Source organism: Sulfolobales archaeon (assembly GCA_038881635.1).
Lineage (GTDB): Archaea > Thermoproteota > Thermoprotei_A > Sulfolobales > AG1 > WYEN01.
Genome location: JAVZPJ010000002.1, coordinates 57672 through 114150, shown reverse-complemented (window position 1 = coordinate 114150; position 56479 = coordinate 57672). Strand labels below are relative to the sequence as shown.

Annotated in this window: 65 protein-coding genes, 3 tRNA genes and 1 other RNA gene (2 of these 69 only partly in view); 33 read left to right on the top strand and 36 right to left on the bottom strand. The window is 39.0% G+C overall.

Annotated elements, in window-relative coordinates:
* Positions 1 to 834 carry the 5' portion of an L-threonylcarbamoyladenylate synthase gene (locus QXS89_02290; GenBank protein MEM3831009.1) on the bottom strand. 252 nt of this gene lie to the left of the window's left edge, so only the first 834 of its 1086 coding nucleotides appear in the window; its start codon is at positions 832 to 834; its stop codon lies off the left edge, out of view.
* A 59-nt stretch (positions 835 to 893) separates the two neighbouring features.
* Here QXS89_02290 and QXS89_02285 point away from each other — a divergent pair, with 59 nt between their 5' ends.
* Both QXS89_02285 and QXS89_02280 read left to right on the top strand, forming a co-directional pair.
* Positions 894 to 2270, top strand: coding sequence for a DUF1743 domain-containing protein (locus tag QXS89_02285; protein MEM3831008.1), 1377 nt, complete (start codon positions 894 to 896; stop codon positions 2268 to 2270).
* Between the two features lie 90 nt (positions 2271 to 2360).
* Positions 2361 to 2609 carry an Lrp/AsnC ligand binding domain-containing protein gene (locus tag QXS89_02280; GenBank protein MEM3831007.1) on the top strand — a complete coding sequence of 83 codons (249 nt, stop codon included), beginning with the start codon at positions 2361 to 2363 and terminating at the stop codon, positions 2607 to 2609.
* Positions 2610 to 2937: 328 nt separating this feature from the next.
* On the opposite strand, the gene QXS89_02275 is transcribed toward QXS89_02280, so the two are convergent.
* Both QXS89_02275 and cedA1 read right to left on the bottom strand, forming a co-directional pair.
* A complete protein-coding gene (locus QXS89_02275) occupies positions 2938 to 4332 on the bottom strand; it encodes a hypothetical protein (GenBank protein MEM3831006.1) in 1395 nt (464 codons plus the stop codon).
* Between the two features lie 12 nt (positions 4333 to 4344).
* A complete protein-coding gene (gene cedA1, locus QXS89_02270; GenBank protein MEM3831005.1) occupies positions 4345 to 4635 on the bottom strand; it encodes a DNA import protein CedA1 in 291 nt (96 codons plus the stop codon).
* Between the two features lie 49 nt (positions 4636 to 4684).
* Between cedA1 and QXS89_02265 the strand changes: the two genes are divergently transcribed.
* Positions 4685 to 5401 carry a DapH/DapD/GlmU-related protein gene (locus tag QXS89_02265; GenBank protein ID MEM3831004.1) on the top strand — a complete coding sequence of 239 codons (717 nt, stop codon included), beginning with the start codon at positions 4685 to 4687 and terminating at the stop codon, positions 5399 to 5401.
* Positions 5402 to 5635: 234 nt separating this feature from the next.
* Complete coding sequence (gene pyrH / locus QXS89_02260) at positions 5636 to 6313, top strand: UMP kinase (GenBank protein MEM3831003.1); 678 nt, start codon at positions 5636 to 5638, stop codon at positions 6311 to 6313.
* A gap of 4 nt (positions 6314 to 6317) precedes the next feature.
* On the opposite strand, the gene QXS89_02255 is transcribed toward pyrH, so the two are convergent.
* A complete protein-coding gene (locus QXS89_02255) occupies positions 6318 to 7115 on the bottom strand; it encodes an HD domain-containing protein (protein ID MEM3831002.1) in 798 nt (265 codons plus the stop codon).
* A gap of 92 nt (positions 7116 to 7207) precedes the next feature.
* On the opposite strand from QXS89_02255, the gene QXS89_02250 reads away from it, so the two are divergent.
* Positions 7208 to 8083 carry a TatD family hydrolase gene (locus QXS89_02250; GenBank protein MEM3831001.1) on the top strand — a complete coding sequence of 292 codons (876 nt, stop codon included), beginning with the start codon at positions 7208 to 7210 and terminating at the stop codon, positions 8081 to 8083.
* A gap of 11 nt (positions 8084 to 8094) precedes the next feature.
* On the opposite strand, the gene QXS89_02245 is transcribed toward QXS89_02250, so the two are convergent.
* A tRNA-Thr gene (locus QXS89_02245) sits at positions 8095 to 8197 on the bottom strand.
* A gap of 110 nt (positions 8198 to 8307) precedes the next feature.
* Between QXS89_02245 and QXS89_02240 the strand changes: the two genes are divergently transcribed.
* Positions 8308 to 8835 (top strand): hypothetical protein, encoded by a 528-nt coding sequence (locus QXS89_02240; GenBank protein MEM3831000.1) that lies wholly within the window; start codon positions 8308 to 8310, stop codon positions 8833 to 8835.
* On the opposite strand, the gene QXS89_02235 is transcribed toward QXS89_02240, so the two are convergent.
* Genes QXS89_02235 through QXS89_02220 form a run of 4 tightly spaced genes read right to left on the bottom strand, consistent with a single transcriptional unit; the run spans position 8816 to position 11549 of the window.
* On the bottom strand, positions 8816 to 9346 hold the full coding sequence (locus QXS89_02235) for a 2-oxoacid:acceptor oxidoreductase family protein (protein ID MEM3830999.1): 531 nt from the start codon (positions 9344 to 9346) through the stop codon (positions 8816 to 8818). The two genes, QXS89_02240 and QXS89_02235, sit on opposite strands and share 20 nt — an antisense overlap.
* Before the next feature lie 24 nt (positions 9347 to 9370).
* On the bottom strand, positions 9371 to 10210 hold the full coding sequence (locus QXS89_02230; GenBank protein ID MEM3830998.1) for a thiamine pyrophosphate-dependent enzyme: 840 nt from the start codon (positions 10208 to 10210) through the stop codon (positions 9371 to 9373).
* The gene (locus QXS89_02225; GenBank protein ID MEM3830997.1) at positions 10195 to 11328 is read right to left on the bottom strand and encodes a 2-oxoacid:acceptor oxidoreductase subunit alpha; all 1134 of its coding nucleotides are present in this window, start codon (positions 11326 to 11328) and stop codon (positions 10195 to 10197) included. The genes QXS89_02230 and QXS89_02225 overlap by 16 nt, the downstream gene beginning before the upstream one ends.
* Entirely contained in the window at positions 11325 to 11549 is a 225-nt protein-coding gene (locus QXS89_02220) for a 4Fe-4S binding protein (GenBank protein ID MEM3830996.1), read from the bottom strand. Before QXS89_02220 ends, QXS89_02225 begins: the two co-directional genes overlap by 4 nt.
* A 217-nt stretch (positions 11550 to 11766) precedes the next feature.
* Between QXS89_02220 and QXS89_02215 the strand changes: the two genes are divergently transcribed.
* On the top strand, positions 11767 to 13728 hold the full coding sequence (locus tag QXS89_02215; protein ID MEM3830995.1) for a molybdopterin biosynthesis protein: 1962 nt from the start codon (positions 11767 to 11769) through the stop codon (positions 13726 to 13728).
* 10 nt (positions 13729 to 13738) lie between these two features.
* Positions 13739 to 14908, top strand: a complete 1170-nt coding sequence (locus QXS89_02210; GenBank protein MEM3830994.1) for a hypothetical protein — start codon at positions 13739 to 13741, stop codon at positions 14906 to 14908.
* On the opposite strand, the gene QXS89_02205 is transcribed toward QXS89_02210, so the two are convergent.
* Positions 14895 to 15242, bottom strand: a complete 348-nt coding sequence (locus tag QXS89_02205) for a hypothetical protein (protein MEM3830993.1) — start codon at positions 15240 to 15242, stop codon at positions 14895 to 14897. The two genes, QXS89_02210 and QXS89_02205, sit on opposite strands and share 14 nt — an antisense overlap.
* A gap of 131 nt (positions 15243 to 15373) precedes the next feature.
* Here QXS89_02205 and QXS89_02200 point away from each other — a divergent pair, with 131 nt between their 5' ends.
* The 3 genes from QXS89_02200 to QXS89_02190 all read left to right on the top strand — a co-directional run bounded on the left by QXS89_02200 (position 15374) and on the right by QXS89_02190 (position 18193).
* The gene (locus QXS89_02200; protein ID MEM3830992.1) at positions 15374 to 15976 is read left to right on the top strand and encodes a sulfite oxidase-like oxidoreductase; all 603 of its coding nucleotides are present in this window, start codon (positions 15374 to 15376) and stop codon (positions 15974 to 15976) included.
* 172 nt (positions 15977 to 16148) lie between these two features.
* Entirely contained in the window at positions 16149 to 17117 is a 969-nt protein-coding gene (locus tag QXS89_02195; protein MEM3830991.1) for an ABC transporter ATP-binding protein, read from the top strand.
* Complete coding sequence (locus QXS89_02190) at positions 17117 to 18193, top strand: ABC transporter ATP-binding protein (protein ID MEM3830990.1); 1077 nt, start codon at positions 17117 to 17119, stop codon at positions 18191 to 18193. Before QXS89_02195 ends, QXS89_02190 begins: the two co-directional genes overlap by 1 nt.
* 50 nt (positions 18194 to 18243) lie before the next feature.
* Here QXS89_02190 and mtnA read toward each other — a convergent pair whose 3' ends face one another.
* Positions 18244 to 19362 carry an S-methyl-5-thioribose-1-phosphate isomerase gene (gene mtnA, locus QXS89_02185; GenBank protein ID MEM3830989.1) on the bottom strand — a complete coding sequence of 373 codons (1119 nt, stop codon included), beginning with the start codon at positions 19360 to 19362 and terminating at the stop codon, positions 18244 to 18246.
* A gap of 170 nt (positions 19363 to 19532) precedes the next feature.
* The gene (locus QXS89_02180; GenBank protein MEM3830988.1) at positions 19533 to 20801 is read right to left on the bottom strand and encodes an MBL fold metallo-hydrolase; all 1269 of its coding nucleotides are present in this window, start codon (positions 20799 to 20801) and stop codon (positions 19533 to 19535) included.
* Positions 20802 to 20872: 71 nt separating this feature from the next.
* Between QXS89_02180 and QXS89_02175 the strand changes: the two genes are divergently transcribed.
* On the top strand, positions 20873 to 21232 hold the full coding sequence (locus QXS89_02175) for a nascent polypeptide-associated complex protein (protein ID MEM3830987.1): 360 nt from the start codon (positions 20873 to 20875) through the stop codon (positions 21230 to 21232).
* A gap of 68 nt (positions 21233 to 21300) precedes the next feature.
* On the opposite strand, the gene QXS89_02170 is transcribed toward QXS89_02175, so the two are convergent.
* The 3 genes from QXS89_02170 to QXS89_02160 are packed head-to-tail and all read right to left on the bottom strand — an operon-like array spanning position 21301 to position 22344.
* The gene (locus QXS89_02170; protein MEM3830986.1) at positions 21301 to 21438 is read right to left on the bottom strand and encodes a hypothetical protein; all 138 of its coding nucleotides are present in this window, start codon (positions 21436 to 21438) and stop codon (positions 21301 to 21303) included.
* Positions 21439 to 21452: 14 nt separating this feature from the next.
* Positions 21453 to 22052, bottom strand: coding sequence for a hypothetical protein (locus QXS89_02165; GenBank protein ID MEM3830985.1), 600 nt, complete (start codon positions 22050 to 22052; stop codon positions 21453 to 21455).
* Between the two features lie 25 nt (positions 22053 to 22077).
* Positions 22078 to 22344, bottom strand: a complete 267-nt coding sequence (locus QXS89_02160) for a 50S ribosomal protein L37ae (GenBank protein MEM3830984.1) — start codon at positions 22342 to 22344, stop codon at positions 22078 to 22080.
* 237 nt (positions 22345 to 22581) lie between these two features.
* On the opposite strand from QXS89_02160, the gene QXS89_02155 reads away from it, so the two are divergent.
* Complete coding sequence (locus tag QXS89_02155; protein MEM3830983.1) at positions 22582 to 22920, top strand: twin-arginine translocase TatA/TatE family subunit; 339 nt, start codon at positions 22582 to 22584, stop codon at positions 22918 to 22920.
* On the opposite strand, the gene QXS89_02150 is transcribed toward QXS89_02155, so the two are convergent.
* Positions 22921 to 23355 (bottom strand): hypothetical protein, encoded by a 435-nt coding sequence (locus QXS89_02150; protein MEM3830982.1) that lies wholly within the window; start codon positions 23353 to 23355, stop codon positions 22921 to 22923. It lies immediately after the preceding gene.
* Positions 23356 to 23700: 345 nt separating this feature from the next.
* Between QXS89_02150 and QXS89_02145 the strand changes: the two genes are divergently transcribed.
* Entirely contained in the window at positions 23701 to 23865 is a 165-nt protein-coding gene (locus QXS89_02145; protein MEM3830981.1) for a 50S ribosomal protein L40e, read from the top strand.
* 197 nt (positions 23866 to 24062) lie between these two features.
* On the opposite strand, the gene QXS89_02140 is transcribed toward QXS89_02145, so the two are convergent.
* Complete coding sequence (locus QXS89_02140; protein MEM3830980.1) at positions 24063 to 24758, bottom strand: FKBP-type peptidyl-prolyl cis-trans isomerase; 696 nt, start codon at positions 24756 to 24758, stop codon at positions 24063 to 24065.
* Between the two features lie 110 nt (positions 24759 to 24868).
* Between QXS89_02140 and QXS89_02135 the strand changes: the two genes are divergently transcribed.
* A complete protein-coding gene (locus QXS89_02135; protein MEM3830979.1) occupies positions 24869 to 25576 on the top strand; it encodes a DUF357 domain-containing protein in 708 nt (235 codons plus the stop codon).
* A gap of 317 nt (positions 25577 to 25893) precedes the next feature.
* The gene (locus QXS89_02130) at positions 25894 to 26856 is read left to right on the top strand and encodes a transcription initiation factor IIB (protein ID MEM3830978.1); all 963 of its coding nucleotides are present in this window, start codon (positions 25894 to 25896) and stop codon (positions 26854 to 26856) included.
* Positions 26857 to 26884: 28 nt separating this feature from the next.
* Here QXS89_02130 and QXS89_02125 read toward each other — a convergent pair whose 3' ends face one another.
* A complete protein-coding gene (locus tag QXS89_02125; protein ID MEM3830977.1) occupies positions 26885 to 27109 on the bottom strand; it encodes a hypothetical protein in 225 nt (74 codons plus the stop codon).
* Between QXS89_02125 and QXS89_02120 the strand changes: the two genes are divergently transcribed.
* The 4 genes from QXS89_02120 to QXS89_02105 all read left to right on the top strand — a co-directional run bounded on the left by QXS89_02120 (position 27099) and on the right by QXS89_02105 (position 30079).
* Positions 27099 to 27290, top strand: a complete 192-nt coding sequence (locus QXS89_02120; GenBank protein MEM3830976.1) for a hypothetical protein — start codon at positions 27099 to 27101, stop codon at positions 27288 to 27290. The genes QXS89_02125 and QXS89_02120 overlap by 11 nt on opposite strands.
* Before the next feature lie 131 nt (positions 27291 to 27421).
* On the top strand, positions 27422 to 28171 hold the full coding sequence (locus QXS89_02115; GenBank protein MEM3830975.1) for a hypothetical protein: 750 nt from the start codon (positions 27422 to 27424) through the stop codon (positions 28169 to 28171).
* A 75-nt stretch (positions 28172 to 28246) separates the two neighbouring features.
* Positions 28247 to 29074, top strand: a complete 828-nt coding sequence (locus QXS89_02110) for an NAD+ synthase (GenBank protein ID MEM3830974.1) — start codon at positions 28247 to 28249, stop codon at positions 29072 to 29074.
* A 63-nt stretch (positions 29075 to 29137) separates the two neighbouring features.
* Positions 29138 to 30079, top strand: coding sequence for a branched-chain amino acid transaminase (locus QXS89_02105; GenBank protein ID MEM3830973.1), 942 nt, complete (start codon positions 29138 to 29140; stop codon positions 30077 to 30079).
* Between the two features lie 51 nt (positions 30080 to 30130).
* On the opposite strand, the gene dph2 is transcribed toward QXS89_02105, so the two are convergent.
* A complete protein-coding gene (gene dph2 / locus QXS89_02100) occupies positions 30131 to 31147 on the bottom strand; it encodes a diphthamide biosynthesis enzyme Dph2 (GenBank protein ID MEM3830972.1) in 1017 nt (338 codons plus the stop codon).
* A 115-nt stretch (positions 31148 to 31262) separates the two neighbouring features.
* On the opposite strand from dph2, the gene QXS89_02095 reads away from it, so the two are divergent.
* The 6 genes from QXS89_02095 to QXS89_02070 are packed head-to-tail and all read left to right on the top strand — an operon-like array spanning position 31263 to position 38687.
* Complete coding sequence (locus QXS89_02095) at positions 31263 to 31751, top strand: hypothetical protein (protein ID MEM3830971.1); 489 nt, start codon at positions 31263 to 31265, stop codon at positions 31749 to 31751.
* 4 nt (positions 31752 to 31755) lie between these two features.
* A complete protein-coding gene (locus QXS89_02090; GenBank protein ID MEM3830970.1) occupies positions 31756 to 33198 on the top strand; it encodes a type II/IV secretion system ATPase subunit in 1443 nt (480 codons plus the stop codon).
* 14 nt (positions 33199 to 33212) lie between these two features.
* The gene (locus QXS89_02085; GenBank protein MEM3830969.1) at positions 33213 to 34667 is read left to right on the top strand and encodes a hypothetical protein; all 1455 of its coding nucleotides are present in this window, start codon (positions 33213 to 33215) and stop codon (positions 34665 to 34667) included.
* On the top strand, positions 34664 to 36982 hold the full coding sequence (locus tag QXS89_02080) for a hypothetical protein (GenBank protein MEM3830968.1): 2319 nt from the start codon (positions 34664 to 34666) through the stop codon (positions 36980 to 36982). The genes QXS89_02085 and QXS89_02080 overlap by 4 nt, the downstream gene beginning before the upstream one ends.
* Positions 36983 to 37546, top strand: coding sequence for a hypothetical protein (locus QXS89_02075; GenBank protein ID MEM3830967.1), 564 nt, complete (start codon positions 36983 to 36985; stop codon positions 37544 to 37546). It begins immediately after the preceding gene.
* A 13-nt stretch (positions 37547 to 37559) separates the two neighbouring features.
* Positions 37560 to 38687, top strand: a complete 1128-nt coding sequence (locus QXS89_02070; GenBank protein ID MEM3830966.1) for a DUF87 domain-containing protein — start codon at positions 37560 to 37562, stop codon at positions 38685 to 38687.
* 63 nt (positions 38688 to 38750) lie between these two features.
* Here QXS89_02070 and QXS89_02065 read toward each other — a convergent pair whose 3' ends face one another.
* From QXS89_02065 to rnpB, 3 genes are all read right to left on the bottom strand, one after another.
* Complete coding sequence (locus QXS89_02065) at positions 38751 to 39224, bottom strand: GNAT family N-acetyltransferase (protein ID MEM3830965.1); 474 nt, start codon at positions 39222 to 39224, stop codon at positions 38751 to 38753.
* Positions 39225 to 39242: 18 nt separating this feature from the next.
* Complete coding sequence (locus QXS89_02060; protein ID MEM3830964.1) at positions 39243 to 40577, bottom strand: NADP-dependent malic enzyme; 1335 nt, start codon at positions 40575 to 40577, stop codon at positions 39243 to 39245.
* Between the two features lie 78 nt (positions 40578 to 40655).
* Positions 40656 to 40949, bottom strand: an RNA gene (gene rnpB, locus QXS89_02055) — RNase P RNA component.
* A 48-nt stretch (positions 40950 to 40997) separates the two neighbouring features.
* Here rnpB and QXS89_02050 point away from each other — a divergent pair.
* Positions 40998 to 41303 carry a tRNA pseudouridine synthase A gene (locus QXS89_02050; GenBank protein MEM3830963.1) on the top strand — a complete coding sequence of 102 codons (306 nt, stop codon included), beginning with the start codon at positions 40998 to 41000 and terminating at the stop codon, positions 41301 to 41303.
* On the top strand, positions 41282 to 42046 hold the full coding sequence (locus QXS89_02045; protein ID MEM3830962.1) for an RNA-guided pseudouridylation complex pseudouridine synthase subunit Cbf5: 765 nt from the start codon (positions 41282 to 41284) through the stop codon (positions 42044 to 42046). The genes QXS89_02050 and QXS89_02045 overlap by 22 nt, the downstream gene beginning before the upstream one ends.
* Positions 42047 to 42077: 31 nt before the next feature.
* On the opposite strand, the gene QXS89_02040 is transcribed toward QXS89_02045, so the two are convergent.
* The 5 genes from QXS89_02040 to QXS89_02020 form a co-directional block, all read right to left on the bottom strand.
* Positions 42078 to 42188 (bottom strand) — tRNA-His (locus QXS89_02040).
* A 68-nt stretch (positions 42189 to 42256) separates the two neighbouring features.
* Positions 42257 to 43021: a hypothetical protein gene (locus QXS89_02035; GenBank protein ID MEM3830961.1), complete on the bottom strand. Its 765-nt coding sequence runs from the start codon at positions 43019 to 43021 to the stop codon at positions 42257 to 42259.
* Between the two features lie 87 nt (positions 43022 to 43108).
* Positions 43109 to 44425 (bottom strand): glycerate kinase, encoded by a 1317-nt coding sequence (locus QXS89_02030; protein MEM3830960.1) that lies wholly within the window; start codon positions 44423 to 44425, stop codon positions 43109 to 43111.
* A gap of 100 nt (positions 44426 to 44525) precedes the next feature.
* Positions 44526 to 45149 carry a CRISPR-associated protein Cas4 gene (gene cas4 / locus QXS89_02025; protein MEM3830959.1) on the bottom strand — a complete coding sequence of 208 codons (624 nt, stop codon included), beginning with the start codon at positions 45147 to 45149 and terminating at the stop codon, positions 44526 to 44528.
* 49 nt (positions 45150 to 45198) lie between these two features.
* Positions 45199 to 45444 carry a hypothetical protein gene (locus tag QXS89_02020; GenBank protein ID MEM3830958.1) on the bottom strand — a complete coding sequence of 82 codons (246 nt, stop codon included), beginning with the start codon at positions 45442 to 45444 and terminating at the stop codon, positions 45199 to 45201.
* Between the two features lie 152 nt (positions 45445 to 45596).
* Between QXS89_02020 and upp the strand changes: the two genes are divergently transcribed.
* Positions 45597 to 46271, top strand: coding sequence for a uracil phosphoribosyltransferase (gene upp / locus QXS89_02015; GenBank protein MEM3830957.1), 675 nt, complete (start codon positions 45597 to 45599; stop codon positions 46269 to 46271).
* A 537-nt stretch (positions 46272 to 46808) separates the two neighbouring features.
* Complete coding sequence (locus tag QXS89_02010) at positions 46809 to 47966, top strand: RsmB/NOP family class I SAM-dependent RNA methyltransferase (protein MEM3830956.1); 1158 nt, start codon at positions 46809 to 46811, stop codon at positions 47964 to 47966.
* Between the two features lie 23 nt (positions 47967 to 47989).
* Here QXS89_02010 and QXS89_02005 read toward each other — a convergent pair whose 3' ends face one another.
* Positions 47990 to 48316: a hypothetical protein gene (locus QXS89_02005; protein MEM3830955.1), complete on the bottom strand. Its 327-nt coding sequence runs from the start codon at positions 48314 to 48316 to the stop codon at positions 47990 to 47992.
* 89 nt (positions 48317 to 48405) lie between these two features.
* Here QXS89_02005 and QXS89_02000 point away from each other — a divergent pair.
* Both QXS89_02000 and QXS89_01995 read left to right on the top strand, forming a co-directional pair.
* Positions 48406 to 48490 (top strand) — tRNA-Leu (locus QXS89_02000).
* Positions 48491 to 48667: 177 nt separating this feature from the next.
* The gene (locus tag QXS89_01995; GenBank protein MEM3830954.1) at positions 48668 to 49324 is read left to right on the top strand and encodes a 30S ribosomal protein S6e; all 657 of its coding nucleotides are present in this window, start codon (positions 48668 to 48670) and stop codon (positions 49322 to 49324) included.
* Between the two features lie 334 nt (positions 49325 to 49658).
* Here the strand turns inward: QXS89_01995 and twy1 are convergent, their stop codons facing one another.
* From twy1 to QXS89_01955, 8 genes are all read right to left on the bottom strand, one after another.
* Positions 49659 to 50669, bottom strand: a complete 1011-nt coding sequence (gene twy1 / locus QXS89_01990) for a 4-demethylwyosine synthase TYW1 (protein ID MEM3830953.1) — start codon at positions 50667 to 50669, stop codon at positions 49659 to 49661.
* 174 nt (positions 50670 to 50843) lie between these two features.
* On the bottom strand, positions 50844 to 51722 hold the full coding sequence (locus tag QXS89_01985; protein ID MEM3830952.1) for a hypothetical protein: 879 nt from the start codon (positions 51720 to 51722) through the stop codon (positions 50844 to 50846).
* Positions 51723 to 51729: 7 nt separating this feature from the next.
* Complete coding sequence (gene prs / locus QXS89_01980) at positions 51730 to 52644, bottom strand: ribose-phosphate diphosphokinase (protein ID MEM3830951.1); 915 nt, start codon at positions 52642 to 52644, stop codon at positions 51730 to 51732.
* 6 nt (positions 52645 to 52650) lie between these two features.
* The gene (locus QXS89_01975; protein ID MEM3830950.1) at positions 52651 to 53349 is read right to left on the bottom strand and encodes a nucleotidyltransferase family protein; all 699 of its coding nucleotides are present in this window, start codon (positions 53347 to 53349) and stop codon (positions 52651 to 52653) included.
* Between the two features lie 87 nt (positions 53350 to 53436).
* Entirely contained in the window at positions 53437 to 53985 is a 549-nt protein-coding gene (locus QXS89_01970) for a DUF359 domain-containing protein (protein MEM3830949.1), read from the bottom strand.
* Positions 53982 to 54755: a DUF72 domain-containing protein gene (locus QXS89_01965; protein ID MEM3830948.1), complete on the bottom strand. Its 774-nt coding sequence runs from the start codon at positions 54753 to 54755 to the stop codon at positions 53982 to 53984. The genes QXS89_01970 and QXS89_01965 overlap by 4 nt, the downstream gene beginning before the upstream one ends.
* The gene (locus QXS89_01960) at positions 54752 to 55417 is read right to left on the bottom strand and encodes an MBL fold metallo-hydrolase (GenBank protein ID MEM3830947.1); all 666 of its coding nucleotides are present in this window, start codon (positions 55415 to 55417) and stop codon (positions 54752 to 54754) included. The genes QXS89_01965 and QXS89_01960 overlap by 4 nt, the downstream gene beginning before the upstream one ends.
* 1 nt (position 55418) lies before the next feature.
* A complete protein-coding gene (locus QXS89_01955; GenBank protein ID MEM3830946.1) occupies positions 55419 to 55820 on the bottom strand; it encodes a hypothetical protein in 402 nt (133 codons plus the stop codon).
* Positions 55821 to 55918: 98 nt separating this feature from the next.
* Here QXS89_01955 and QXS89_01950 point away from each other — a divergent pair, with 98 nt between their 5' ends.
* A protein-coding gene (locus tag QXS89_01950; protein MEM3830945.1) for an Mrp/NBP35 family ATP-binding protein crosses the window boundary here: on the top strand, positions 55919 to 56479 show its 5' portion. It continues 354 nt past the right edge of the window; 561 of the gene's 915 nt are visible here — the first part of the coding sequence; its start codon is at positions 55919 to 55921; its stop codon lies beyond the right edge, outside the window.

Here is a 56479-nt window from a genome sequence, read left to right as displayed (position 1 = left end):
TCTTTTATATCTCTCATGATATCTTCTAACCAGCTTGATAAGCTCGCTTGCTATAAGATCTATGTTCTGCTCATTGTATTCTCTAGCTTCTACAACCACTAGAGGTGTTTTAGGAGCATAATGTCTGTATCTTGTTCCGGGTGCTAGTGTTCTCTCAGCTTCACCTAATCCTCTGGCGAAATCCGGTATGTAAACTCTCTCTCCTAGAATCTCTTCGATCACCTCCACAGGGTATGCTCCAGGTCTTAGCAGTGTTGGAGGGCTTGTTAAAATATTTATGATAGTTGATTCAAGCCCGAATAAAGTCTCTCCAGAATCTATTATCATATCAATAGAATCATACAGATCTTCTATAACATGCTCAGCCTTCGTAGGACTAGGTCTTCCAGATATGTTAGCACTAGGAGCTGCGATAGGTCTTTCTGATAATTCTATTAGCTTGAGAGCCACAGGATGAGCAGGTGATCTGACAGCTACTGTGTCGAGACCTCCAGTAGTCTCCAGAGGAATCTCACGTCTCCTAGGAAGGATCAGTGTGAGAGGACCCGGCCACAATCTCTTGATAAGCTTATAAGCTTTTTCAGGAATCTCACGAGCAACCAGATTAAGCTGATCAAAATCTTTAACATGTATTATAAGTGGGTTGTCTACAGGCCTTCTCTTAACCTCGAAAACTCTTCTTGCAGCATCTCTATTAAGAGCATCACATCCCAGCCCGTAAACTGTTTCTGTTGGGAATGCGACAAGTCCTCCTCTTATGATCACGTCTGCAGCCTCTCTCATCTTCTCCAAATCTATGTTCAAAGGATCTACTCTTACTATTTTTGCAGGCATTCTTCATATAAATTTCACACTTGAGTTCTTATTTCTGATTTTTACAAATTCTATACTAGATGGTAAGCGTACACATAGGCTTTGACGATTCAGATGAATTCGTATGGGGCTGCACCACAAATCTTGTTAGAGAGTTTGTAAAAGAGATATCTCTTTCAAGTATAGCTAGAAAGATTAGATTCATAGACTACCCTCTTTTAACAAGACTGAATCCAGCTATACCTTACAAGACAAGAGGTAATGGAGCTACGTCTATTCATATAGAAGTGGAAACAGCCTATGATTATATAGTTAAGGAGCTAGAAGATATTATAATTCAGAAGATAGGTGAAGGAAAGAAGAATAGTGGTAGGGATCCTGGAGCTCTGATATTAGTTGGAGATCTCAGCATAGATATTGCTAGGTATATCTATAGGAAAACACTATCAGACTACGTCACGAGAGATATAGCCGATAGAATTATAATGAAAATAGGTGGGATAACCCCAGCTAGAGGAAGAGGTGTGATCGGAGCTCTAGCATCTATAGCTCATCACTTTATAGAAGGAGATTGCACCTATGAGCTATTAGGCTACACCTTGGATTCTGAATGGGAAGGTGTAGAGCGTGAGAAGGTATATGAGATGGATCGAAAGACCTGGCCTTATACCTTTAATAATATAGATAGAGAGTCTGATAAGATACTTATCACACCTTCAGTAGGCAGACCTGTCTCTATAGGGATTAGAGGTGAGAATCCTAGGATTCTTCTCAAAGCATTCGAGATATTACAACCTAGAGGAGTTGATGAGATCATGATCTTTAGAAGTAATCAAGGAACAGATCATCATATGATCTATAGAGATCTCAGAGATGTAAGACCATATCAAACAGGTTTATTCGAAGGAGTCCTAGCTGAAGATCCTGAGATTTCTGTTGGAGGCGATGTATTTCTAAGGCTTATAAAATCTTCAGAAGAATCAGAGGATAAAGCTATTCTCGTAGCTGTGTACAAAGAACTAGGAGAGGGAAACATGATCGTGAGAAATCTCAGGAGAGGAGATAAAATCCTTGTAGGAGGCTCTGTCAAACCAATGCCTTCTATAGACAGGTCTCATGATATCATAGTAAACGTAGAACTACTCAAAGTCGTAGAAATGACTAGCATATACATAGAGAGAAACCCTAGATGTCCCAGGTGTGGTCATACTATGAAGAGTATGGGTAGAGATAAAGGCTATAAATGCCCTAGATGTGGGTATATAGATAAGAAGATTAGAAAGAGCTTTCTAGAGGTGGGTAGAGACAAGAGTATTATAGGAAAGATCTATAGACCTCCTCCTAGGTATATGAAACATTTGTCTAAACCTCCTCAGAGGTATGGACTGGAGAAAATATGTTCTCGAAGAACTCTATCTAGGATCAATATAGATCAGTTTTATAGAAGAATTGCTTGAGACACATTCATCCACAATATTTTAATCTAGATCCTTAATTTCTGCATGGCTTAAAAGCTATCAAAATCTATATATAGTGTGTGAGTACATATGGCCAAAGCCTTTGTACTTATAAACACAGAAGTAGGAAGTGAGACAGAGATAATTAATAGTTTGAAGAACTATGACGAGATTAAGGAATTATACCTTGTCTACGGAGTGTACGATATAGTAGCTCGAATCGAGGCTGATTCTATAGAGAAACTAAAAGAAGTGGTAGCAGATAAAATAAGAAAGATCCCGAAGGTTAAATCAACGCTTACAATGATCGTGATCGAATCAAGCGAGAAACCTAGTTAGAATTAAGATCACACCCTATAACTAGATGAAAATTGTTTTTAGCGGATCTCCTCTAATGCAATTTCTCATCTCAGAAGTACCTCGGAAGCTTTCCAGCAGCTGCTCGAGGCTTCATCATGCTACGGATCTCGAAACTCTGAGGACTTCATAAGCCGTGCGATTTTTAAAGCTTAAAGACTTACGAAACACGTAAAAATCCAATGAATATCAAAAAAGAATAGCCCCGATATTCTCGATGGATAAGCAGTTAGCAAACTGCTGATAATTAGATCGTGATCAGCTTATCATCCTCTCGAAAAGATGTGATCCTAGTCTTCTCTTTTCATGCTTAAATCTTTCTAAGAGATATGATCCTTGATAAAGCATTTGCAGCCATTATAATTAGCGTGAGATATATTGCTGGCATTAAAGTTGTTATAATAAGTGTCACAACAGCATCTGATAAGAATGATTCTAGGAGATTAGGATTAGCAGTATTAGATTGGTAGGGAGTTATACTAGGCGTAGGAATAGGTGGTTCTGTGTATGTGTATCTTATGGTCACAATATTCAATCCTTCATCTAATGAGATCTTATACGAATAGCCTGAGACTCCATACCAATCCCAAGCATATATCTCATCCGGTGAGATATTGACTCCGTTTTTCTCTACATAGATTATCTGAGTAGTTCGGGGGAATGTTATGTAGAGAGTATCTGGAGAACTGGTAGTTATATTCAGAGCTATGAAGCCTTCTCCATTGCCAGCTTGCTTAGAGTAGCTATAGCTCACTAAATAGTATATATTATGGATCAGTATGTACGGTGCTTCCGATATCAGAATGTTAGGAGTCTTAATACTTATAGTACATGTGGTATAAAGGCAGTTTTCATCTAGACTGAACTTGGAATCTGATGAAAGACGCCATCCATAGAGCTCGATCTCAGCACTCAAGTTTTTCCCTATCGGAAGTCCTCCTCCAATACTTCTAAGATCTATGATACCATTTCTATCAGCCTGATATGCAGCGATCAAGGTATTTAGATCTTCTGAAGAATATAGCTTAACATACGCATATGAAAGACTTTCGCCGGAGTAATCTCTAACCACTATCCTCGGGTATGCTACAGGCGTTAGACTACCTTCTGAAGTGCTTCCAGAACTTAAACTTGTATAGATGAGGTTTATAAATGAAGGCATTGCTGGAAGAGCTATGATGAATACTACTACGAAAGATATCAATAGAGATCCAGCTCTCTTGAATATACCTAGAGGAATGCTGTAGAATAATATTCCTAAGGCGATTAGTATAGCACCTTTCTGAGATATGATCGAATATAGTATTCTCAGAATTAGAAGACTTGTAAGTGATGTGGTCAGCAAGGAGGAGGCTGCAGATACAATAGGATCTATAAGAGATCTAAGGATCGGGTTTATCGAGAAGATCAAAAGCTTGAGTGCTGCGAGTTTCTCTGTTATGTTAAAAAGCTGTATAGAAAACCAGGTCTCCAGATCTCCAGGACTAGCTCCTATTATTGATTGAATAAAGTATATGAGAGAAAGTATGATCCAGAACCCTGTTATCATTATAAAACTTGCTACAGCATCCTTCATCATAGAAGCTCCAAATCTCTTCAAACCCGGAAAAGGTAGTGGAGAGCCTAGAAGAAGTGATCCTATTATATAGTTTAGAAATGCTAGATAATAGGAAAGTTCTAGAAGCGATCCTATACTGTTATACAATGAAAACACCAGCTAGGGCGATGACGTGGTGGTGAGAATACCACTAGGCGGAGGCGGGATCGGAACACCTATAGAGTTTACAATATACACTATAAGCGAGAATACTGTTCCCCCCATAGCCAGCCAGAATGCCGCCCATACGGCGTCTTCTATTAGAGAGTGTCCTGTCTTCTTCAATCTGGTAAGAGGTATGGGAGCTCCTCTCAAAGCCCATCCTATCATCCATGTCAGTATGAAGATAGCCCAAGCCACTATCATAGCCTGTACTGCAAGCGTTCTTATGAATACGACTAGGTCGCTCATACTACACCCCATATAAGCTTGTAGGTCTTATAAAAGAGTGGTGGCTTATATGATCTCTTCAAGAGCTGTGATTAAAAACGCTCATGTATCTCCCAGGTCTAATGTGTATGGTGGTAGTATTATCTCTGAGAATGTGATCATCTTAGACTTCTCAGAAATAGGTTTCCCTTCGAGAGATACCTTGAATAAGTATATAACCCAGTATAGTAGATCGATAGAATTTGAAGATCTGATTGAATATGGAGATGGTGTTTTCATAGATGAGGGTAGCATCATAAGATCTCATGCTATCATATATGAGAGAACCAGGCTGGGGAAGAGAGTTAGAACAGGTCATAATGTGTTGATAAGAGAAAACTGCGTAGTAGGAGACGAGACGACCATAGGTAGTGGAGTTATTATAGATGGAGATGTTATAATAGGCAGGAACGTAAGCATACAATCAGGAGTATATATACCGCCAAAGGTTTTCATAGGCGACAACGTCTTCATAGGTCCTAGAGCTGTTTTCACAAATGATAGATACCCCCCAAGCCGAAAGCTTGTGGAAACCTATGTAGAGGATGGAGTTGTAATTGGTGCTAATGCTACTATAGTAGCAGGTGTGAGAATCGGAGAAAAAGCTGTTGTTGCTGCAGGATCTGTTGTGACAAGAGATGTTCCCAGAAACACTGTTGTAGCAGGCGTTCCTGCAAGACCTCTGATGAGCAGAGAGGAGTACGAGTATCGAAAGAAAATATATGAAGAATCTAGCCAGCATATATAAAGACCTTAAATTATTCTGGCAACTATTTCAATCTAATGATCGTTCGTGCCAGCTTCCATCACTTCTCTGCTATGATCACTGCATGATCTTCTCTCTGTACAGATGTTCTGTAGTTTCCTCATCTCATATTATGTACATGCTTCTAGCCATTCCTCTACAAATCTTTATCAGAACCGAATCTCTGATAAGTTATTGATTTAATCTGGAATTTTATAAGGGTTTTAGGGAGCTGAAGTGAGAAGAATAGTGCTAAAGATCAGTGGAAAGCTCCTAAACCCTTCTAATCCTGATCTTATAAAAAGATATATAGATGCGATCAAAAAGATCTATGAAGAAGGTTATAGAATAGCAGTAGTAACAGGCGGAGGAGAGATTGCGAGAGAATATATAAGAACTTGTAGAGAGATTTCGAATAATGAAGGCATATGCGACCTCATAGGTATTGAAATGTCTCGCGTAAACGCACTCCTGCTAGCAGGAGGGTTGGGTGATATAGCTTATAGGAAGATACCTAGAGACTTCGATGAATTTCTAGAGGCATGGTCTACAAATAAGGTTGTGATCTTAGGAGGTATACAGCCCGGGCAGTCTACTAGTGCTGTTGCTGCTGTTATTGCAGAGATAGTACGCTCGGATCTACTGGTATATCTAACAGTTGTTCACGGGGTGTATGATCGAGAGCCTTCTCAACCGGGAGCTACCCTACTTAAAGAGGTTTCAATAGATGAGTTAGAAAACATATTAAGAGGTCAGAGTTTTATTGCTGGAGGGTATGAGCTTATAGATCACGTAGCTATAAAGATTATTAGGAGGAGCAGGATTAATACTGTTGTAGTCAACGGCTACGAGCCAGAGAATCTTTTTAGAATTCTCTCTGGAGAGAGTGTGGGAACTCTGATAGTTCATAGATGAAGCTTTATAAAGTCTTCATAGTGGGATAGTATTGCGAGAGCTTGCCTTCAATCTGTATCCATACTTCTATATGATCCTCTAGAAGGCTTGTCATTATCTTAGGCATTAGAACTTCTTCTATCTGGAACAATCCTGCGTAATCGTTCATCGTTACAACTATTCTAACAGGTCTAGAACTGCCTCTCTCAATATCAACACTTTTCACCGAGAGAGCTGACATAGAATGCATATCGATCTTACCCATCTTATAAGGTATTCTAGCTCTTCCCATAGACATATCTGTTCCATCAGCTATTTTAACGATTCCGGCTTCAACGCTCAGACATTTCACAGAGTATTCTGTTGAGTATATGGCATGAAGTATCTCTTGTCTTATGCTTATAGCTTTTCTCCCTCTTATCATGAGTTCTCCCAGGATCCTGTCGACTATTCCTCTTGATATGATCGCGCCAAGCATCTCATGGTTACTTCTATGAATCGAATTTCCTATATCATGAAGATATGCTCCTAGGAAGACTATTAGACGAGCTTCATCAACTGTAGAGGTTGTTCTATCTCTTAATGATGTGGGTTGGATACCGCTAGATATGAGAAGATCAAATATCTCGAGAGCAGCACCAGATACTATTCTAGCATGAACAGGGCCGTGATCATTATACCTTAGCCTTGACACAGCGAAGATATTACTCATTCTAAGTAATTCCTGAACTTCCTCATCTCTTTCTAGAATCTCGCTGGCTCTTGATATAAGCTCATAGCTTTTAACCTTACTCTCGTACAAATCCAGATCTACTCTCGCCATATTATACCACCTCTAGAGAGTAACTTAAGAGATCTTATATAGTGTTTTTCTATCTTATATTTTTAAGCATATGAATTCATTATGGCGAGGTGATGAAATTAGAAGAGCTTCCAAGAGATCTAGCATATGCTGATGCGCATCTCCATAGCAACCCTCTCAAGGGATATGGGGCTGAGGTTATAGGACGTAGATTTAAAGAATCTGGAGGCTGGTTCATGGCTTTGATAGGGCTTCCTCCTACGTCTCTAGGTTTTAAACCTGATCTAGAAGGTTTCACAAGATCTATAGAGATTCTTCTCAATGAATGTAACAAGCTTAGAGGCACGGGTCTAAAGGTGGCGTGCTTAGGAGGCTTCCACCCTGCTATGGTGGATAAGATGATTGATAATCATAGAATGAGTCCTGAGAAAGTTTATGAGATTTCATTAGAGATCATAAGATATGTCGAGAAGCTTATCAGAGAAGGTTTTTTAGATGGCGTGGCTGAGGTGGGTAGACCTCACTACAAGACATCTCCAGAGTATGTAGTTCTCTCAGAGATGATCCTGGATTCAGCTCTTGAAATGATAAAAGAAAACAATGCAATAGCACATCTCCATCTCGAGGAGGGAGGATGGATCACAGCTCAGGATATAAGTAAAAGAATCAGGAGATTCTCTCTAGATCCCTGGAGAGTAGTTCTACACCATTCGAGACCTAAGAATCTGAGACCTGCAGTAGAGATGGGACTTGTAGCGTCTGTACCGGCATTAATTCAAATAATAGAGAATATCAGAACCGTAGAGAAGAGGTATGTATTTGAAAGTGATTTCCTGGATGATCCGGAGAGACCTGGAAAACCTATGTTCCCATGGGATGTGATCTCTACCAGTAAAATCTCTCTAGAGAAAGGATTTCTCACAGCTGAGGATCTATACGTAATCCATATCGATAATATAGAGAAGATCTATGGAGTGAAGCCGCCCTAGAAAATGATAAGAGCCGCCGGCGGGATTTGAACCCGCGACTTCCGGCTTTCTCGGCGACCTCGGCACCAGGCTAACCGTACAAGGCCGGCGCTCTACCAGCTGAGCTACGGCGGCTTTCTATACCATTAAAAATCTTGTTAGAAGCCTTTAAAACTCTACTCCGTAGATCTAGGAGGAAACACTTTTATTTGGATACTGTCAAGCTAGGTCTCAGGAATCAGGTCATGGCTTCAACGGATGCTTCTCCATTATACCCTAGATCCTTTGATATTCTAGAGGTTGTTCCTAGCTTTAAAACTTCAACCGGATCTAGGGATCTTGATAGTATATCTAGGGATCTTAAAAAGTTGTTTGTATTCAAGGAGGTTAACACAATGATCGGTATAGAAGATCCTGAACTAGATCTTGTTCTAAGAGATCTTTTCCAAGACTGGGTTCATATGATCGGATATCCTCCTTATAGAGAAGATTTCATAGAGAGACTACTTAGAAAGAATATACGCATATTTGAAGATCACGAGAAGTTAATCTCTTTAGAAAATCTAGTAGAAGTCTTAGGGCAGTACTTTAGAGAGTCTACTTCCGATAGAAATATGCTAGAGGATCTATATAGTTATGTTAAGGAAGAACTTGAGATATTAGGTATATCAGATATCATAGGAGATCTAGATCATATAGACCGAGAGAATATACTTAGATATGTAGCTTACGGTATTTATATAATAGTGGTTTCTAATCTAGATCTATTATAGATCTCCTGAATGCTCTTATATTAATCTCTCTCCACTCTTTAGGAGTTTCATCAGCTATGATCTTCTCAACATGCTCAGGATCTATGATTTTAAGTATTTTAACAATGTGACCTAGGGCAATCATGTTAGCAACTCTAGATGTGTTAAAAAGCCTCTCAGCAATCTCTGTATAAGGTTTTGCCTGAACTCTAAATCTATCCAATCTATTTAGAACTCCTGGATCAATTATATTACTATAGTCTACAAGAATAACTCCTCCATCTCTTACTAAATTTAGATATGCTTCCAGCTGTTGCTGATGCATAAATAAAGCTATATCAGCTGCACGAACTTTTATAAAATCGGCTTCTTCATACGAATCAGATATAATAAGATCGGCTCTTGAATCTCCTCCTCTAACTTCAGCAGCATAAGATTCACTTCCTAGCACATAGTAGCTTGTGTATCTTGAGATAGCCTTACCAAGAATACGTCCTAGAACTAATACTCCCTGACCTCCTCTCCCCGCGATCAGTACCTCGATTCTCGTAGTAGATCACCTCATACAGTCTCTCCGAAGAAGCCTTAGATGATCTATATAACCCTTCTCCTCTCTATCTACAAAAACTCCTAAGACAAAACCTTTTTCCCAGTCATACTCACTCTCATCAATAGAAGGATTCTTTTTCACAATCATCTTATCTCTAAGCCTTCTATAAAGTTCAACCGCGTCTCTCAAGCCTATATGTCTTCCGAATACTTCAGGACATGTGGATATAACCTCTATAAGTATGAAACCTCTTCTCTCAAGACCTTTATAGAAGATCTGCTCGAGTAGCTGTGGATGTGTAACAGATCCTCTAGCCACGTAATTTGCTCCTAGAGACCATGCAAGTTTAATTAGATTCAAGGGTCTTTCAAAGCTCCCCTCCGGTGTTGTTGTAGTATAGATTCCTGGAGGTGTTGTAGGTGAGTGTTGCCCACCTGTCATAGCGTAGATCATATTATTAATAACTATAACCATTAGATCCATGTTTCTTCTTATTGCATGAAGAAGATGATTACCACCTATACCTGCGATATCACCATCTCCTCCTACTACTATAACTCTTCTATCAGGTTTCACTATCTTTATAGCTGTTGCGAGAGGTATTGCTCTTCCATGAGCTGTTCTTATGGAGTCAAATTTAACATACATCGCTACTCTTGAAGAGCATCCGATTCCTCCTACGAATACTATCTGATCTTTTCTTAGAAATCCTTCTCTTATTCTCCTGTCAATAGCTTTTAGAAGAGCTTGGGTTGCGATACCTATGCCGCATCCGGGACACCATAGCGTGGGCAGCTTCTCAACCCTTAGATAGATATCGAGAGGATTCGCTAGTGCTCTACCCATTTTCTCACCATTCTTTTAATCTCATTAGGATCTGGAATCTCCAGATCTATCACTGGAATGCTTATCACAGGTTTGTCTCTGATAACTCCTCTAATCTCTCTATAGTACAATCCCAGATTATTCTCAACTACAAAGACCATACTACTCTCCTCGCATAATTTTCTCAGAGCTTTCTCATTTATAGGATAGAGAGTGTTGATAGTGAGAAGACATGCTCTAATAGATTCGTTTTCAAGTTCCTTAACAGCTACTCTCGCAGATAGTGCTGTAGAGCCATATGAGATCATCATATAGTCACAAGAACCTGAAGGTCTTGTAATTCTATACTCAAAAATTTCTTCAGATCTCTCAATAATCTTCTTGTAAAGTCTCTCCATAAGTTTTCTCTGAACATGTGTGGTGGGTGCGTAGACTCCTCTCTCATCATGTGTTAAAGTCTCCACATATATATCATATCCATCTCCTATACAAGCCATCGGAGGAACGAGATCTTCTTCAGCTTCATAAGGCTTATAAAGATGAGGAGGTTTAGTAGGTTTCTTTCTCTCTATAATCTCTATTTCGCCAGCACTCCTCATGACAACTCTTCCAAAAGTATTCGCCAGCACCGCGTCAGAGAGTAATATTACAGGTGTTCTAAGCTTCTCCGAGATATTAAAAGCCTTAATCGTGAGATCATATGCTTCCTGAGGTGTTGAAGGTGCTAGAACAGGTATTATAAGCCCTCCATGAAAGCCGTACACTGCTTGCAGAACATCATATTGTCCTGTCTTAGTTGGAACACCTGTTGCAGGACCTGCTCTCATTACATATGCGATTACCAGAGGTGTTTCAGTCATTACTGCAATGCTCAATCCTTCAACCATTAGAGAAAAGCCTGGACCGCTAGTTGCTGTCATAGATTTAACACAACACCATGAGGCTCCTATAACAGCATTTATAGATGCTATCTCATCCTCAAGCTGAATTGCGTAGCCTCCTACCTCTGGCAGTCTTCTCGATAGATACTCGAATATATCTGATGAAGGTGTTATAGGATATCCTGCGTAAAATCTCAAACCTGCTGTGATTGCTCCCTCTGCTATAGCTGTGTTTCCATTTACATAATCCACTCTCATAATCCACCACCTGAGATATATATTGCGAAATCAGGGCATGAATACTCGCATATCTTACAACCAATACATCTCTCAATATTCCTAGGAGTAGGATATCTATAACCTCTCTCGTTTTTCTCAGAGCTTTTCTCGAGAACTTTCGTAGGACATAGAGCTATGCAGAGTCCGCATTCTTTACATCTATATTCTATCACGTGGATCTCAAATCTTTTCCTGATCATATTATCACCTAGATACACGGCTACAGATCTTCTATCTTAAGGATCTTTAGATCTAGAGATAATTCTATGAGAATCAAGAAATTCAAAAGCATTATCCTTATCCCCTATATATGTATTTCAAAGACTAATTAACCTTATAAGATCCTCCTCAGATTTCTAGCGCGCTCCTAGTATGCCATCTATTTTATCCCTAGAAGAATAATATCATTGGATTATAATGAGAGGAGGTATAGTTTTTCACAGACTTGTATCAGTTGATGAAGCTACCGAGATTCTCTACAGAACTCTAATAGAACTTGGATATCCTAGGATTAGTGAGAGAAGATTATTAGATTCTCTAGGGCTTATAGCGGCTGAGGATATATACGCGAAAACAAGCTATCCACCTTTCGATAGAAGTACTGTAGACGGGTATGCTGTAAGGTCTATCGATATAGCTGGCGCCAGCGAGATCGAGCCGAAGATTCTCAGAGTTATCGGTAGGGTTAGTGTAGGAGAGATACCTCTCGGAGAAGTTAGAGAAGGTAGCGCGATAGAAATCTCTACAGGAGCTATGATTCCTAGAGGAGCTGATTCTATAGTTATGATCGAGTACACAAAAAGATCTGATGACAATCTCTATGTCTATAGAAGTAGTGTTCCGGGAGAGAATATATCTCAAGCAGGTTCTGATATATCAGCTGGAGATCTAATAATTAGAAAAGGTAGCAAGATCACATTTAAAGAGATAGCAACAATCGCATCAGTAGGATTAGATAGGATCAGAGTTTACGAGCCTCTGAAAATATCAGTATTCTCAACAGGTGTAGAGCTAATACCTCCTGGAGCTGATCTACCTGCTGGAAAGGTGTATGATATAAACGGTTATTCTATTACAAGCTTCTTTAGAGAATTAGGTTTCGAGGCATATTACGAGGGTATATTAAGAGATGATCTCAAAGAATTTACTGAGAAGATCACAAGTGCTTTTGATAGATCTGATATCGTTGTCACCAGCGGAGGCACCTCAGCAGGTTATAATGATCTTACATACAAGGTTGCAAACGAGATAGGAGCCGAGATATTATTCCACGGTATAAAAGTAAGACCTGGAAGACCGACTCTCCTAGCTAGATACAAGAATAAACTACTAATAGGTCTGCCCGGATTCCCTCTCTCATCTATGATGATACTCATAAGAGTGGTAAAACCAGCTCTGCTCAAGCTATATGGGTTAGAAGATTGGAAGAGTGTTGCCACTGTAATAATACCTCATAGGATCGAGGTAGGCAAGGGCGTGAGAGAGTTCATACCGGTAGCTGTTGTTGAAACATCCAAAGGCTTTGTAGCATATCCTATCCAGAGAGGTTCTGGCTCTGTGATGAGCATGATCATAGCGGACGGATTCATAGAAGTTCCAGAAGATAGAGAGTATCTCGATGAAGGTGAGATGTTGAAGGTTAATCTCTTCACAGATATATCAAAAGTTCCAGAGCTCTACTTCATAGGAAGCCACTGTCTAGGTGTTGAGCTGATCCTAAGACTCTCAGGGTTTAGAAGCTTCAAGAGCATCTACACAGGCTCCCTATACGGGTGGAATGCAGTTAGAAGAGGTGAAGCAGATCTGGCTGGGACACATCTGTTAGATGAGGAAAGCGGAGAGTATAATCTCTTTATGATTAGGAAGCTAAAGCTTGAAAAGGAGGTTTATCTCGTTAGAGGCTATGGTAGAAGGATTGGTTTTGTGGTGAGGAGAGGTAATCCGAAGAATATAAGAGGATTCAAAGATCTTCTGAGAAATGATGTTGTTTTCGTCAACAGAAATAAGGGTTCTGGAATCAGAACTTTCACTGATATTATGATAAAAAAGATCATAGGAAAAGAAGATCCTATGAAGATCATAAGAGGATACACGTATGAAGTGAGAACACATACAGCGGTTGCTGCTGCAGTCAGTCAAGGCAGAGCTGATGTAGGGATCGCTATAGAAGCCGTATCAGATCTATACGATCTCGATTTCATACCTCTTACAGAGGAGATCTATGATTTTGTAATACCTAGAGATAGAATTGATAAGAAGAGTGTTCAGAAATTCATTGAAGTTCTCAGAAGCATCGAGTTTAGAGAGCTTCTTCCGAGAAATCTGAAAGGGTATAGAATCCTTCCTGATACTGGTGAGTTCTTACATAAACCTCTCTAGGTGACATTGCATGCTTCAAGATCAGAGATCTTATCGTAGTTCTGATAATCTAATCCTTATACTTATGTTTCTTACAGTATTCGTCTCCGTATATCTTCACGGAGTTCTAATGTATTATAGCGATATATACTCGATACTTCTAGATAGAAGCAGAGGAGATACAATCTATGGGATCCCATATATAGACTTCAGATTTGAATACCCCCCTCTTGTGGGAGGTCTTTGGGCTTTATCCTCTCTCATCACAAGGATAATCCATACAGAAGATCCTGTTAGATTTCACATGTACATGCTCTTCACATTCAACGCTTTATTCTATGTGGCTTATGTATATGCTATCTCAAGGCTTTTGAGATATGTAGGAGGAGATATGTTGAGAACTATACTCTCTATATCTTCATTCTCTATGGTGTACTATCTGATGTATAACTGGGATATAGTAGCGGTGTCCCTGGCTCTTCTATCACTTCTGTATATGTTTAGAGATAGATACATACTCTCAAGCATTCTCGCAGCGCTCTCGGTGCTTGCTAAAGTCTTTACCGCACCATTATTTTTAGCACTTTTATACTACTCCTATAAAAAGAACGATCTCACTAGAGGTTTTAAAGCTTTAATTCTCTCGTTATTCATAGTGCTAGGCGTCGTATCGCTAATGCTGGTATTCATTCCTAGAATATATGACTACTTCTTTGTATATCATAGCAACTGGTATTGTGAGAACTGTTTTTACATATTGTTCACAGATAACATATGGGATCCAGGTTTTAGAATTCTATCTATGGTTCTAATGCTTGTAGTTCCTCTACTGGTTTCTGCTGCTATCATGAGCTTCAAATCACCTCTAGATACTAATACCAAGGTCTATACACTCTCTTTCCTATCTATAGCTTCTCTTATAAGCTTCTCTTATGTTTACTCTCCTCAGATGAATATAATGATCCTACCATTATATCTCGTCCTGAAAGGTCTAGCTCTAATCATGATGATCGCAAGCGATTTTCTTAACATGCTTATAATGGTCTTGTGGTTTAAAACAGATCTATTCACACAATATCTAGGGATCCCACCATCAGATCCTCATCTTAGAACAAGTCCTATCCAATGGATCAGTTTTACAAGAATAGTGTTACTATGGATCGTGATTATAACCACTCTATATAATATTAGGAAGAAGTAGAAGAACTTCTGTTACGAGAGATAAGATCTTTTCTCACCAATAGAAATACATAGCCTCTTCTAGATGCAACCTTGCACCCGATATCTTCTGCAAGTCTTTCTATATCTTCTTCTCTAACTTTATCGCGTGCATTCTTCAGAATCTTTACCTTCATAAATCCTTTCTCATCGATTCTTCTTTTAATCTCTTTCTTCAGACCCTCTGAAATACCTTTGAAACCTATCCTCAGATCTATCTTCTCAAGAGTCATGATCTTACTTATATCTCTTCTACTAATCCTGCCCATATTCATCATGTCTACTATTAGAGTAACAAAGATAAAATACCATTTCACAAGTCATGAGATTATGAAAACGACCGATATAAACCTGTGTAAGAGCTGAACCTCATGTAAATATAATTCCTTTAGAAAATCTCTATGGAGATTTTTATAAATTCTCTTAATACTTCTATCTGGTGTCCTTTGTGGAGAATGAGAAGAGGCTTCCTCCTGGTCAGAAGAAGATCCCTAGATTCATAATTTATGCCGAGCTTGGAATTCCTAAAGTGGATCTAGAGAGCTATAGGCTAGTTATAGATGGTCTGGTTCGAAATAAAGTATCTCTCTCATATAAAGAACTGAAAGAGATGATCGATACCGAATACGTTGAAGACTTCCACTGTGTCACAGGATGGAGCGTTGAGAATGTAAGGTGGAGAGGTGTGAGCATGAAGAAGATCCTAGAACTTGTCCAGCCTCTTGAGAATGCCAAATATCTCTACCTAATATCTCTCGATGGATACACAACCATAGTCGACATTGATAGTGCTAGAGATGAGAAAGCAATTCTAGCTCTAGAAATCAACGGTAAACCTCTTTCGATAGAACAAGGTTTTCCTCTGAGAATATTCATTCCAAAACTCTATGGATGGAAGAGTGCTAAATGGCTTCAAAAGATTCTGTTTGTAGATAGGTATGTAGATGGCTACTGGGAGGCTAGAGGATATCATGAGAGAGGGTATGTGTGGGATGAAGAGAGATTTAAGAGTGGCAATTCAAGACATCTTCCTAGAAGAATTTATAGATGAAGACATGAGCGAATCTCTCTTCATTAAGATAGAGAGATCTTCTCATGGCAAGAAAGTATGAGTAGTATTTAAATTCTGAGATTAGTAGAACTCTGCTAGATTTATAGTTTAAAAGTTTATTATTCAACTTAGGTAGTGTTATTTGGCAACAGCTGATAAGGTGTTGATGTAAATGCCTCTGTTAGAAGTAAAAGGACTTAAGATCTATTACTTTACTTTAAGAGGTGTTGTTAGAGCTGTTGACGGTGTTTCTTTCACTCTCGAGAGAGGAGAATCGATCGCCATTGTAGGAGAGTCCGGTTCTGGCAAATCCACCTTAGGTTATGGTCTTATAAAGCTGGTTCCAGCTCCTGGGAGAATTGTGGAGGGAGAGATAATACTTGACGGTACTGATATCGTGAAGCTTCCTGAGGAGAAGGTGAGAAGAGAGATCAGATGGAAGCGTATAAGCATGGTCTTCCAAGGTGCTCTGAATGCTTTAAATCCTGTAAAGAGGATCGGAGATCAGATTGCAGACGCGATCCTAGCCCATGAAGAGAATACTACTAAGAAGGAGGCTATAGAGAGGGCTAAGGAGCTTCTCAAATCTGTTGGCATAGATCCTTCTAGGGTTAATAACTACCCTCATGAGTTTAGCGGAGGTATGAAGCAGAGAGCAGTAATAGCCATGGCATTAGCTTTAAACCCTGATATTGTAATAGCAGACGAGCCCACCACAGCTCTTGACGTTGTCGTCCAAGCTCAGATACTGAATCTTCTGAAGAGGCTTAAGCAAGAGAGGAAGATGAGCATAATTCTTATAACACATGATCTATCCCTAGTTGCCGAGCTAGCTGATAGAGTAGCTATAATGTATGGCGGTAAGATTGCTGAGATAGGAATCTCAGATGACATCTATACCGAGCCTATGCACCCATACACTAAAGGACTTCTAGCAAGTATACCTAGACTGGGTGGGAAGAGAGAGCTTGTTTGGATCCCTGGAAATCCTCCGGATCTGAGAACACCACCTCCCGGATGTAGATTTCATCCCAGATGCCCTTACGTGATGGATATATGCCGTGTCAAAGAGCCTCCTAGCATACCTGTAGGGAAAGAGAGGCTTGTGTCATGCTGGCTCTATGAGAGAGGTGGTAGCTGATGTCACGAGATCTTTTGAGAGAAGTTGTTTTATATGGAGAGGGTTTAAAAGTATATTTCTCACTAGCAAGATCTCTTACAGAGATTATCACGTTCAGAAGTGGTAGAAGTGTTAAAGCAGTTGATGGGGTTACTCTATACCTGCCAAGGAACAAGGTAACATGTCTCGTAGGAGAGTCTGGATGTGGGAAGACAACATTGGGAAGAGCAATTATAGGGCTTGTAAAACCTGTTAATGGCAGGATCTATTACAAACCTTCTTCCGATGAGATTATTAAAGTTTTAGAAGAGGAGAAGATACCATCGAAAGAGGGGTTCTATGATATAACCGATGTATCTGGAAAAGCCTATAAGATGCTTAGAAGAGAGCTCCAGATAATATTCCAAGATCCCTACGGATCTTTGAATCCGAGAATGACTATTAAAGAAATACTTGAAGAACCTCTGATAATACATGGGATAGGAGACACACCAGATGAAAGACTTGAGATGATTGTAAGAGCTTTAAGAGATGTCAAGCTAACACCTCCTGAGGAGTTTCTAAATCTATACCCATTTCAATTATCAGGCGGCCAGAGACAGAGAGTTAACATTGCCAGAGCTATGATCCTGGGAGCTAAGGTTGTGGTTGCCGATGAACCTGTTTCAATGCTTGATGTATCTATAAGAAGTGAGATTCTCAAGCTAATGCTAGATCTAAAGGATTCCAAAGGACTTACATATCTATTCATAACACATGATCTCGCGGTTGCAAGCGTTATATGCGACTATATAAACATAATGTATCTAGGAAGAATCGTCGAACAAGGTCCTGCGGAGAGGGTTATAAAGAATCCAGCACATCCATATACCCAAGCGCTATTAATAGCAGTACCACAACCAGATCCTAAAGGTAGATGGATTATAAAAGATGTGCCTATAAAAGGCGAGGTTCCCAGCGCGATAAATATTCCTCCTGGATGTAGATTTCATCCTAGATGTCTCTATGCTATGGAAAAATGCTCTAGAGAAGATCCTTCATTCTTTGAGGTGGAGCCAGGGCACTACTCGGCATGTTGGCTGCATGAGAAGAAGTAATAAGGATCATAATTTTTCTTTTAGAGACCGGTTTTTCATAAATGATACTTCTAAGATCTCCCTAAAAGATCTAATGAGACTTCGAAGGGAGGTTTTGCTATTCCTTTGTTTGTTATGATCGCTGTGACAAGTTCTGGTGGTGTTATATCGAATGCTGGATTAAGAACTTCTACATCTCTTACTGTTATACTGATCTTTCCTAGAACGCTTCTGACCTCTTCGGGATTCCTCTCCTCAATCACTATTCTACTAATGTCATTCTTTAGATCCAGTGTACTTAGAGGTATTGCTACGTAGAAGGGTATCTTATGATAAGAGGATAAAACTGCTATTGAGAACGTTCCGATCTTGTTGATCACATGACCGCTTCTCAGAACTCTGTCAGCTCCCACTACAACCTTGTTAACAAGACCTTTACTCATGACATATCCAACCATGTTGTCAGTTATAAGAGTGACAGGTATCCCGTCTCTGCGTAGCTCCCATACAGTGAGTCTAGCACCTTGGAGAACAGGCCTGGTCTCCGTAGCTATAACCTTGATTCTCTTACCCTGAGCCCATGCATATCTTATAACTCCTAGTGCGGTGCCAAAACCGGAGGTAGCTAGAGAACCTGTGTTGCAGTGTGTGAGTATGGTATCTCCATCCTCTATAAGCTCTGACCCATACCTTCCTATCATTATGTTAGCTTCTAGATCCTCTCTCTGTATTTTTAAAGCTTCCTCAACAACACTCCTTTTGATCTCATCTATAGAGAGATTCTTCTCAACACCATCTCTAACCACTCTATTAATCCTCTCTAGAGCCCAGAACAGATTAAATGCTGTAGGTCTTGTTCTAGAAAGTCTATCTGAAGCTCTTCTGATCTCCTCTGCAAACTCCGAAGTAGAAGAAGCTCTGCTTCTTAAGGCTACCACTCCTAATGCGAGAGCTGCAGCAACTCCTATTGCTGGTGCTCCTCGGATCTCCATATTCTCAATAGCTCTAGATATCCTCTCGATATCACTAGATCTGATCCAGGTCTCCTCCCACGGTATTCTACTTACATCGAGCCACACAAGTTCTCTACCCTCTAGATCTATGTATACGGGTTTGAGTGTTTTCTCAAGAAGCATTTTCTCATCAACTTTGATTTGTTGATCTTTTTCAGCATCGGATTTTCTCTTCATAATTCCCACCCTATATAACGCGAGATATTAAAATATAAGCTTTGAATCTACTTGTAGAAATTCTGCCTAGAACAAGTGTTGAAACTCTCCTACAAATCAGATCTTTCTAGAATGAATACTGAATTTTAAAACCGGGGATTAAAATCTTAAAATTCTGAGAGATCCCAGCTCTATTTTATCTCAATAACACTCCCAACCGCCGGTATCTCTACATCTATGCCGAGTTCTCCTTCAATTCTACTCTTGAGAAACTCCGCAGAAGAAGGATCTGTATGTACTATCACTACTTTTTCAAGACTCTTAAGATTCTTCACAATACTCATAAGACCTGAAAAACCAGCATGAGATGAGAAATCAAACCATTGAACTCGTGCAACAACTCTAGGACCGTTCTCCATGAATACTCCTCGTTCGAGAAGCATTCTTCCTGGCGTATTTTTACCCTGGAAGCTTACTAAGAACACGGCCGAGTTCTTCTTATCACTAAGCCTCTTAAGATAGTAGAGAGCAGGCCCTCCCTTGAGCATTCCAGCGCTGGCTATGATCACGCCATTTTCTCTCCAAACTTTTCTTCTCATATCCCATCCACTTACTTCCGTGAATATTTCTACGGCTTTCTCAAGTAGCTCTGGTTTATTAATATAATTCTTATACTGTAGGAATAACTCGGTAATTTCTCTGATCATTCCATCGTAGAATACTTCTGCATGTGGCATCTTCTCTGCTAATAACATTAAGATCTCCTGAGATCTTCCTAAGCTGAATGCTGGTATAAGCACTGTACCTCCTATGTCTAGAACTTCTCTTATAGAATCTATTAGATCTTTTTCTACAGAAGATCTTTCTGGATGTTCAGCATTAGCATAAGTCCCCTCCATTATCAGAACTTCAGCATCTACCCCTGAGAGATCTGCTGGAGACACTAGTCTAGTAGCTATGGTGTTAACATCCCCTGTGTAGAGTATCCTCTTACTACCTCTATCAAGTAGAACCATTAGAGATCCTGGTATGTGCCCGGCATCTTTTATAATAACCTTCCAAGATCCTATATCAATCTCGCTATTGAAACTCAGAGTTCTCGTATGTAGGAGGAATTCCTCTATCTCCTTGTGTTCGAATGGTAGATAGTATGATGAGAGTCTATAGAAATCTTCTAACATGACCCTGTTTATCTCTCTCGAGAGAGGTGTTGTGTAAGCCATAGGTTTTGAAGAGATATACATTAGAGGCGCTGATCCTACGTGATCTAGGTGGGAATGGGTAATGACTATTCCATCTATAGTTGATGGAGGTATTGTAAGAGGTAGTATTGGTACGTCTCTCTCATCGAATGAAACTCCATAGTCTAAGAGAACACTCCTCCCCCCGCTCTCAATAGATATAGCACTTCTACCTATCTCTCTTCCTCCACCGAGTATCCTTACCAATATATCCTTCAATCACGTCTCACTCTTACGCTTGCTATCTGTTATTAATATAATTTCTGAGTTTATAATATGATTGTGAGATTATGATCCCGTTCACAAGAGATCTGGAGAAGCAGCTTAGAAAACTAGGTGTTAAGGTATCTAATATGGAGAATGTGAAAAGCATTATCATAGAAACCGAAGATAAAGAGATAATAGTAGAGCCCGCCCAGATCCTTGTTATGGAATTTAGAGGTCAGAAGATCTATCAGATAATAGCTGAGAAAGAAAGCATAATAGATCTTAAACAGGAGAAGAGTGAGATAAATGAAGATGACATAAGATTCATCATGGAGCAAACAGGACTTGATAGAGAGAAAGCTAGAGAACTTCTGATAAAAGCTGGAGGAGATATTGCAAAAGCTCTTATGATGTATCAGGATGAGATGAGTCAGAAGAGGTAGGATGGTATTTTTAAGCATAAGGCCTTTATAGAGATTAGATGTGATGGGAGAGAATTAGCTCGAGCACTCTACAGATCTCTATATCCAGAAACCTTAGACCCTCCCAACCCTAGTAGAGTTAAGGTATCTATAGAGGAGCTTGAGGATAGAATCGTTATAGAGATCCACTCGAGAGATATATCATCTCTCAGAGCAGCTCTAAACACCTATGTATACCTACTCAGCGCTGTATATAGAGTTCTTGAGAAGAACCTTGGTCATAGAGAATAATTTTAGCAACGCTAATAATCGGACCGCAGATCTCTCCACGATTATTTTTGAAAGATACTTGAATAGAATCATGTGATTCTTTTAAATATATCCAGTTGTATACATCTATAGATCTTTCTTCCTCCTTTATAGGTAGGATCTCTTTCAGCAGCATGATTAGCTTGTCGCATGTCTCACTAGTACAGCTACTTCTATCTAGAATAAATACATCTTTTATCCCACAACTTCTTCCAGAGATCTCTCTGCTAAGTCTCACACTTCTTAATATGATCCTTCCTCTAAGCCTTATAGTGTATCTTTCTAAACTTTCTTCTTGTAAGGATCCTGTCTCCAATGATTCTATAGCATATATATCTATACTCCCAGGATTTCCTCTGAAGGTATTCACTATGAGAATTCTCTTACATCCTCTTACTAAAGCCTCTGCCATAACTCCTTTTAGAGATAATTTTCCTCTGTTAATTCTTTGGGAGTTAACTATCCTGCTAAGATCTCTTGCAAGAGATCTGCTTCTCCTACTCGCTCTCCTACTTGTGGTTATAAGAAGCATTTCACAAAAACTCGATCTAAAGATCTTATTGAGGTTTCTCGGCCTTAACTACTGTTATTGTCGAGCCAACCTCTGTAGTGGGGGTGTAAGCTCCTCCAGCCCATGTAGCACCGCACTTAGGACATCTCCATATGCCTACAGCGATTCTCTCAAGTACAGAGATCTTACCACAGTATGGGCATCTATATTCTGAATATCTTCTCTCCATAACAGCTTTCCATCTCTTTCTAAGAGAAGATCCATATCTAGCTCCGAATCTCCCGGCAATCCCTACAACTTTCTTCCGAGGCAGTTTTAAACACCTCTCACATACTCACATCATATGTTGAAGTCGTATCTTATATAGGTTCACAGCAGGATCTATTTCTCCGAAATTGTTATAAAAATAGAATCTATTCTCTTCAGGTTTCATTATATCACCTTATATCTATTGATTCTCTCTTATAGAAAGTTCTGAAACTTAGCTTAGAAAAGTTAGAATAATCCACTATTTATTATCTTTCTATCGAATTCTATTATTGGGAGTCCCATGGTAAGTCTTTCAGATCCTCTTCTATGGCTAGGAATCCTAGTTCTGATACTTCTTCTAGGACCTTCTAAACTGCCTCAACTAGCCAGAGCTACCGCCGAAGCTCTTAGAGAGTGGAGAAGAGCTTTCGAGGAAGGAGGAAGACCTCAACAGAGTTCTGCTCCTGCCCCGCCTCAGCAACCTACAATCCCACAGCCTGAGACTCAGCTAGATTATTCTCATCCTATAGTTGCTGCAGCCATAAAGGAGGGGATAGATGTAAGAGGCAAGACACTGGATCAGATAGCCGAAGAACTAGCTAGAAAGCTTAGGGAGAGAAGTAGCAGACAATCTATATAGCTAGCCTTTTCCAGAAGATCTTTGCTCTGTATAAAGTTCTACGAGTGTAGAGGTTATCTTCTCAAGAGCGCTAAGTCTCAAACCTATCTCGCTCTCTCTTCTTCTGATATTTTCCAGCGCTTCTCTTATATCTCCTAGGTCTTGTTCGTATCTCTTCATAACTAGTGCGTATGCATCAATCATGTTATTGATTCTGTTACTACTCGCCTGAAGATTGCTGATGGCGTTCCATATCTCTCCTATAATCATTCTCAGAGCTATTGTTGCTAGTATTGAGGGAGGAATTGATGCAAGTAGCATAGAGAGTAATCTGGCTTGCTCAGCTGGATAAGATCCTAAGACCTCGTACAGTACCATGTTAAGAAATTGATAGAAGTAGATTCCTACAACAATTGCTATGTAGATCAATATAAAAATCCTTGCGAGACTTCTCATAGAAACACACCCTCTAATATGATGCTAAAACACCATATAAGAACCTGTAGAATCTTGATAAGCAGCTAAAAAGCAAAAAGATAGATCTCTGAATCTTTAGCGAAAACCTTTAAAAACAATCACCTACTCCAGAGGGTATCACATAATTCTTCTTAACCCTCTCGAGTGCTTTAAAATTTTTAGTTTGATTATATTAGATCTTATTAAAAATTCTCTGATGATTGAGAGAATAGTAGGATGCAAGCCTGAGCACTTCTTCCAGGCTTGTGAAAATGCTTAAAATATGTTAGAGAGGATATAGCTTTATTAATCACTAATCATAAGAGATTAAAGGTCGTGAGAAACATGCCTGTATCACCAGAGCTAGCTTCAATAGTTATAGAGAGAAGTCTTAAGAAGAAGATCTGTAGAAGATGTGGAGCTATAAATCCGCCTACAGCTATTAAGTGTAGAAGGTGTAAGAGTTATAACTTGAGACCTAAAAACATAACACCAAAAAGAAAGATCTGAATTCTTATAACTAGGTTTAGCTCATTCTAGTTTCAATGTGAAAACCAGAGTACTTCTACATCTCATGAAACGAGAGAAAAGATCTAGATGATGCCTGTAGCAGAAAAATGATAAAGCTAATATAAACAATCATTAAACCCAAAAGCTTTTGTAGTAGGTAGTGAAAGATCTTTATATTCATCTAAAAGGACTTCTACTCATGATTTCTTGAAGAAGTGGTCTATAAATACAACATGTTTTATCTGTGGTAAATGTTTGAATATGTCTCCTGCGATAACCGACTTCGCTATCTGAAGATCTTCTGCAAACAATATTTCTTCTGGTGTGTCGATCTCTGCTTTTGCTTCTTCTTCACTTACTCTTATAACTATTCTATCTTCAGGGATTTTCGTGAATCTTCTCATTATGAGTTGTTTTATCTTTTCTGAGATATCCTCTATCTTTTTAACTATCTTATATTTTACGAGAAGAGTCTTACCCGCTAGCGGATGGTTGAAATCTATCACAACTCTTCCTCCGGATATGCTCCTCACAATTCCTAGAGAGCCTCCCACCTCTACTACTTTTCCAACCTCAGGAATTATGTTGTTTCTAGCAAGTTCTCTTAGACTATAAATCTTCACCTTATCAGGATCTCTCTCTCCATATGCTTTGAGAGGTTCTATGACTATCTCGTTATCAACTCCTATTTCAGAGTTTATCAGAGCTTCTTCGAAGCCTTTAACCACTCTACCCTCGCCAATTATAATGAGCTTAGGTCTATAGATCTCGCCCTCTCTATATATGCCTCTCTCCTTAGCCTCTTCCTCTCTAGTTGTCTCTATAAGCTCATTCGTGTCTCTTACGAATACCGAGTAGTCTACTAGTAGAAAATCCCCTTCTTTGAATGTCATTTCAGGCACTCCAAAACTAAGTTATTTATCCAGCTTTAAAGAATTCTCCTATTACAATATAACTTCTTACGCTAGATAATATCTCAGGAGTGTCTAAGAGGTTTACGATCATGGGTGAGGAGATCAGCAGGAATCCTAGAGAGAGACTCAGAAGATATCTGATCAAGATGAGAAAAGTACTTGAAGAAGCTGAAAGAAACTTCTCAGGAGATCTAAATGCGAGGAAAGTACTTGAAGAAGCTAGAAGATATTATGAGGATGCAAGATACTACCTTGATAAAGAAGACTACGAAACAGGATTAGTAGCTGTTTCATATGCCGAGGGGCTTTTAGACGCTCTTAGAATGCTCGGCTACACCTCATTTGAATGGTCTAGACCTGCTGATGAGAAGATAGTATTTGTGGGAGGAACCTTCGACATAGTCCATCCAGGTCATATCGCGCTTCTCAAGAAGGCTTCGGAGTATGGGAAGGTATATGTATCTATAGCTAGAGATGCTAACGTAGTACGCTTCAAAGGTAGAGAGCCTGTTAATCCAGAGAGTTGGAGGCTTGAAGTTGTCTCAGCTGTTAGATATGTATACAAAGCATTTCTAGGAGACGAAGGAGATGTCTTGAGAAGTGTTGAAAGAGTTAGACCTGATATAATATTGCTAGGTCCGGATCAAGTCTTTAACGAAGAGGATCTAGTTAGAGAACTAAGAAACAGAAATCTAGGCAATATAACTATAATGAGAATGCCTACAAGAATAGACAATTACTCGACCACAGGAGTGATTAGGAGGATACTAGATAGATATTGTCTAGATCGTTTTTAGATCTGATCTTCCATCCTATCATTTATCCAATTCTACAGATCGCTATAAATGCTAAGACTTCAAATATAGTATTTTCTCAGGTTTCAGAGATCTAATATCTAGTGATATGAGAGAGAACCTCTTTTCAATTTTCTTCACTACCATAAGAAGAGATTCTATAGGCGAATGATACAATAATTTAAACCTCCTAAGAGATAGTTATTATGAACAGTATGTGTAATAGTCGAAGAATAGGAAGATCGAGAGGATGAGTAGTTATCTTTATAAGCTTTGAAAAACATCATATTTTAATGGCTAATATAATAAGGTGAATAATAATGAGTTATAGTCAGGCTACTTCTTCCGAGGATGTTAAGCGTGAAGAGAGATCTCCATGTCCCTCTGGCAGGATCATATATGATGAAGCTAGAGGAGAGAAGATCTGTGTAGACACAGGAGAGGTTATCGAAGAAAGACTTATAGATGTAGGTCCTGATTGGAGAGCTTATACTAGTGAGGAGAGGGAGAGAAGAGCTAGAGCCGGATCTCCTGTTTCTCCAATACTTCAGGGCAGCGATGTTACAAGTGTTATTGATGTAGGTGGTAAAGACGCAACTGGTAAAAAGCTGGATCTGAAGAAGAAGATAGAGTATGCGAGAATGAGAAAACTACAGCTGAGAGCTAAGGTTCAGAATACTATTGATAGAAATGTCACCCAGGCTTATGAAGAACTTCACAAGCTAGCCTCAGCTCTAGGACTCTCTAAGGAGGTTATAGATCAGGCTGCTATAATATATAAGAAAGCTATTGAATCAGGTCTTGTAAGAGGTAGAGCTATTGAGAGTATTGTAGCTGCAGCTTTATATGCTGCATGCAGGATCATGAGAACACCTAGATCTCTTGATGAAATAGTTAAATACACGAGAAGTGATAGAAAAGAGATAGCAAGATGCTATAGACTTCTATGGAAGGAGCTTAATTGGGAGGAGCTCAATGTGGAGATTCCAAAGCCTGATCCAACATTATACATACCTAGAATAGTGGCTCAGCTAGGATTAAGCGGTTCCGTAGAAGCTATTGCCAAAGATATTATAAACAAGATAAGAAATACAGGAATAGGAGCTGGAAAAGATCCTGCAGGAATAGCGGCTGCAGCTGTGTATATTGCAACGCTACTAAGTAATGAGAAGAGATCTCAGAAGGAGATAGCTGTGGCAGCTGGTGTGACAGAGGTTACGGTCAGAAACAGATATAAAGAGCTTGTAGAATATCTGAAATTGAATCTCCCCATACCAGGTTAATCTGATTCTCATATTTTCTTCACAATGCCTACTTACTCTCAGAAGTCTTTAAGAGGTCGAATCCTGATAGGTGATTGTATAAGGGCATTATAGCTAGAAAGCTTAGAAATACGATCCAGACCGATACTATATAGCATTCTCCTCCGGTATAGAACTCTATGGGAGGTGGAAGAGCGCAGCTAGATCTTGTTGCTAGAGAGGCTTCTCCATAAAATGAGGATATATAGAGTATTATGATAAACATGCCTAGCACGGGTATGAATGCTGACGTGAGAGTTCTAGCGAAAAGCTTTCTCCTGATCAGGCTTGCTCTGACTGAGATTATCTCTTTCTTTTTTCTCGAGCTTCTTATAGAGGATCTGCTCGCATACTTGCTTAGTCTCTCTATATCCTCAACCAGAGTCTCGGGTCTGAGTACAAGTCTTACTGCGTAGGCGAGTAGTATGAAGAGGTTTACTGATAGGATTACCAGATATAGCGCGAATAGGTTTATAATCTACACCCCCAGACTCTTTCACTCTATAGTTATATGTAGAGGAGCTATATTTAGAATTAAGGAAGTACTATGAGAGAGTATTCGGAGTATAAAACTGAGAGAGCTCTTAAGATCTCTAAACTAATGAAAATTCTAGACACATCACTTGATCTTATAGAAGAGTATTCGTGCAAATCTATAGAGATCTCTGCAGAGAGATTCGGGAGAGATATCATTATAAGAGCTAGAGATTGTGAAGATAATATTCCTGAGGAGGTATTAAGAGGGGTAGCAAAGGATCTAGGTTTAGACAGAATAGATCTTAACTCTATCTCTGATGATAATCTGATAAGAATTTCTCTCGAGAATTTAGACACATACCTTGATAGGATCTACAAGCTCTTAGTAGAAGAAATAAAAGATCTTATAACCATATATGTGAGGAAAACAAGAGAATTAGATAGAGAATACATGGGTATTCTTCTGAGAGAAGGTACATGGATCTTTTTAGAAGGCGAGGAAAGAAGTATTACCATACCAAGAGTATCTGAAGAGGTTATAGCAGTAGTGCATACACACCCTAGTTCTAGCTGTCTTGCCTCTAGAGAGGATCTTGAGACAACGCTAGATCTATTTACAAGTGGAGGTATTCTATCCGCTATAGCAAGCTATAACTGTATTTTTATTATGAGACTCAGAGATGTACTTAGTGAGGAATGCTATAGAGAGTTCATGAGATATGTGAATGACTACGAGTATTTTCTAAAGATAGTATCAGAGATCGCTAATAGAAATTATATGGAAGAGAGATGTGTAAAGATCCAGATTCTAAGGATCTAGCTCAAGACCTTTAGAGTTAAAATGTGTATCACCATATTTAATCTGCTATCTATTTCTAGTAACGAGGAAGAAAACATGAGTTACAAAAGAATCGAGATCCCCGATCTAGAGTGGACTAAGGAGATCGAGTATATAGCAAGATTCGTAAACGATATGCTGGCAAGAAGCAACTCTAGAGGTGTTACAATAGGGTTGAGCGGTGGTGTAGATAGTTCTGTTGTTGCAACGGTTCTAGCTCATAGCATAGAACCCTCAAGAATCCTAGGAGTTATAATGCCCACATCATTCACACCAAAAGAAGACGTTGAAGACGCTCTATGGCTTGCAGATCATCTTGGAATCGAGAGAGTTATAATACCGATCGATGATATTACAGAGAGTTTTATAAGAAAGGTGTCAGAATCCGGAGAAACTATTGATAAAATGAGTATAGCTAATCTTAGAGCTAGGGTTAGAACATGCATACTTTATTTGTATGCGAATACAAGAAAATATCTTGTTGCCGGTACCGGTGATAAGAGTGAATATATTCTAGGATACTTCACAAAGTACGGGGATGGCGCCGCAGATTTTCTAGTAATAACACATCTATATAAGACACAAGTTAGAAAACTGGGGAAGTGGCTAGGTCTTCCTGAGAGAATATATGCAAAGCCCTCATCACCTCAACTATATCCAGGACATAAAGCCATAGATGAGCTTCCTGCAGACTACAGCATCCTAGATCAGATAATGTATGCGTTATTCGATCTCAAGATGAAGAAGAGCGAGGTTATCGAGGTCCTAGGTTTCTCGAGGGAACTAGTTGATGAGGTCATTAGAAGGTATAAGAATAGTTATCACAAGAGATCTCTTCCTCCAATGCCTAGAAGTCTTAATCTAGGTGAAGTTCTAGAAGACTAGAATCCTAGAGCATTTTAAAACATTTATTATCTTCTGAGACACTCTTTACTAGGGAGCTGGTTTTTGAGTTCTACGTCCTCTCCTATAGGGGATTTTGGTGAGTATGTGTGGTTTGATGGCGAGCTAATACCATTCCACGAAGCTAAGATCCATGTTATGACATATTCACTCCACTATGGAGTAGGAGTTTTCGAAGGAATAAGAGCTTATAAGACTCATGATGGTAGAACTGCTATATTCAGATTGAAAGAACATATCGATAGATTATTCGAATCAGCTAAGATATATAAGCTAGAGATTCCATACGCTCCTGAGGAAGTTGAGAAAGCCATTATAGATACTGTAAGAGCGTCTAAATTTGATGAATGCTATATAAGACCTCTCGTGTTCCTAAACATAACAAAGCTAGGAGTCAAGCCTCCCTCTAGAAAAGCCTCACTCGCAATAGGAGTTCTCAGAATGGGAAGATACCTTGGAGAAGCCTACACCAAGGGAGCTCGCGTGGTTACATCTGCTTGGAGAAGGATCCCTCCAAATTCTCTTCCTATGAATGCAAAAGCCACCGGACATTATATCAATAGTTACCTGGCGAGTGTAGATGCAGAGGTAAGAGGTTTTGACGAAGCACTTCTGCTAGATATAAGAGGTTTCGTCAGTGAAGGACCTGGTCAGAACATATTTATTATAAAAGGCGGAAAAGCCATAACACCTCCTCTATACGCCTCAGTGCTTCCAGGAATAACTAGAGAGACTATAAAGATACTTCTAGACAGAGAACTAGGAATCGACGTATTCGAAGATGATATATCTCTCGGAATGCTATACTCAGCAGATGAAGCATTCTTCACAGGAACTGCAGCAGAGGTGACACCTATAGTTGAAGTAGATAATATAAAGATCGGGCCGGGCGTGCCAGGTCCTGTGACAAGAGCTCTTCAACAGTTATATGATGATGTTGTAAGAGGTAAGGTTGTCAGGTATAGAAAGTGGCTTACATACATATAGGGAGCAAGATAGCGACCTAATATTTCTTTTAGACATATTCTCATATTAATACTACCATGGGAAAGAATATCCTTTGCTACCTCCGTTGAGAGCTATCCTAGCTTCTCCTGGTGTCAGAACAGGTTTTGGAAAATCCCATAGATCGTCTATAGGAATCCGAGGACATGCGAGTATTACGTAGGCCTCAGCCCATCTACTATCAATATTATAAAGAAGATCTCTATTGATGATCTCCGATATATACACAATATATTCTCTATTTCTCTCTCTTAATAGGTTTTCGAGATATTTTCTATACCAAGACCTATTCTGTCCTCTCACCCCATCTATAAGGATCCAATTTCTAGCCTCAGAAGCTTGATGGATCTTATAGATCCTTATCTTATATATCTTGTTAATCTCATAGCTCAGATCCACTATCTTTCTCTCGTAAGGATCTATCTTTATAACAGGCTTACCGTATACCGCAAGTCCTAGACCTAAGGCATGGAACACCCCACCAGATATTATAAGATATAGATCTACTCTATCTCTAACTGATATAGGGGAAGAATACTCGCAACCCATAACGATAGGACCTTTATTAGGAGATATAACCTCATATCTCTGAGACATGTAGCGAGAAACTTTTGGTAAGAGCTTCTCATGCTGAATCGTGGTGAAGATAGCGATTTTTCTGGCATTATGTCTTTCGATCTCTTCAGAAGCTTTCTTCAGAAGATCTTCATCTATATCAATTCTACTGTATGCTGGTATGAATAACACTTTAGATCTAGATCTATAGTAAGGATATGGCATATGACCTATGTGTACTAAAAGATCATATCCTCCTCTCTCAGATTCCACATCGTTTAAGAGGCAAGATCCCCACGCGCTATCTCCTGAGAAATTGATCTCTACATCAACTCTTCTAGCTAACTCCTCATATATATACCTAGAATAGATCTTGAGTCCATCAGGTAGTTGTATCAGAATCTTCCTAGCTTTAACTCTCTTAATCTCTTCTACGATTCTTTCGATCTCAAAATCATAGGGAGGCTCATTATAATCATCTACGTTGTAACTCATTATCTCTACACTCTGTAAAAGTATAAAGTTGAAGCATATAAACGCGAGAAATCACCAATACTTTCACCTATCCCTCTCCAGATTTATAAGCTGGTTAGATATGATGGAGATAAACATGAGAAAAAGATCTGATATAAGGATTAGAAAAGGTATAAGCGAGCTGGTTGTGATACTGCTCATACTGGCGATAGCGATTCCTGCAGTAATACTCCTACAATCTTGGCTAAACTCTCAGATATCAACGCTACCTGTTATTGAGAAGATCAGAGCATCTTACGATACAAGCTACGTGGGATACACTCTGGTGACTTTAAGGATCTCAAATGATGGATCAAGTCCTGCCAACATTACAAAGATAACGCTAGTCTATAGGAATAACTATAATTCAGAACCACAAGTAGATGTAATAAGCGGCATCAATGGTTCTAGCTTCATAATACTAGGTCAGAACACCCTGCCCATTAGAATAGATCCTGGTCAGAGCATTACCATAATATTGAGAAGTAGTAGTAGCACTAGCTATGTAATTGACAAAGTTATAATATCGATAATCTCTAGCACCAGATCAGGTTCTGAGACAAGTGTTGAAGCACTAGGAGCATAATAATATGAGTAGGTGGAAGAAGATGAACCTGTTTAATAAAATAAACTTTTTTTCTAGATTTTTTAGCAGTCCTAGATTAAAAGAGCTTCAGGATAATTCTATCTATAGAGAGAGTGATTCCAGCAAGCAGTATATTTTACCAGGCGGAGATATTCCCGAAGAGAATTATGAAGAGCTTTTAGAATATGATCTCGGTATATACAGGATCTCTCTTGCTAAAATAAATGATGAATACATGTATCTGGTAAGGATCCAGGATAGGTATAGAGATCTTGAGTCAAGATTCCGCCATAGAATCAGATCTCTGAAAGAGGAATTCATTCTAAGACTCTCCGACACACATGTGATGAAAGAGCGGGAACTCAGGGAAATCATAGAAAAATATAATGGCTTTAATGACGAAAGTGAATTCATATTCTATATATTAAAAGAGGAGTTAGGCTATAAGAAGCTTCAAGTGTTCTTAGAAGATCCTTATGTTGAAGATATAAGCATATCGGGTGTCGGACCTATATGGGTTAGACATTCATTTATAACATCAATAGATCCCAGGGTGGATCTTGTTAGGTCTAATGTTAGAATCGAAAATATCAGTGAACTTATAGAAATTCAACAGCTTATAGCAAGCAAGGTTGGTAAGGCGATATCACATGTAAATCCCATACTAGACATACAACTACCAACAGAAGATGGAGGTCATAGAGTTCATCTCGTAGGACCTAGTGTGGCGGGTGAAAGAATTGAAGTGACCATTAGAAAGAATATCTTGCGAAAAATAACGATCGATGATCTCATTAGAAGAGAGATGATAAATGAAGCTGTCGCAGAGTACTTCAGAGAATTAATACTAAGAAGAGGATCCCTAGTTATAGCAGGGGCTCCGGGAAGTGGTAAGACAACTCTCCTTAGAGCTATACTTAATTCTTATGTGCCTAGAAATTGGAAGGTTATAATAATAGAAGATACGCCAGAGATCGAGATCCCTCAAGATAGTAGTTGGGTTAAATACACTACTTATGAGACAGGTATAGCCAGAGTGGATCAGTATATCCTCACCAAGGCTGCTCTAAGGTCTTCCGTAAACAAGATTATCGTCATAGGTGAGACCAGAGGCGCTGAAGCTAAGATCCTTGCTCAAGCTCTTAACATGGGTTTAGGAGCTTTAACAACGTTTCACGGAGGATCTTCTCGAGAAGTTATTACGAGACTTATGTCTCCACCTATATCTCTCAAGCCTTATCAGGTGTCGTCTATCAGATCTATAGCGGTGCTGGGTATTGAGAATAATAAGAGGATCCTTAAGTTCATAGATGAGATAATACCTGGGATTAATAGTATAAGAATTAGAAGGATCTATAATTATCTTGAGGATCTTAACAAGCGTAGTATTATCTATAGAAGCTACCACCTGGGAGAAGCCTTGAAGAAAAGTGCCGAAAGTTATTAGAAGTGGTATTTAGCATGCTTAATGCTCAAAAAATTCTTCTAGGTCTTAAAAGGATCTATATCATAGTCAAGCCAACTCTAGATCTGAGGGTGTATAGGAGAGGAGCTTATATAATGATAGGAGTGGCAACGCTACTATCAATCCTGATACTACTACCCGAGACAATGTTCGCAGCCTGGACTTATACAGCACCACTTAAGATGACTCTTCTAACCTTCACACTGATTCTCTCATACTTCCTCCTAAATCCCCTCATAAGATACATAGAGTTTAAGAGAGATCTTGAAGAAGAGACTCCATATCTAATTCTATTAGCATCTTCATCTCCTTCATCAGGTGATGAAATAGGTTATCTTATGAATAAAATCTCAGAATACTCTAGAGAGTACAGAATATTCACAGCATCTAGAAAGATAGCTGTCAAAGCAAGAAATTTAGCTAGATTCACAGGTTTTACAGAAGCTCTAAGGCTTATGTCAGAGAATATACTTCCTGGAATGCTTAGAAAAATCATGAGAAACTATCTTGTGAACAGATCTCTTGGAACTCAGAGAGTATATCTAGAGATACTCCTTGAAGATATAATGAGAGAGCTTGACGCCAGGTATAAGAGAATCATATCAGCTAAAGTCAGTATTCTTACAATGATTCTAACAGTCTATACCATAGTAGCTATAATAGTAACAACTCTCTCAGTGATCTACGGGGTTTATATAGTGATGTATTCTGAAACTCTCATGCTTGCGATATCTCTAATACTATCATTGATAATACCTAGACATCCTATGCCTATGAGGATTATAAGAAGAAGTAGAATAGCTTCTCTATCAGGTTACATCTCTTTATCTCTTCTAATAACCCCGGCAATTCTGATCCTTATGGGTAGCGGATTTAAAGCTATATCTTCTGTGAAAGAGTTTGTGATCTCTAATCTCGGGCTATACTCGCTTGCTATACTCATAGCTAGCATACCATCGGTAAAACTCTTTGTAGATATTTTGAGAGAACTAATGCTAGTCAGGAATCTTATAATAGGATCTCAGTCTCATGTAAGGGTTTTCAAGGATCTAGGTAATTTCAATGAAGATCAAAAGCTTAAGAGAAGTTTCAGAACATGGTTAAGCGGTTATATATTATTCGCTATGAGATTCATGAGAGAAGCTGGAAGTATAGCTAGCGATCTCTATGATAAGTTCTGTGAAAAGATTCTTGAATTATACTCTTCATATAGAAACTATATGATCCATAACCTGTTCTCACTTATAATAGTTTTCATGCAACCACTACTCTTCTCGCAGGTGGCTGGAATCATAATGAATAAAGAGATCATAATAGATCTATCCGTTATAGCACTTATATCATCATCACTGGTAGCATCAAAAATCTTATTCGATGAACTTCTAAATGGTTTCATCGGATCTCTACAGCTTATATTTTACCTAATACTTATGGGAGGTTCCCTTCGATGAGCGTCATGAATGCTGTTAAAATTAGAAAACCTTATAAACTGGTAGATTTTAGAAGTCTCTACATACCTATTGAACTGCTTTCAAGAGATCTGAGAATAAACTTCTCGTCATATAGACCCGGACTTATTCATATTGATGGAAGAAGTGAACCGAGGATCATTAGAAGACCTTATATCAGCATAGACACGCAATTAGGAGAATGGATCTATTATTTGAATGGAGTAATAGTAAGTTGTAGCGAAGGTGAATGCTCTATTATGGCGAGAATATCAAGAGGTATTCCAGTATATTTATTCAAAGATCTGATTGCTGTATACAGACCTGAGAGTAGAGAGATAGAATTCTATAGGAACTTTGATGAGAACAATATCATACATAAGATCTCTTCGGTAAGATACTTTGAAGCAGTATACTTTAGAGAATTAGGAATCCTCTTCATATCTAGTAGGAGGAAAACTGCGGTACTTAACGACAAAATATATGATATTAAAAACTTCTGCGTAAGAAGATCTGATGGCATCGCAGTGGTAGGATTAGAACTAGGTAGAAGAAGCTTCGTGATATATGGTGAGGAGTTTGGAAGTTTCAGATATCTGGAGGTTTTCGGAAGAGTGACAGACTGTTTTCTGGGTGATGGTATAGGTTCTGTAGTATTGAATAATGAGAAGACTCTTGCGATAGATATTGAAGGTAGCTATGAGATATCAGATCCTGTAAGTGTGATAGCTAGAAATAAAGATCAGATCATAGCTCTTAATAATCTTACACGATGGCTTGTGCTATATGGCGAGAGTAGCATGAAGCATATAACCAAGATCGATCCTGATGAAGAGGTTCGGTTTATAGGTGGTTTTGAAGATTCTATAATCCTAAGAATCGGTGGTACACTCAGAATCTTCAGAGGTTCTTACTCTAAGATTCTTGATAAACTATCTGAAAATGATCTGGTAAGCTTCTTCAGAGGCGGGGTAGTTATTGAGAGAGGAGATAGACTGGAGATATTAGATCCTGAAAATTCTAGAAAGAAGTCTGTAGATAAGAAATCTAACATAAGATGTATTGGTTATAGAAAGAATGTCTACTGTATAGATCGAGAACATTTATATTCAGTAGATCTCTTCTCGGAAGAAGAAGTTGTAATAGGAGAGATAGATGATAGAGGTTTTATAAGAATCCCACGAGAATACCCTGATATAGATCTGGCTGAGGTTTTAAGAGGTAGAATTATAAGGAGGAACACAGAGTCTATAATAATACCTCAGATCCCTGTAGATGGGGAGAAAATAGTTTTTAAAGCAGGTTTTCTATTAGGCTCAGATATTGTTGAGATAGAGCTTCCTAGAGTGATCAAGCCTGTTAAGATTCTTGAAGGCTATATTCAATTTTCTCGGAAAGGGCTTCATAAAAAATGCTATGGAAAACCTCTGCTAAGGATCTCTACCGCGATAGAGAATCCAGATATCTTTAAGTATTATAACTATAGGATAGTCGTGGAATCTAGAGATAGGGTTCTTGAAAAGGATATAGGTGGAAAAGATCTAGAATCTAGTAGAATCTTAGAGTACTGCATAGATCGAGATCTGCATATCAATAGCTTTTATGAGTCTAGATATAAGATCTCTATAGTAGCTAAAGATTCTGGTGGAGAATTCGAGAAAGTATTAGATTCCAGAGAATTAGATCTAGTAGAAGTAGATGCTAGCGCTAGCATAAACTTCTCTGGTGAAGAGATTGTAATCAGTATAGATGGTAAGAATCTTAAAAGTTATGAGAGTAGGATCGAGATCAAATGCAACGAGTACTCTAAAATTCTCGAGAGAAGAAGTGAAGAAAGTACTATTAGAATAAATCTAGGTTTTGAAAAGAATCTGTGTAAGGGAAGATCCAAGATAGATCTCTGGATCTCAGGAGAAGATTATCTGTGGGGATTCTCTAGAAAGATAAATCTAGAAGAGCCTAGAAGAATTGGAAGAGAAGATCTGATAAACATGCTTAGGCTGAGCAGTGAAGAGAGGATCTTAAGAGACTACAGAGTGATAATACTACCAAGAGAATTACAGATTCTAGTAGAGGTATCTTCAGACAGCTATTACATTCTCTACAATGGCTCTTTAGAAGGTTTTGGAAAACTTCAAAAAGGTATCAATATAATAAGAGTACGAGAACCTGATCTCTCGAAAGAACTTTCTATAGAGTTATTCGATGGAGTTTTAAGAGAGATTCTTCTAATAAGACCTAGAGATTTTAGAGAGCTTCTACAAAGTGCTTTGCATCATGCTCTACATCTTAGAGAGACTCTCACGAGGTTAAGCTAGATGTTTGAAAGATATCTAAAGCATATATTTGGAGTTGAAGATATAAGGATCAGAGGCAGCTATCTAGCAGGTTGTGATGATAAGGGATGTATTGCTAGAGGATTTCTAATAGTAAAGGATGTGACAAGGTCTCTTGACGAACTTCAAGAACACGAGTTAAGTAGATTTTTAAATGCCTATGTAAAGATTCTATCAAAACCGTTTCCGATAGATATAAGAATATCATTCATACCTCTTGATAGGAAGAAGATAATAGATAGAATAGATTCGGTTATTCAAGTGAAAGAAATTATCAGAGAAAGCGATCCTACTAATTCGAAGATTTTAACAGAGATAGAAAGATTGAGAAAACTTAAGCAGAAGCTTCTAGAAGGAGATCTCCCGTATAATATTGTCATGATAATATCCGTATCCGCTGAGGGATCTGATGAGAATGAAGCTAGAGAAAGACTTGAACAGAGAATAAAGCTATTATCAGAAGAACTTAAGGATCTAGGTGTTATAGTAGAAGAAGTAAGAGGACTTCATATTATAGAGATCCTCAATAGATTTTTTCGGATTTAGATCAGGTTTTTTAATGAGATCTCTAAGAAGAATCCTCTATGGTAAAGAATCCATATGGCTTTCAAGCTCAGCAATCATAATATCACCTCTTATTAAAAATATTATACAGCATAGAAATCCTCATAAATCAGGTATAGTTATAGGAAGGATCCTTAATGATACTAGAGTTGTCTTCTGGGATCCTATGAAAGCATTCAATCCTCATATTCTTATAGTAGGACCTACGGGAAGCGGTAAGACTGAAACTCTTATAACCATATTGAGAAGAGCTCACGAGATATTTGGATCCACTGTATTGTTCGTAGACATTCGCGGCGACATAGCCAGCAGGCTTATGGAGAGAGGTGTTTATTATCATCTGATCGATATTCCTAGAACATCTCTAAACTCTCTAGAGCCTCGCAATACTACACCATGGATCAGGGTTTACCAGATTTTTGACAGTATTATAGAAAGTTATGAGATAAATGATCTAAGACTTCAAGGAGTGTTATTTGAGGTTCTGAGAAGAAGCTATGAAAAATATGACAAACCTTCATGGGATGATATCATAACAACACTCTATGAGAAAGATCATGATGGATTGAATGGTATTATAGAAAGGATCTTGAGAGAGATCTCATCACTAGATACAGAACCTGGAAAAGGATACGAGATCAGGAAAGGTGAGATGAATGTGGTTACGATGAGAGATCTTACTAAGGAGAGAGAAGAGCTTCTAAGGTACGCTATAAACATATTCTTCCAGGATCTTATAAACATGGCATCTAGAGAGAAGCCGGATTCTCAGGTTAATATATTTCTAGGATTAGATGAAGCATGGATTCTTCTCAGCAGAAGAACTTCTAGGAGAATTGTAAATCTTCTAAGACTAGCTAGAGGATATGGTATCTCTATTTCTATGGCTACGCAGAGTTTTAAAGATTTTGGAGAGCTATGGGATATGATCGCTGAAAATACAGGTCTTCTTATAGTGATGAGCAATCCTAGCAAGAGTTTTTGGGCTGAGGCATCTAAATTCCTAAGAATAGGAGAGAAGTATCTTGAAGATATAATGACTATAATGAGAAGAGGTGATGCCATAATAAGAATACTACCAGATCCCAGAGCTATACCTGTGAGCATAGATAAAGATGCCTGATCATGGACTTAATTAAATTTTTGAAAAATATTATATTATTTTTTATTTAAGGTCATCTGAATATTAAATTTCTTTGAAATAAGTGTATAGAAGCGGTTTAAAGCCTCTCTTCTCGTAGAATTCTACAGCGATTTTATTCATCGGAGGAAATTCAGCTCCTATGATGCTAATTCCTCTACTTCTAAGGATTTTTATAGCTTCATCTAAAAGTGCTGTTCCAATACCTTTGTCTCTGAAGCTTGGGAGTGTATAGAGATCTGTTATAATACCTTCAAACACTGGCTGATAGAATATTCTAGATCTGATCTCAACTCTTATAACTCCTACAATTCTCCCGCCACTCTCTGCAACCAGTATAAACACGTCATCTCTCTCTAATGATTTCTCAATGTAGTCTCTCGCGACTTCTGCTACTTCTTCTCTCACTGTATATAGAGGATCGAATTCTTCATTAAGCTTTTTCAATCTCACTATTAGATTAACTATTTCATCCAGATCCTTTTTTTCTGCATTTCTTATTCTATAAGAAGAACTCATAGACATAGACCTCACACCTCATAGTTGTACAATATCTTTTATAAGTCCGGCTCTTATTAGTGTAGCATATTTCTCTCTAGTTTTCTCTATAATCTCTCTAGCACGTTCCTCAAGCTCAGACCTACTTTTACTAATCCTAGCAACACCCTGCTCCATAGCTTTTTCGGCGACAGCTACCGCGACTCTTATATAAACCTCGTATTCTTCCATTGTAGGTATTATATAATCCTCATGAATCCCTTTCTCCTCCGCGAATCTAGCTAGAGTCTCCGCAGCTCTGATAGCCATCTCATCCGTTATGGTTTTAGCCCTCACATCTAACGCTCCTCTGAATATAGAGGGAAATGCGAGACTGTTATTAATCTGATTAGGAAAATCGCTTCTACCAGTCGCAACAACTCTAGCACCAGCCTCCTTAGCCTCCCACGGCCATATCTCTGGGACAGGATTTGCAAGAGCGAATACAATTGCATCTTTGTTCATCCTAGCCACCCATTCTTTCTTAATCACACCAGGTCCGGGTCTTGATGCTGCAATAACTACATCAACTCCTTCCATAGCCTCTTTAATACCTCCTCTCCTCATCTCTCCATTAGATTCTATCGCTATCTGATACTTCCATGGATTTTCAAATCTCAGCTTATCAATATCATCTCTCTCAGCATGAAGTATGCCCTTTGTATCTACTAAATACATGTTCTTTGGGTTTGCCCCCATCTTTACGAGCAGTCTATATGTGGGTATGTTAGAAGCTCCCGCGCCTATTAATGCTATAGATACATCAGAGATCTTCTTTCCAACAATCTTGAGAGCGTTGATCAAGCCTGCAAGCGTTGCCGTAGCAGTACCCTGCTGATCATCGTGCCACACAGGTATCTCCATCTCCTTTCTAAGTCTCTCGAGTATGTAGAAACACTTAGGACTTTCAATATCTTCAAGATTTATACCTCCAAAAGCTGGCTCAAGCTTTTTAACAGTTTCAACAAAGTCATCAGCATCTCTAGCTCTTATAGGAAGTGGAACTGCATCAACTCCTCCTAGGAATTTGAATATGAGTGCCTTACCCTCCATAACGGGGTATGAAGCTTCAGGACCTATATTTCCTAATCCTAGAACTCTAGTTCCATCAGTAACCACAGCAATCATATTCCACCTAGATGTTATCTCGAAGCTCAAATCCTTATTCTTAGAAATAGCCCTCGAAGGCTCGGCAACACCAGGAGTATACCAGACAGCGAAGTATATAAGCTTTTCAATAGGAACTTTAGGAATCACCTCAATCTTACCTTCATAATACTTATGAGCTTTGAGAGAGATCTCATACCATTTATCTACTTCAGACTTCAAAGACATATAGATTAAAGCCCCAAATATATATCGGTAAATGGGGTATTTAAATAGATTTATACATACCCCCTAAGAAAAATAGGAGAGACCGCCCACATAACCCGCCTTCTGTAGTAGAGGCATTAGGCTAAGCGGCCTACCTGTGCCTCCCACGGCTCTCATAGGCACTACTCGGCCTTGCTCTCCCGAGAACCGGCTGTCTCACCGCGCCTAGAGGATAGTCAGAGGATCAGCCCCATCATTCACACACCCTCTAGGCCGTGTCATTTCTGTGCCGGTTCAGCGGCTTCTCGCCGCCCTCCTTTCGGAGGTCGGGTGCCGTGAGAGGGCGGAGTTTCCTCGGAGGCTTGAACCTCCGTAAGCCTCGTGGGCGGTCTCTCCATATATTTATTCGTGGTCGGAGATTTTATTTTTACGGGAGATTTAATGAGTCTTGAGGAGGTCCTTAGATTTATTAGAAAACTCGATGAAATAGCTTCGAGAGAAACAGAATATGTTATTAGGAAGGAAGAGATAGGCGACGTATATAGATATGGGTTTAATCCCTATGAAAGACCTATAGAAACACACATTCGATTGGGGATTATAAATCTAGATAAGCCTCCAGGACCTACAAGTCATGAGGTGGCTGCATGGGTTAAAAGGATTCTTGGAGTTGCAAAGGCTGGACACGCTGGGACCTTAGACGCTCTTACGAAGGACATCCCAGCGTGTCCGGGGTTCTTCCTATAGCTCTTGAGGAGAGTGTTAAGATCGTAGGTGTAATGGTTCATACTGTTAAGGAGTATATAGCTTTAATGGAGCTTCATTCAGATGTTCCTGAGGAGAGGGTTTTAGAGGTTTTCAGGGAGTTTACCGGCGAGATATATCAGAGACCACCTCTGAGATCCTCTGTTAGGAGAAATATTAGGATTAGAAGGATTCATAAGATTGAAGTTCTAGATCATGATGGCAGGCTTTATCTTATAAGAGTAGTCACAGATCCAGGAACCTACATTAGAAAACTAATACATGATATAGGTCTTATCCTGGGTGTTGGAGCTCATATGAGAGAACTTAGAAGAGTTAGAGCAGGAGTGTTTAGAGAAGATCTAAACATGGTTACACTACACAGACTTTCAGAGGCTATGTACCTATACAAAGAAGAAGGAGAAGAGAGGTATCTGAGAGAATGCATACTTCCAGTAGAATACGGGATATCGCATCTCCCGAAGATAGTTGTAGATGTGCACACGGTAGATCCTATAGCCAGAGGAGCTCAACTAGCAATCCCCGGAATAGTTTTATTCGATAAGAGCATAGAAAGAGGAGACGTAATAGCAATACTTTCACCAAGAGGAGAACTCGTGGCAGTAGCTAGATCTCTTATGAACTCAGAAGAGATAATGATGAAGAGTAAAGGAATTGTAGCTAGCACGATGAGAGTTCTAATGAGACCAGACATATACCCTAGATGGATTAAAAAAGGTATTTAAGATCATCTCAACAGAGTAATTATATCAAATGGGCCGCGGCCGGGATTTGAACCCGGGACCTCGGGATATCTATCCCCCGGCTTGGCGCGGCCTACTTTAGGAGCCCACAGTCCCGCGCTCTCCCAGGCTGAGCTACCGCGGCCTCCTCAATTATTTTTAGTATTCCCCTCTATTTAAACTATTCTTCTTATTATGATCCTATTTATCTTATCACTCGATCTGAAGATGTTCATGTGTTAAAGCGTAGAAGATGGAAATTATATTGAGAGGGTCTCTATATTTCTTTGGCACACATGTGAATAGGAATACCTCAGGGTCTATTTCGTATGCTATGATTCTACCTTTATCATCAAGTATCAGAGGATCTGCTTTTATACCTCTCATCCTTACACCTGGATCTGTATAGACACACTCGCTATATAGATCATCTATCATGAAAGATAGAACATTTAAAGCTGTTAGATTCCTTCTAAGACCTATCTTTTCTGCTAAACCTTCACCCTCGAGAAAGATTATTGCAGGTCTTTCAGGGATCATTATAGAACTTGATAGATCTTTTTCAACTCCTATGAAGCCTCCATGCTCACAATCTTTTCTTATACCAAGTTCTCTGATGAGTTCCTCCACATAAGTATTTTCACAACGTATACAGTTTTCGAAGTATCTTACTCTAAGCCATACATCTTCTCTCAGTGTGTAAACAATCTGAGCAGTAGATCTAGATATATTCTTATAGAGATCTCTATTATCACACGAGATAATTAGAGTAGATATACCGAGCGAGATTCTATATACTCTATCCTCAAATTCCATGTTTGCTGTGAATGGTTCTTTAGAAACATAGATACTACAACCATTACGTCTTAGCTCCAACAGATCTCTTAAGAGATCTAGTAGAAGAATCTCTGAATCCTCTGATTTAGATATGATCCTATGAAAATCAATGAGGAGAGACCCTCTAATAATCCTAGGCATTCAACACACCAACTCTATAGATCATAATCTGTGAAACAAGACTTCTCATGATAGAATCAACCCCCGACCATATTTAAGATAATAGACCTAGATTACAACCCCCAGATAGAAATCTCCTACATTAGTTCCTGTAGGACCTGTCTCCACGGTTCTACCTATTCTCTTTAGTATGGTGTAAGAATCATTTCTATCAAGATAATCCTTTGGATCCATACCCAATCTCACAGCCTCCTCAAAACCTCTGCCATCGACCACAGCTCCCGCAGCCGGGCTTACCCCATCTATTCCATCACTTCCTATACATGCAAAGTAGATATTCTCCAAGCCTCTGATCTCTATCATTATAGAGAGACACATCTCCTGATTCCTACCTCCAACTCCTTCTCCTCTTACAGTCACTGTGGTTTCTCCACCGCATAATACTACTGCAGGTGGTCTAACAGGTTTTCCCAGATTTTTAATACTTTTAAGAATCGATGCCATGGTTCTCCCCACCTCCCTAGCTTCTCCAGCTATGTAAGGACCTAGATTCACAACATTAAAACCTCTCTCTCTGGCATAGATCTCCATGGCATTGAGAGATATTATGTTGCTTGCTATGATTATGTTTCTAACCTTCTCCAGAATTTTATCTCCTGGTTTAATACTTTCCTCAACCTCTCCATTTAATCCTTTCAGAAGAACTCTTCTGACACTCTCAGGAATCTTATCCCAGATTTTTCTATTTCTCAGAACCTCTATAGCATCTTTATATGTGGTCTCATCAGCTGCTGTAGGACCTGAAGCTATGAAACTTATAGGATCTCCTATAACATCACTCATTATAAGTGAATAGATCTCTTTACTTTTTATATATCTCAGAAGTCTTCCTCCCTTAACCGCTGAGAGATGTTTTCTCACGGTATTCAGCTCTATTATGTCTGCACCAGATCTCATTAGAATATCTGTTGCGACAGCAAGATCTCTTAGATCTAGACCTGGAAGAGGCTTTTCGAAGAGTGCTGAACCTCCTCCAGAGATCAGGATAATCACCAGATCATCTTCTTCCACATTGGATAAGTACTCGAGCAATCTCTCCGAAGATCTTGAAGTATTATCTCCTGGAATAGGATGATCTCCTTTAGAAATTTCTATAGATCCTAATCTTCCAGATTTATCAGGTGTTATAATCACACCACCTAGAATGAAATCCCCGAGAATATCATTTAAAGCTTCAGCCATTCTAAGACTAGACTTGCCGAAGCCTATTACATGAACCTTCCTCAGCTTGGTTCTAAAACCTCCGATAAGAATCTCATCATCTTTAATTCTAATATTCCTCATAATAGATTCATAGGGATCTGCAGCTTTCAGACCTACCTCTATAAGCTTCATAACATACTCTCTAGGATGCATATCTAGCATAGAAAATACCTCACTATTATAACTTATATCAGGAGCAATATTTAATCTTAGTATGATACGCTGAGAACTCGTATGAAACCTAAGCCGGGGTTTCCGAGTATTATTTTAAGATCTTCTTGTGAGGGCATACTACTGAGAAAGAACAGTAGGAGCACTCCCAGGGATACCTAGGATATGAAGAAGATCTGATTCTTGCTATGATCTCTTCTTCACTCATTCTATCACTAATCTTATACTGAGTTACTCTTTCATATGTTATGTAGATCAAATATGTTTCTCTCAGATCGAATAACCAGTTATAAGCTCTAGCCTGATCTATGTGATGTTCTAAGGGTATGTTATAGTCACTCCTACTAGATTTTATCTCTAAACCTATTTTCTCTCCTCCTCTTTCTATAATAGCATCACACCTACCTCTAATCCTAATCGAAGAGCCGTCCGGCATCATAAGCGTTTTCTCTCCTTCCACCTCAACCCTGATACTCTCGCCGTATAATTCTTTCATTAAGCTTTGAAAACCTTTGTGAATCATATCTCCCGTAATGGTTGGAGGAGCCATAATCTCGTACGCGTAGAGTTCTGGATATAAGATCTCATACCTGATCTTAAGAGGACATCTGACAAGATCTGTCACATAATAAACACCCTCCTCTCTAGAATGTTTCTCTCTCTCACTCTTTCTCCACTTGTATATCTCCGAGATTATATTAATCTCTTCAGACATGTCTGCTCCCATCATGTATGAGGCTGGATAAAAAGAGTCTCAAAAATTCTTAGGATCTTATCTTCTCGCATTTCTTTCTCTCAATCATATAGTAAGTTGGCGAGATCCACATTATCCATGCAGGGATCTTCTTTAAAAACTCGTAAGCCTGCTCCCAACTCTCAAGCTCTAATCTCTTAGCTAGCTCCTCTAAGCTCATAGAAGTCTTCACATACTCATTGAGAATTCTAATTATATTCTCATCTATAACAATCTTCCTTCCTCCGATCTCGACAGATATATCTTCACATAGCATCTTATCTATCTCCCAACAGAGGATTGACTGCTAGCTTATATTCTTGCATTATCCTGCTAAATTCGATAACTTTTTAACTCAGAGAGGTGGAAAACCAGGATGTTTTTAAGCTAAGAGTATATTAGTATCTAAGGGCTTTGAAAGAAGACTTTGTGAAGATAGTGGATCATCCCTTAGCTATGGCTATTCTAACAATATTAAGAGATGAGGAAACAGATCAGATTAATTTCAGAAAAAGTTTGGTTAGACTGGGCAGGATAATAGGTATGGAGATCGTCAGACATCTTTCCGTTGAGAAAATATATGTGAGAACACCTTTAGGAGTTCTTGCCGAGGGTATTAGAATTCCAGACATGGATCATGTTGTTATAATCAACGTATTAAGAGCGGCAATGCCTCTTGTAGAAGGTCTTATAAAGATCTTTCCAAATGCTAGGCAGGGTGTTATAAGTGCTAGAAGAGTTGAGGAGAAAGGTATGAGCAGTGATTATTCATTCGATATAGAGATAACATATTATAAGATACCCGCCATAAAAGAGAGAGATATAGTTATCATAGCAGATCCCATGTTCGCCACAGGATCTACCATAGTTGCTGTGTTAGATAAAATTCTCGAACGGGGCACGCCAAAGAAGATATTCATAGCTACAGCTATATCAACGGAAGTAGCTATAGAGAGAGTCTATAACTATCTTCTCAGAAGAAATCTTATAAACAGATCTATGGTATTTACCGTTGCAATAGATCCTAAGCTCAATGAGAGAGGATATATAGTTCCAGGACTTGGAGATGCAGGAGACAGAGCTTTTGGAACAGATCACGCATAGCTTCATTTTAGATCTAATATATCTAGAGCTGATCTCCGACAAAATATTTAAATATTAGTCTGCAATCACTTACTTCTCAAAGGTCTAGCTCTACCATGAGTTTATATAGATTGCTATTCTCATTCTATCTTCAAATCGATCTCGAGAGCTTTCGAGGTGATCTCAAGAACTCATGATATAAAGACTATAGGGATATAGCATTAGAAGAAGCTAGTTAATTAATAATTAGAGGGTTCTGACCTCCTCCCCACCCTAGAGGAAGAGGTTTTCGGGGTTGTAATCCAGATTATATGATGGATTCATTTGCTAATTAATTAAGGATTGACGTAATTTATATTTAGTGAGAAAGATACTATGAAAGACTTAGAAGAGATCAATCCCAGCAACTATGAGTGTCAACATATAAATAGAATCTGCAGAGACTTTTGTGCTGAGAGAAGCGTGTCGCATGATGATTTCAATATATGTTTTGAGGAGTGTGTGAGGGAGTATCGTAGGAAATGCTCTTAATCATAGTATTATTCTGGGTGTGATCATATGATAAGATATGATGAATATGTGATGAGATCTATAGAGAGAGTTTATGGAGGTAAAATAGATCTAGTTCTCAGCGCGCTTCTAAGACCTCCTTCAAGGCTTTATGTTAGAGTTAACACCCTGAGAGCATCTGTAGAGGAAGTTATAGAGATGATCAGAGATGAAGGTTATGATGTGTACAGAGATGAAAGACTTCACGAGGCTCTCTACTTCAAGGTGGAGGGTCCTAACACTATAAAGGATCATGGGTTTAGAGTTCTAGTTGATAAAAAAGCTTCTGAATCAATAATGATGGGAGCTAACGTATACTCGCCAGGAGTCTTAGAATGTGATTCTATGATAAAAGCTGGAACTATAGCCACCATATACTCTGAGAATATGATCCCGATCGCCGAAGGAGAGGCTGTGATAAGCTGTGAAGAAGCGAGAAGATCTGGTAAGGGTCTGTTTCTTAGGAATATAAAGAGTCTCTACAGAGCTCCACCTGTTAGAGAGCTTAAAGCTTGGAATAAGGGATTGATATATCCTCAATCTCTGCCTTCGATGGTGACGTCGAGAATACTAGACCCGAGACCGGGCGAGGTCATAGTAGATATGTGTGCAGCACCCGGAGGTAAGACAGGTCATATATATGAACTTTCTAGAGGTAGATCCTTCATATATGCATTCGATCATTCTAAGAAGAGAGTTGGTGAGATGATATCTAATCTAAGTAGACTGGGTCATATTCCTTCTAACAATCTAACTATAGAAATCGCGGACTCGAGATACCTGAGTATAGATTATCCCAATCTTGTTGCAGATAAGATCCTTCTAGATCCTCCGTGCACTTCAACAGGGGTGAGACCGAAGATCTATGACATGAAAAAAGAGAAAGACCTTAGAAACCTAGTAGAATATCAGAGCCAGTTTCTATCAGAAGCTTATAGAATTCTCAGAAGAGGAGGTATTCTTGTCTACTCTACATGCTCTATAACATACGATGAGAATGAAGGGCTTCTAAAAAGATTCATTGATAAGAAAATGTTCAAAGAAGTAGATCCTCCTGAATGGGCTATGAATATATCAACTCCAGGTGTTGATGACATTGGAATCAGGTTTGATCCTTACAGAGATGATTCTCAAGGATATTTTATAGGAGTCTTAATGAAGATATGAATCTAGATCGATATCTGATTTAATTACTTAGATTCCTCAATTCTATGAGCTTTTAGAAGCTCTTCATCTATAACCCACATCCCGCTAGGATTAACGCATCTGATGATGATACATCCACTAGAAAGCTTATCAAGATCTAGTGTACAGGAGCAGAATCCCTCGCCTCTACTCATGATCTTAAGGATCATTTTCTCATGCTCAAGAGATAGATCTATACCATCAGGTTTTCTCGAAAGCTTCGGCATATAAAGTATGTAATTCCTACCACCACTGTGAATCCTTACATAAAGATCGTATTTTTGATCTCCTGTGGCTATAACCCTCATAATCTCAGCTTTTACAGAAGACAAAGGTGTATCCCCACCCAAATAATATTATGAAAGACCTTTTTAATAGCTCTGATAATTCTAATAAGCTCCAACAATAATTTCTTTATTGGGCGGGGGTGCCCGAGCCAGGTCAAAGGGGTCGGGCTGAGGACCCGATGGCGTAGGCCTGCGTGGGTTCAAATCCCACCCCCCGCATCATTTCTAGAGCTCGTTCTTGTTGCTATGAATTTCCTAGAGAGATTCTATGACGTGATGATTTCTAGATCGATGTACTTCTAAGAGACTTTTTAAGAATATTAGAATATTATGTGAATCTTGTTGTAGATATAGTAGATATATAAGTATTCTATGATTAGATGTATAGGAGCTATAATGCCTGATATGAAGATCGTGATATCAGATCCTGAGGCTGAAAAGAGTAGGTGGATTAAAGTAGTATTCATAGCAGATCCAGCATTACCATATGGCGAGGATGAGAAGAGTGGGAGAAAACTTATGAAAGCAAGAATCTCTCACATGCTATACCAGATCATAAATCCAGAGCTTGGAGTTGCTAATGCAAGGATCTGGAAAAGCTCTACCGAGAAAGTAAACTTTCAGATTCAAGTTTCCGCAGATAGCAGTGTAAGCGATCTATATGTAATGATACCGGAGAACTTCATGAGAGAGAAGCTAGGATCTAATAGAGCTATTGGAGAGATCAGGAGAGCTACATCATACCAAATAACACTTCCATCTGATAAGGCTCAGAAGTTGTATGGCTATAAGATAGGAGATGTGATCGAAGGAGGACTTGTAGGACTGCCAGGATATAATCTCGAGATAAGAGGAGGTAGCGATTATTCAGGAGCTCCAATGCTTTCAACACTTTCAGGACCTGGCAAGAGATATCTCTTATTATCATCACCACCTGGATTCAGACCCAAGGAGAAAGGCTTGAGAAAGAGAAAGCTTGTTAGAGGGAATACCATAAGCGAGGCTACAACACAAGTTAATACTGTTATAGTAAGAGAGAAGAAAACTCAATAGAAAGAATCTTTTCCAGCCTATTGCAACTGTTTTGGTTTATATTGCCTGATTATGTGTTTTTCTTCTTCATGAAGATAGGTGTGGAGGCAGGTTGAGAGATAGTAGAGGTAGAATAATGAGATACAGTATATTTAGATTCACAGAAGATAGAATGTAGCTGCATGCAACAACTTGTTCCTGATACACCCAATATATAGAGGTTTAGAGACACCTCACACTCCTCCAAACCCTATGAAAACCCGAGCAAAGTACAGGAGAACAGAGATAAGATTATGAAAGCAACCGATATAAACCTGTGTAAGAGCTGAACTCCTTCTCTTTTACCAGATACAATTCACTTGGTTCTTATCTCCCCAAAAAACCCTTGATTGTACTCGTCAAAATCTGTGAGATCAGGATCGCTCCAAGATATAGGAGCATTACCATGACGGATCAGAGGCTTATCTAATCTTGATAGAAGTACAACTCTGGAAGGCTTGCTTTCAGCAACGATTTTATAGCCGCTCATCTCGGCTAGTATTCTCGCGAATTCTCTAACCTCATCATGTGTAGGCATATCAGATCTATTGAGTCTCAGTGTAGAACCTCCTATATGCATGTAAGCTTTAACCTCTATAAATGTGGGCATCCCTAGATCTATTAGTCTAGCGAATTTTACAGCAGCATCTCTACTCATATTCCAACTTTTAACTGCTGTGATCCTGAATACAGTAGGGCATGTGAAGCTAGGCAGGATCTCTATCGATTCTAAGGTTTTCTCCCATGCTCTAGGAACTAGGGGTACGTTGAAGTATTCATAAGATTCCTTGTCGTAGCTCTCTAGAGATATATATAGCTGGGATGGTTCTTCGTCTAGATTTGCAATTATGTCAGGTCTCACAGCTCTTGTCACGAGAAACGTGGTTATACCCCGCTTATGATACTCTTTTATGAGTTCGCCTAGTAGAGGATATAGTGTATTCTCTCCTGTAAGACTTATGGCTACATGTCTTGGGTTCATAGCTTCTCTGATCTTCTCTTCAGAAACTCCGTAGGCTTTATATCCTGAGACCGTTCTCCTATGTTCTTCAATACTCATCTCAACAATATACTGGGGATCGTCTAAATCTAGTAGTCTTCTCTCATCCCATTCCTCAAGCATATCTGTAGGCCTCACCCTCCAACAGTGAAGACATGCATTCCAGCACCATTGTGTTGCAACAGACATCTGAATACATCTATGGCTTTCTATTCCATAGAACTTACCCTTATAACAATATAGATCCTCCATAAGAACCTTGTGAACCCAAAGACATTTCTTAACAGCTGAGTGAGATCCTATTAAATGATATTTCTGACTTCTCAGAACCTTATTAACCTCCGTATATGGATCTCTAAAAGTCTCATAGGAGATCCTATATCTTACCGCCGTAGACTATCACCTATTCAAGGTCTTCTATCTTATATATAACCCTTAACCTAGCTAATAACCATTAAATCTAGCAGTCGGAAGCATACTTCTTCAAATGAAGGAGAATATTCATAAAACTACTCTTGAGAATATAAATCTTTTTCTGATCCTGTTTCTATTATACTCTCTAGCGAATATCTTGAAACCACATCTAGGACATGTAACACCGTCTATAGAAGGTTTTATAACCACACCATCGATTCTCACTCCGATATGTGTACCGCATCCTATACACGAGATCTCATCAGGCTTGAAACTATGGTGTGAAGATATTATGTAAAACTGATTTTCGCAGATCTTTGATAGGGTATATGAGTATCTCTCTATAAACTTCTCATCCTTATCAGCCATATAGATCGCTTTATAGAATCTAGGATAGTTTCTACAGAGATCTCTAAACCACGAGGTTTCATGAAGCCTATCTATTATATTCTCAGAGATCTCATCTATGATCATTTCCATATGAACATGCTCAGGTAGATTCTCTAGAAAGACATCCACGAACTTTAGATCTGATAGTGCTCTGACTTCTAGAAGAACTGCATCTAGGAATCTTAGAGAATCAGGATTGAAACTAGCCTTCGAATAATGCTTAACACCGATCCTAATTCCATAGCTATGAAGAGCTTTTAAGATACTGAGAGAGTCTATTCTAGAAAGAATATCACCGCCACTAATAAAGAGAAGATCTGCCTCCAACTCTTTGAATCTCTTATAAATCCTGCTAGCAGGTATATCCCTAGAATCAAAAACCCTTGAAGGGCCATAATACTCGTGCCATGGACAGCTTCTACAAGAATTATGCTCAGAAACTATGTAGAGTACCAGAGCGAGACTTCCTGGTTTGTAGAAGTTCAAAGGTATTAGCTCTAGAGATGATATAGAGGCTCCTACCACGTTTCTTAGCATCGCACTCTCTAGACTTGGATCTGATTCTACACTCTTCAATTCAGATCTAGAGATCTCCGAGTATTATCTTAAACACATCTCTAGAGAGATCTATATATTCTACAATCTCAGAACTAACCCTAGTAGAAACCGTGTTGCCACAGAAGATCTTGGTAACACCACTACTTTTAATCTTCTCTAAAGCCTTACCTATGAAAAGACAGTGAACACAGACCGTGTATATACTCTCAGGATCATAGCTTGATATGATTCTTGCAACCTCAGCAATAGTACCTCCAGTAGATAAAATATCATCTACTATGAATACTGTGGAACCTTCTACGTTCATAATATTAGGAGGGCTTCTAACCTTGATCTCTCCGCTATATCGATCTCTATGTTTCTCAAAGCTAATGATATTTCCACCTACAACTCGCGCGAATTTTAACGCTCTTTCAACACCACCTTGATCCGGTGATACCACGTGAATCTTTTCAGCAGTGTTTAATCTAATGAGATCTTTTATTTTTCTCGCCATAATCTCGATCCCGCTAATTTCTCTGACAAAGGTTCCATCTACGAATCTTAGAGAATGAGGTTCTATAACATAGATCCTACTTCCTCCATAGTTTCTCAGAGAATCTAGAACAACTCTGACTGTGATAGGTTCTCCTTCTAGGAATACTCTATCCTGTCTTGCATACGCTAGATATGGTATCAGTAGTATCTTCTCCTTATCAAGATCTCTTAACACATCTAAGATTTCTAGAAGCTCAACAAACCTTCTATCTTGCTCAGGATACATGGACTGAACTATAATTATCTTTTTCTCTTGAATCTTCTCATCTAATCTTATATAAGTCTCTCCATCAGGAAAGATCCTGGAGCTAGTCTTTACTATTCTCAGATCTAACATGCTATAAACATCTTTTTCAAAAGGATCTCCTGGAAGAGATAAGATCGCGTAATCTGAATAAATCATGGTGGATCACAAGTATAATTTATTGATCTCTTGAGAGATCTCCTCAATATCTTTATAGGTATCTATAGATCTCCAGTAGCTGTTCCTGAATACTATAGCCTTTAACTTCTTCTCTTCAGCAAGTTTTGGGAAAGCTGTTCTCTCTATATCACCTTTCTCAGGTAGATATCTAAAGATTTCTTTCCTCATAATATATACTCCAGCATTTATATTGAACTCCTCTATTAGAGGCTTCTCAACGAATTTCTTCACAAAACCTTTTTCATCAACCTCTATCACGCCGAATGGACTTCTAAGAGGCACTACAGCTATTCCAGCTACCGCGTTCTCATCATCTTTAAATTCTTCTACGATTCTATCCACGGGTATATTGGTTATGATATCTCCATTAACTACGAGGAATAAATCCTCGGATCTCAGAATAGATTCAGCATTCTTTACAGCTCCTCCTGTACCTAGAGGTTCGTCTTCTACTACATAGCTTATTCTAACACCGTACCTCGCTCCAGAGCCTATAGAATCGATTATCTTCTCCTTTCTATACCCCACGAGAAGCACTATCTCATCTACTTTATATCTCTTAAGCCATTCAATCTGCCATACAAGTATAGGCTTGCCACTTATCTCTATCAGAGGTTTAGGTATGTCATCTGTGAGAGGTCTAAGCCTCTTCCCAAAACCTCCTGCTAGTATAGCAGCTTTCATTATAAGACCTAAGGTTATTTTAGATGAATCCACTAATAAGCATGGATCCATTTACAGAGAAAGGTTACCATCTCTTTGCAGAGGAGTTTAAACCCTGATCTCTTCCAAAGTCATTCTTCTCATCACATCTAAAGCTCTAGACTTCATATCAGGATCTATAAATATGATCACGATTCCTCTTCCTGGGATTCCATATATGAGGACATCTCCAATAGGTGCATACCCAAGTACGGCGAGTGATATCAAGTCTTCCTCCCCCTCTACTATCACAAGATGATGTCTGCCTCTATCACTTGAGATCTCTCTTATAAGATCTATTACTTCTAAATTGATATAGCCTGGAGGATTTCTGATAATATGAATAGATCCTGAATCTCTATATATTTTTTCCACATCGGACATGTCAACAGGCTTACTTCTAGAAGTCTTTCGATCTATCACAGCTATATCTGGTACAAAACCTGCATTTATAAAGCTTCTAACAACTTGATCTCCGACACACCAGCATCTCCTACCTCTAATAATATTCAAAGCTCTCAGAGCTACAGACATATGATCAAGCCCTTCTATGAAATATCCTACAGGTCTAGAAAGTTCCTGTCTTAACTCATCTGGAAGTCTTAAAGCTCTCATCATGCTTCCACTCCCTCATCGAGCGTTTTAAGAAGCTTCTTCATTCTTACCGCATCTTCATACATGTAAACGTTGTTGAACATAATGTAGATAGTTCTATGATGAGTCTCTAGAATCATATCTCTAAGCCTTATAAGATCCTCGTCAGAATATCTATACCTATAGTTGACCTCGCCAGCACCTATCCCGTGAAGTCTTATATAAAGAGAATCCTGACTACCTGTGCAGGGTTTATTTCTGAAGATATCTAATGCCTGAATCACCCCAAGATCTTCGTAGATTCTGCAGAGAATATCTCTATTATCAGGCTTATTCCAGCTTCCACGAGGTTCCCAAGCGATCTTAAGACCTCCTCTATCTATAGATCTGAAGAATTCTACAACATTAGAATAGTTCTCAGCGGAGTATCCGAAAGATGGAGGCGTCTGAAACACGGCAATTTCAGCTCTCATAGCTTTAGCTATATTCAAAAATTTCTCCCAAGCATTTAGATTCTCTCTGGAAGGCTTGAGATCTCCATACATGCTTAGATCCCCTTCTAATCTTCCCCTCATTTTCCTCCAAGTAGGACTTGTACTAGGGTGGGTTATTGCTTGAAATACTTTCGCTGCCACCACAAAGCCCTCGGGTCTCTCTAACAGGATCTTTCCAGCTCTCTCTAGTGGTATTAAATTATAAAATGTCTCTTGAATCTCTACAGCATCAAGATTCCTATAGATCTCTTCTTTTCTCACAGGGGTGCCGCATGTTCCGATAAGAATTTTCTTGCTCATTCAAAACCCCTCATAATATTTTCCAGTCTATCAGATCCATAGATACAACCCTGCGAGTAGCATGTTACATCCGGTCTATAGGCTAGAATTCTCCTGAAACTCTCTCTACACTGCTCTGAAGAGATCCTCTCTTCTAATAATCCTCCTACAAAGGCATATAGTATATTGCCTCTGCTAATTAGAATACTCATAGAACCCTCCGTGTGACATGGTGTATGGATTATTCTAATGATGTCGCCACATAGTTTTATCTCTCTCTCTTCTTCAGAGATCTCTATAGATACATATGCAGGTCTTTGTACTCCCAATTCCTCTATAAATTGGTTATATTTCTTCTCAGGATTTCTAATATAATAACTATCGGGGGTGTGAGCGATCACCATGATCTCAGGCTGTAGATCTCTTATGTATGCAACCCCTCCTGAATTCCTATGATGCGCGTGAGTTATTATAAGATACTTAAGATCTCTCAGATCTCTTATTACGGAGAGTATGTATTCTATCATAATCTTAATAGAAATACCACTTCCAGAATCTATTAGAATACTGCAGTTATCATACGTCACAAGATATGATGAGTCGTCAAAAACTGATGTGATATCAGGTCCTGAAATCCTGTAGATCCCTGAACCTACATGAGCTATAGAACCACCTCTCAACATCTTAAAATAGTTTCTCGATAGTGTATGCTGGAGAGAGTTTTTCTAAGATTTTCTCGGCATTCTCACGAGATGTAGAAATCAGTATATTACATCTATGCATATCTCCATTCTTTATATAATGAATCTCTATCAATTCTATATCTGGTGAAACCTCCCTAAGATCTTTGAGAATCTCTTCCAAACTTCTTCTACCCTCTGAATAGATTCTAACGAGAGATCCTTTTAAATCTAATGGTCTTATCACAATAGATCTCATATCACTACCTATCTCGATTAGAGCACTCCCCCCTTCTACAAGCCCTACCTCTTCTCTTATATGCTTAGGTATAGCTATTCTACCTTTTAGATCTATTTTCACGATCTCTCTTTTGAACATCTTAATCCATAGTTCTATAGATTTCAAACAACATTAATATCAATCTCTCATATAAACTCTGAGAATTCTGATGACATGTATTTATATGCTGCCACTCTCAATATAGATGATAAAGGAAGTTTAGAATGAACTCGGAGGAGAATCCTTATAGAATGAACATGCCGAAAAGCGGTGGAGGCGTCAGAATACATGCTCCTCAGAGAGCACCTCAGACAATGACCTCTAAAAAACTTGTAGAGAGAATGAAGAATATAAGACATAAGATCCTGATTCTAAGTGGTAAAGGTGGTGTTGGAAAATCATTCGTCACATCATCTCTTGCAATGGCTCTAGCACTCAGAAACAAGAAGGTAGGCGTTGCAGACGCGGATTTTCACGGCCCTTCGATCCCTAGAATGCTAGGAGTTGTAGACAGATTTCTAGGAGCAGTTCTAAATGAGAAGGGAGAGCAGGTGATAATACCCGTAGAGAATAGTCTGGGAATAAAGATTGTCTCGATAGACTTCATGCTCGCTGACAAGACAATGCCTGTTTCGTGGAGAGGCGCTATAAAGCTTAAAGCATTACAACAGTTTCTAGAAGACGTTGAATGGGGTTTCCTAGATTATCTCCTTATAGACGCTCCCCCCGGTACAGGAGATGACGCTCTTAACATCTTTCAGATAGTTCCAGTGGATTACGTTATA

Excerpts from the sequence above, each read along its gene's own strand:
- QXS89_02030 (MEM3830960.1), bottom strand. The coding sequence starts at position 44,425 with ATGCTAGATATGCATCCTAGAGAGTATGTTATGAAGCTTATAGAGGTA.
- QXS89_02060 (MEM3830964.1), bottom strand. The coding sequence starts at position 40,577 with ATGTCTTTGAAGTCTGAAGTAGATAAATGGTATGAGATCTCTCTCAAA.
- QXS89_02090 (MEM3830970.1), top strand. The coding sequence starts at position 31,756 with ATGAGTAGGTGGAAGAAGATGAACCTGTTTAATAAAATAAACTTTTTT.
- QXS89_02080 (MEM3830968.1), top strand. The coding sequence starts at position 34,664 with ATGAGCGTCATGAATGCTGTTAAAATTAGAAAACCTTATAAACTGGTA.
- QXS89_02130 (MEM3830978.1), top strand. The coding sequence starts at position 25,894 with ATGAGTTATAGTCAGGCTACTTCTTCCGAGGATGTTAAGCGTGAAGAG.
- QXS89_01960 (MEM3830947.1), bottom strand. The coding sequence starts at position 55,417 with ATGTTGAGAGGTGGTTCTATAGCTCATGTAGGTTCAGGGATCTACAGG.
- QXS89_02140 (MEM3830980.1), bottom strand. The coding sequence starts at position 24,758 with ATGACATTCAAAGAAGGGGATTTTCTACTAGTAGACTACTCGGTATTC.
- QXS89_02155 (MEM3830983.1), top strand. The coding sequence starts at position 22,582 with ATGGTAAGTCTTTCAGATCCTCTTCTATGGCTAGGAATCCTAGTTCTG.
- QXS89_02135 (MEM3830979.1), top strand. The coding sequence starts at position 24,869 with ATGGGTGAGGAGATCAGCAGGAATCCTAGAGAGAGACTCAGAAGATAT.
- QXS89_02230 (MEM3830998.1), bottom strand. The coding sequence starts at position 10,210 with ATGGGTAGAGCACTAGCGAATCCTCTCGATATCTATCTAAGGGTTGAG.
- QXS89_02150 (MEM3830982.1), bottom strand. The coding sequence starts at position 23,355 with ATGAGAAGTCTCGCAAGGATTTTTATATTGATCTACATAGCAATTGTT.
- cedA1 (MEM3831005.1), bottom strand. The coding sequence starts at position 4,635 with ATGAGCGACCTAGTCGTATTCATAAGAACGCTTGCAGTACAGGCTATG.
- QXS89_02145 (MEM3830981.1), top strand. The coding sequence starts at position 23,701 with ATGCCTGTATCACCAGAGCTAGCTTCAATAGTTATAGAGAGAAGTCTT.
- QXS89_02210 (MEM3830994.1), top strand. The coding sequence starts at position 13,739 with ATGCTTCAAGATCAGAGATCTTATCGTAGTTCTGATAATCTAATCCTT.
- QXS89_02190 (MEM3830990.1), top strand. The coding sequence starts at position 17,117 with ATGTCACGAGATCTTTTGAGAGAAGTTGTTTTATATGGAGAGGGTTTA.
- QXS89_02120 (MEM3830976.1), top strand. The coding sequence starts at position 27,099 with ATGCCTAGCACGGGTATGAATGCTGACGTGAGAGTTCTAGCGAAAAGC.
- QXS89_02175 (MEM3830987.1), top strand. The coding sequence starts at position 20,873 with ATGATCCCGTTCACAAGAGATCTGGAGAAGCAGCTTAGAAAACTAGGT.
- QXS89_01975 (MEM3830950.1), bottom strand. The coding sequence starts at position 53,349 with ATGAAAGCTGCTATACTAGCAGGAGGTTTTGGGAAGAGGCTTAGACCT.
- QXS89_02195 (MEM3830991.1), top strand. The coding sequence starts at position 16,149 with ATGCCTCTGTTAGAAGTAAAAGGACTTAAGATCTATTACTTTACTTTA.
- QXS89_02285 (MEM3831008.1), top strand. The coding sequence starts at position 894 with ATGGTAAGCGTACACATAGGCTTTGACGATTCAGATGAATTCGTATGG.
- QXS89_02085 (MEM3830969.1), top strand. The coding sequence starts at position 33,213 with ATGCTTAATGCTCAAAAAATTCTTCTAGGTCTTAAAAGGATCTATATC.
- QXS89_02035 (MEM3830961.1), bottom strand. The coding sequence starts at position 43,021 with ATGCCTAGGATTATTAGAGGGTCTCTCCTCATTGATTTTCATAGGATC.
- prs (MEM3830951.1), bottom strand. The coding sequence starts at position 52,644 with ATGATTTATTCAGATTACGCGATCTTATCTCTTCCAGGAGATCCTTTT.
- QXS89_02010 (MEM3830956.1), top strand. The coding sequence starts at position 46,809 with ATGATAAGATATGATGAATATGTGATGAGATCTATAGAGAGAGTTTAT.
- QXS89_01995 (MEM3830954.1), top strand. The coding sequence starts at position 48,668 with ATGCCTGATATGAAGATCGTGATATCAGATCCTGAGGCTGAAAAGAGT.
- dph2 (MEM3830972.1), bottom strand. The coding sequence starts at position 31,147 with ATGAGTTACAACGTAGATGATTATAATGAGCCTCCCTATGATTTTGAG.
- QXS89_02215 (MEM3830995.1), top strand. The coding sequence starts at position 11,767 with ATGAGAGGAGGTATAGTTTTTCACAGACTTGTATCAGTTGATGAAGCT.
- QXS89_01970 (MEM3830949.1), bottom strand. The coding sequence starts at position 53,985 with ATGATGAGAGCTTTAAGACTTCCAGATGAGTTAAGACAGGAACTTTCT.
- QXS89_02115 (MEM3830975.1), top strand. The coding sequence starts at position 27,422 with ATGAGAGAGTATTCGGAGTATAAAACTGAGAGAGCTCTTAAGATCTCT.
- QXS89_02165 (MEM3830985.1), bottom strand. The coding sequence starts at position 22,052 with ATGCTTCTTATAACCACAAGTAGGAGAGCGAGTAGGAGAAGCAGATCT.
- mtnA (MEM3830989.1), bottom strand. The coding sequence starts at position 19,362 with ATGAAGAGAAAATCCGATGCTGAAAAAGATCAACAAATCAAAGTTGAT.
- cas4 (MEM3830959.1), bottom strand. The coding sequence starts at position 45,149 with ATGTCTGAAGAGATTAATATAATCTCGGAGATATACAAGTGGAGAAAG.
- QXS89_02095 (MEM3830971.1), top strand. The coding sequence starts at position 31,263 with ATGAGAAAAAGATCTGATATAAGGATTAGAAAAGGTATAAGCGAGCTG.
- QXS89_02280 (MEM3831007.1), top strand. The coding sequence starts at position 2,361 with ATGGCCAAAGCCTTTGTACTTATAAACACAGAAGTAGGAAGTGAGACA.
- QXS89_02050 (MEM3830963.1), top strand. The coding sequence starts at position 40,998 with ATGAGTCTTGAGGAGGTCCTTAGATTTATTAGAAAACTCGATGAAATA.
- QXS89_02075 (MEM3830967.1), top strand. The coding sequence starts at position 36,983 with ATGTTTGAAAGATATCTAAAGCATATATTTGGAGTTGAAGATATAAGG.
- QXS89_02250 (MEM3831001.1), top strand. The coding sequence starts at position 7,208 with ATGAAATTAGAAGAGCTTCCAAGAGATCTAGCATATGCTGATGCGCAT.
- QXS89_02065 (MEM3830965.1), bottom strand. The coding sequence starts at position 39,224 with ATGAGTTCTTCTTATAGAATAAGAAATGCAGAAAAAAAGGATCTGGAT.
- QXS89_02225 (MEM3830997.1), bottom strand. The coding sequence starts at position 11,328 with ATGAGAGTGGATTATGTAAATGGAAACACAGCTATAGCAGAGGGAGCA.
- QXS89_02070 (MEM3830966.1), top strand. The coding sequence starts at position 37,560 with ATGAGATCTCTAAGAAGAATCCTCTATGGTAAAGAATCCATATGGCTT.
- QXS89_02255 (MEM3831002.1), bottom strand. The coding sequence starts at position 7,115 with ATGGCGAGAGTAGATCTGGATTTGTACGAGAGTAAGGTTAAAAGCTAT.
- QXS89_02265 (MEM3831004.1), top strand. The coding sequence starts at position 4,685 with ATGATCTCTTCAAGAGCTGTGATTAAAAACGCTCATGTATCTCCCAGG.
- QXS89_02110 (MEM3830974.1), top strand. The coding sequence starts at position 28,247 with ATGAGTTACAAAAGAATCGAGATCCCCGATCTAGAGTGGACTAAGGAG.
- QXS89_01965 (MEM3830948.1), bottom strand. The coding sequence starts at position 54,755 with ATGAGCAAGAAAATTCTTATCGGAACATGCGGCACCCCTGTGAGAAAA.
- QXS89_02220 (MEM3830996.1), bottom strand. The coding sequence starts at position 11,549 with ATGATCAGGAAAAGATTTGAGATCCACGTGATAGAATATAGATGTAAA.
- QXS89_02020 (MEM3830958.1), bottom strand. The coding sequence starts at position 45,444 with ATGCTATGTGAAGATATATCTGTCGAGATCGGAGGAAGGAAGATTGTT.
- QXS89_02240 (MEM3831000.1), top strand. The coding sequence starts at position 8,308 with ATGGCTTCAACGGATGCTTCTCCATTATACCCTAGATCCTTTGATATT.